This is a genomic window from Rhizobium sp. WSM1328, assembly GCF_057653715.1.
Genome location: NZ_JBYGKO010000003.1, coordinates 630160 through 686829 on the forward strand (window position 1 = coordinate 630160; position 56670 = coordinate 686829).

Annotated in this window: 52 protein-coding genes, 2 pseudogenes and 1 riboswitch (2 of these 55 cut by a window edge); of the genes and pseudogenes, 27 read left to right on the forward strand and 27 right to left on the reverse strand. The window is 60.6% G+C overall.

Annotation, left to right across the window (positions count from 1 at the left end):
* From cydD to AC2444_RS30695, 6 genes are all read left to right on the forward strand, one after another.
* Positions 1–92, forward strand: partial view of a thiol reductant ABC exporter subunit CydD gene (gene cydD, locus AC2444_RS30670; RefSeq protein ID WP_128449558.1) — the 3' end only. 1654 nt of this gene lie to the left of the window's left edge; the window shows 92 of its 1746 coding nt (coding positions 1655–1746); the start codon falls outside the window, past its left edge; the stop codon is at positions 90–92.
* Positions 89–1780: an amino acid ABC transporter ATP-binding/permease protein gene (locus AC2444_RS30675; RefSeq protein ID WP_128449557.1), complete on the forward strand. Its 1692-nt coding sequence runs from the start codon at positions 89–91 to the stop codon at positions 1778–1780. The genes cydD and AC2444_RS30675 overlap by 4 nt, the downstream gene beginning before the upstream one ends.
* Before the next feature lie 75 nt (positions 1781–1855).
* Entirely contained in the window at positions 1856–3436 is a 1581-nt protein-coding gene (locus AC2444_RS30680; RefSeq protein WP_128449556.1) for a cytochrome ubiquinol oxidase subunit I, read from the forward strand.
* Between the two features lie 6 nt (positions 3437–3442).
* Positions 3443–4597, forward strand: a complete 1155-nt coding sequence (gene cydB / locus AC2444_RS30685) for a cytochrome d ubiquinol oxidase subunit II (RefSeq protein WP_128449555.1) — start codon at positions 3443–3445, stop codon at positions 4595–4597.
* A gap of 13 nt (positions 4598–4610) precedes the next feature.
* Positions 4611–4733: a cytochrome bd-I oxidase subunit CydX gene (gene cydX / locus AC2444_RS30690; RefSeq protein WP_128449554.1), complete on the forward strand. Its 123-nt coding sequence runs from the start codon at positions 4611–4613 to the stop codon at positions 4731–4733.
* Between the two features lie 138 nt (positions 4734–4871).
* Complete coding sequence (locus tag AC2444_RS30695) at positions 4872–5216, forward strand: CopG family ribbon-helix-helix protein (RefSeq protein ID WP_245461257.1); 345 nt, start codon at positions 4872–4874, stop codon at positions 5214–5216.
* Between the two features lie 114 nt (positions 5217–5330).
* Here the strand turns inward: AC2444_RS30695 and AC2444_RS30700 are convergent, their stop codons facing one another.
* The 5 genes from AC2444_RS30700 to AC2444_RS30720 all read right to left on the reverse strand — a co-directional run bounded on the left by AC2444_RS30700 (position 5331) and on the right by AC2444_RS30720 (position 11536).
* On the reverse strand, positions 5331–7334 hold the full coding sequence (locus AC2444_RS30700; protein ID WP_128449553.1) for an aldo/keto reductase: 2004 nt from the start codon (positions 7332–7334) through the stop codon (positions 5331–5333).
* 39 nt (positions 7335–7373) lie between these two features.
* Positions 7374–8456 (reverse strand): ABC transporter ATP-binding protein, encoded by a 1083-nt coding sequence (locus AC2444_RS30705; protein ID WP_128449552.1) that lies wholly within the window; start codon positions 8454–8456, stop codon positions 7374–7376.
* A gap of 24 nt (positions 8457–8480) precedes the next feature.
* Positions 8481–9317, reverse strand: coding sequence for a carbohydrate ABC transporter permease (locus AC2444_RS30710; protein ID WP_128440150.1), 837 nt, complete (start codon positions 9315–9317; stop codon positions 8481–8483).
* Positions 9314–10174, reverse strand: coding sequence for a carbohydrate ABC transporter permease (locus AC2444_RS30715; protein WP_062941846.1), 861 nt, complete (start codon positions 10172–10174; stop codon positions 9314–9316). Before AC2444_RS30715 ends, AC2444_RS30710 begins: the two co-directional genes overlap by 4 nt.
* A gap of 87 nt (positions 10175–10261) precedes the next feature.
* Positions 10262–11536, reverse strand: a complete 1275-nt coding sequence (locus AC2444_RS30720) for an extracellular solute-binding protein (RefSeq protein WP_128440151.1) — start codon at positions 11534–11536, stop codon at positions 10262–10264.
* 86 nt (positions 11537–11622) lie between these two features.
* Between AC2444_RS30720 and AC2444_RS30725 the strand changes: the two genes are divergently transcribed.
* The 8 genes from AC2444_RS30725 to atzF all read left to right on the forward strand — a co-directional run bounded on the left by AC2444_RS30725 (position 11623) and on the right by atzF (position 22554).
* Positions 11623–12540, forward strand: a complete 918-nt coding sequence (locus tag AC2444_RS30725; RefSeq protein ID WP_105010139.1) for a helix-turn-helix domain-containing protein — start codon at positions 11623–11625, stop codon at positions 12538–12540.
* A 213-nt stretch (positions 12541–12753) separates the two neighbouring features.
* Positions 12754–12862, forward strand: a riboswitch (guanidine-I (ykkC/yxkD leader).
* Positions 12863–12936: 74 nt separating this feature from the next.
* Positions 12937–14010 (forward strand): putative urea ABC transporter substrate-binding protein, encoded by a 1074-nt coding sequence (locus AC2444_RS30730; RefSeq protein WP_128449551.1) that lies wholly within the window; start codon positions 12937–12939, stop codon positions 14008–14010.
* Positions 14011–14077: 67 nt separating this feature from the next.
* Positions 14078–14896, forward strand: a complete 819-nt coding sequence (locus AC2444_RS30735) for an ABC transporter permease (RefSeq protein ID WP_128449550.1) — start codon at positions 14078–14080, stop codon at positions 14894–14896.
* Positions 14893–15723, forward strand: a complete 831-nt coding sequence (locus AC2444_RS30740; protein WP_128449549.1) for an ABC transporter ATP-binding protein — start codon at positions 14893–14895, stop codon at positions 15721–15723. Before AC2444_RS30735 ends, AC2444_RS30740 begins: the two co-directional genes overlap by 4 nt.
* Entirely contained in the window at positions 15720–16541 is an 822-nt protein-coding gene (locus AC2444_RS30745) for an urea amidolyase associated protein UAAP1 (protein ID WP_128449548.1), read from the forward strand. The genes AC2444_RS30740 and AC2444_RS30745 overlap by 4 nt, the downstream gene beginning before the upstream one ends.
* A gap of 12 nt (positions 16542–16553) precedes the next feature.
* Entirely contained in the window at positions 16554–17204 is a 651-nt protein-coding gene (locus AC2444_RS30750; protein WP_128449547.1) for an urea amidolyase associated protein UAAP2, read from the forward strand.
* A 3-nt stretch (positions 17205–17207) separates the two neighbouring features.
* Positions 17208–20747 (forward strand): urea carboxylase, encoded by a 3540-nt coding sequence (gene uca / locus AC2444_RS30755; protein WP_128449546.1) that lies wholly within the window; start codon positions 17208–17210, stop codon positions 20745–20747.
* Between the two features lies 1 nt (position 20748).
* Entirely contained in the window at positions 20749–22554 is a 1806-nt protein-coding gene (gene atzF / locus AC2444_RS30760; RefSeq protein ID WP_128449545.1) for an allophanate hydrolase, read from the forward strand.
* A gap of 97 nt (positions 22555–22651) precedes the next feature.
* On the opposite strand, the gene AC2444_RS30765 is transcribed toward atzF, so the two are convergent.
* Genes AC2444_RS30765 through AC2444_RS30775 form a run of 3 tightly spaced genes read right to left on the reverse strand, consistent with a single transcriptional unit; the run spans position 22652 to position 25199 of the window.
* Positions 22652–23062, reverse strand: coding sequence for a VOC family protein (locus AC2444_RS30765; RefSeq protein WP_128449544.1), 411 nt, complete (start codon positions 23060–23062; stop codon positions 22652–22654).
* 18 nt (positions 23063–23080) lie between these two features.
* Positions 23081–24178 carry a Gfo/Idh/MocA family protein gene (locus AC2444_RS30770; protein ID WP_128449543.1) on the reverse strand — a complete coding sequence of 366 codons (1098 nt, stop codon included), beginning with the start codon at positions 24176–24178 and terminating at the stop codon, positions 23081–23083.
* Positions 24179–24188: 10 nt separating this feature from the next.
* Positions 24189–25199, reverse strand: coding sequence for a Gfo/Idh/MocA family protein (locus AC2444_RS30775; RefSeq protein ID WP_128449542.1), 1011 nt, complete (start codon positions 25197–25199; stop codon positions 24189–24191).
* A gap of 369 nt (positions 25200–25568) precedes the next feature.
* On the opposite strand from AC2444_RS30775, the gene AC2444_RS30780 reads away from it, so the two are divergent.
* Complete coding sequence (locus AC2444_RS30780; RefSeq protein ID WP_128449541.1) at positions 25569–26729, forward strand: fumarylacetoacetate hydrolase family protein; 1161 nt, start codon at positions 25569–25571, stop codon at positions 26727–26729.
* 61 nt (positions 26730–26790) lie between these two features.
* Here the strand turns inward: AC2444_RS30780 and scpA are convergent, their stop codons facing one another.
* Entirely contained in the window at positions 26791–28929 is a 2139-nt protein-coding gene (gene scpA / locus AC2444_RS30785) for a methylmalonyl-CoA mutase (RefSeq protein ID WP_128449540.1), read from the reverse strand.
* 233 nt (positions 28930–29162) lie between these two features.
* Between scpA and AC2444_RS30790 the strand changes: the two genes are divergently transcribed.
* A complete protein-coding gene (locus AC2444_RS30790) occupies positions 29163–30521 on the forward strand; it encodes an LLM class flavin-dependent oxidoreductase (protein WP_128407577.1) in 1359 nt (452 codons plus the stop codon).
* Position 30522: 1 nt separating this feature from the next.
* On the opposite strand, the gene AC2444_RS30795 is transcribed toward AC2444_RS30790, so the two are convergent.
* From AC2444_RS30795 to AC2444_RS30805, 3 genes are all read right to left on the reverse strand, one after another.
* Positions 30523–31176, reverse strand: a complete 654-nt coding sequence (locus AC2444_RS30795; protein ID WP_029874964.1) for a methionine ABC transporter permease — start codon at positions 31174–31176, stop codon at positions 30523–30525.
* On the reverse strand, positions 31157–32242 hold the full coding sequence (locus AC2444_RS30800; protein ID WP_026157700.1) for a methionine ABC transporter ATP-binding protein: 1086 nt from the start codon (positions 32240–32242) through the stop codon (positions 31157–31159). Before AC2444_RS30800 ends, AC2444_RS30795 begins: the two co-directional genes overlap by 20 nt.
* Positions 32243–32331: 89 nt before the next feature.
* Complete coding sequence (locus AC2444_RS30805; protein ID WP_128449539.1) at positions 32332–33171, reverse strand: MetQ/NlpA family lipoprotein; 840 nt, start codon at positions 33169–33171, stop codon at positions 32332–32334.
* A 50-nt stretch (positions 33172–33221) separates the two neighbouring features.
* Here AC2444_RS30805 and AC2444_RS30810 point away from each other — a divergent pair, with 50 nt between their 5' ends.
* The gene (locus AC2444_RS30810; RefSeq protein ID WP_128440163.1) at positions 33222–33440 is read left to right on the forward strand and encodes a hypothetical protein; all 219 of its coding nucleotides are present in this window, start codon (positions 33222–33224) and stop codon (positions 33438–33440) included.
* On the opposite strand, the gene msuE is transcribed toward AC2444_RS30810, so the two are convergent.
* Both msuE and AC2444_RS30820 read right to left on the reverse strand, forming a co-directional pair.
* Positions 33416–33976 carry an FMN reductase gene (gene msuE / locus AC2444_RS30815; protein ID WP_113545327.1) on the reverse strand — a complete coding sequence of 187 codons (561 nt, stop codon included), beginning with the start codon at positions 33974–33976 and terminating at the stop codon, positions 33416–33418. The genes AC2444_RS30810 and msuE overlap by 25 nt on opposite strands.
* Positions 33977–34183: 207 nt before the next feature.
* On the reverse strand, positions 34184–35386 hold the full coding sequence (locus AC2444_RS30820) for an MFS transporter (protein WP_026157701.1): 1203 nt from the start codon (positions 35384–35386) through the stop codon (positions 34184–34186).
* A 357-nt stretch (positions 35387–35743) separates the two neighbouring features.
* On the opposite strand from AC2444_RS30820, the gene AC2444_RS30825 reads away from it, so the two are divergent.
* Positions 35744–36202, forward strand: a complete 459-nt coding sequence (locus AC2444_RS30825) for a helix-turn-helix domain-containing protein (RefSeq protein WP_128449538.1) — start codon at positions 35744–35746, stop codon at positions 36200–36202.
* A gap of 505 nt (positions 36203–36707) precedes the next feature.
* Here AC2444_RS30825 and AC2444_RS30830 read toward each other — a convergent pair.
* Genes AC2444_RS30830 through AC2444_RS30845 form a run of 4 tightly spaced genes read right to left on the reverse strand, consistent with a single transcriptional unit; the run spans position 36708 to position 41927 of the window.
* Entirely contained in the window at positions 36708–38135 is a 1428-nt protein-coding gene (locus tag AC2444_RS30830) for an arabinose isomerase (RefSeq protein WP_113545326.1), read from the reverse strand.
* Positions 38136–38165: 30 nt separating this feature from the next.
* On the reverse strand, positions 38166–39170 hold the full coding sequence (locus AC2444_RS30835) for an ABC transporter permease (protein ID WP_113545325.1): 1005 nt from the start codon (positions 39168–39170) through the stop codon (positions 38166–38168).
* The gene (locus AC2444_RS30840) at positions 39167–40732 is read right to left on the reverse strand and encodes a sugar ABC transporter ATP-binding protein (protein ID WP_128449537.1); all 1566 of its coding nucleotides are present in this window, start codon (positions 40730–40732) and stop codon (positions 39167–39169) included. The genes AC2444_RS30835 and AC2444_RS30840 overlap by 4 nt, the downstream gene beginning before the upstream one ends.
* Before the next feature lie 25 nt (positions 40733–40757).
* Entirely contained in the window at positions 40758–41927 is a 1170-nt protein-coding gene (locus tag AC2444_RS30845) for a sugar ABC transporter substrate-binding protein (RefSeq protein ID WP_128449536.1), read from the reverse strand.
* 216 nt (positions 41928–42143) lie between these two features.
* Between AC2444_RS30845 and AC2444_RS30850 the strand changes: the two genes are divergently transcribed.
* Together AC2444_RS30850 and AC2444_RS30855 are read left to right on the forward strand one after the other, a co-directional pair.
* Positions 42144–42989, forward strand: coding sequence for a helix-turn-helix domain-containing protein (locus AC2444_RS30850; protein WP_245460634.1), 846 nt, complete (start codon positions 42144–42146; stop codon positions 42987–42989).
* Between the two features lie 65 nt (positions 42990–43054).
* Positions 43055–43447 carry an SMI1/KNR4 family protein gene (locus AC2444_RS30855; RefSeq protein WP_113545323.1) on the forward strand — a complete coding sequence of 131 codons (393 nt, stop codon included), beginning with the start codon at positions 43055–43057 and terminating at the stop codon, positions 43445–43447.
* Between the two features lie 573 nt (positions 43448–44020).
* Here AC2444_RS30855 and AC2444_RS30860 read toward each other — a convergent pair.
* Both AC2444_RS30860 and AC2444_RS30865 read right to left on the reverse strand, forming a co-directional pair.
* Entirely contained in the window at positions 44021–44167 is a 147-nt protein-coding gene (locus tag AC2444_RS30860) for a DUF1127 domain-containing protein (protein ID WP_003552150.1), read from the reverse strand.
* Positions 44168–44711: 544 nt separating this feature from the next.
* Positions 44712–44900, reverse strand: coding sequence for a hypothetical protein (locus AC2444_RS30865; RefSeq protein ID WP_017997253.1), 189 nt, complete (start codon positions 44898–44900; stop codon positions 44712–44714).
* Positions 44901–45465: 565 nt separating this feature from the next.
* On the opposite strand from AC2444_RS30865, the gene AC2444_RS30870 reads away from it, so the two are divergent.
* Together AC2444_RS30870 and AC2444_RS30875 are read left to right on the forward strand one after the other, a co-directional pair.
* On the forward strand, positions 45466–45903 hold the full coding sequence (locus AC2444_RS30870; RefSeq protein ID WP_012759983.1) for a VOC family protein: 438 nt from the start codon (positions 45466–45468) through the stop codon (positions 45901–45903).
* A gap of 87 nt (positions 45904–45990) precedes the next feature.
* Positions 45991–46623, forward strand: a complete 633-nt coding sequence (locus AC2444_RS30875) for a hypothetical protein (RefSeq protein ID WP_017997255.1) — start codon at positions 45991–45993, stop codon at positions 46621–46623.
* Positions 46624–46984: 361 nt separating this feature from the next.
* Here the strand turns inward: AC2444_RS30875 and AC2444_RS30880 are convergent.
* Positions 46985–47285: pseudogene (locus tag AC2444_RS30880) on the reverse strand (hypothetical protein); the annotation flags it as partial.
* A 159-nt stretch (positions 47286–47444) separates the two neighbouring features.
* On the opposite strand from AC2444_RS30880, the gene AC2444_RS30885 reads away from it, so the two are divergent.
* The 4 genes from AC2444_RS30885 to AC2444_RS30900 all read left to right on the forward strand — a co-directional run bounded on the left by AC2444_RS30885 (position 47445) and on the right by AC2444_RS30900 (position 50656).
* Positions 47445–47708, forward strand: a complete 264-nt coding sequence (locus tag AC2444_RS30885; RefSeq protein WP_128407598.1) for a hypothetical protein — start codon at positions 47445–47447, stop codon at positions 47706–47708.
* 3 nt (positions 47709–47711) lie between these two features.
* Positions 47712–48806, forward strand: coding sequence for a DNA polymerase IV (gene dinB, locus AC2444_RS30890; protein ID WP_128449535.1), 1095 nt, complete (start codon positions 47712–47714; stop codon positions 48804–48806).
* A gap of 423 nt (positions 48807–49229) precedes the next feature.
* Entirely contained in the window at positions 49230–50036 is an 807-nt protein-coding gene (locus tag AC2444_RS30895; RefSeq protein ID WP_128449534.1) for an MBL fold metallo-hydrolase, read from the forward strand.
* Positions 50037–50389: 353 nt separating this feature from the next.
* Entirely contained in the window at positions 50390–50656 is a 267-nt protein-coding gene (locus AC2444_RS30900; RefSeq protein WP_012759978.1) for a DUF982 domain-containing protein, read from the forward strand.
* Between the two features lie 110 nt (positions 50657–50766).
* Here the strand turns inward: AC2444_RS30900 and AC2444_RS30905 are convergent.
* Positions 50767–50892 (reverse strand): annotated as a pseudogene (locus tag AC2444_RS30905) (transposase domain-containing protein); the annotation flags it as partial.
* 95 nt (positions 50893–50987) lie between these two features.
* On the opposite strand from AC2444_RS30905, the gene AC2444_RS30910 reads away from it, so the two are divergent.
* Positions 50988–51596, forward strand: coding sequence for a J domain-containing protein (locus tag AC2444_RS30910; protein ID WP_128449641.1), 609 nt, complete (start codon positions 50988–50990; stop codon positions 51594–51596).
* Between the two features lie 75 nt (positions 51597–51671).
* Here AC2444_RS30910 and AC2444_RS30915 read toward each other — a convergent pair whose 3' ends face one another.
* The 5 genes from AC2444_RS30915 to AC2444_RS30935 form a co-directional block, all read right to left on the reverse strand.
* Positions 51672–51890, reverse strand: coding sequence for a helix-turn-helix domain-containing protein (locus AC2444_RS30915; RefSeq protein WP_128449644.1), 219 nt, complete (start codon positions 51888–51890; stop codon positions 51672–51674).
* Positions 51891–52974: 1084 nt separating this feature from the next.
* Entirely contained in the window at positions 52975–53595 is a 621-nt protein-coding gene (locus AC2444_RS30920; RefSeq protein ID WP_017997265.1) for a dual specificity protein phosphatase family protein, read from the reverse strand.
* Between the two features lie 102 nt (positions 53596–53697).
* Entirely contained in the window at positions 53698–54582 is an 885-nt protein-coding gene (locus tag AC2444_RS30925; protein ID WP_128407563.1) for an inositol monophosphatase family protein, read from the reverse strand.
* 56 nt (positions 54583–54638) lie between these two features.
* Positions 54639–55760 (reverse strand): ABC transporter substrate-binding protein, encoded by a 1122-nt coding sequence (locus tag AC2444_RS30930; protein WP_128450447.1) that lies wholly within the window; start codon positions 55758–55760, stop codon positions 54639–54641.
* 37 nt (positions 55761–55797) lie between these two features.
* Positions 55798–56670 carry the 3' portion of an ABC transporter substrate-binding protein gene (locus AC2444_RS30935; protein WP_128450446.1) on the reverse strand. The gene runs 267 nt beyond the window's last position, so 873 of the gene's 1140 nt are visible here — the last part of the coding sequence; the start codon falls outside the window, past its right edge; it ends in the stop codon at positions 55798–55800.

The following is a 56670-nucleotide window of genomic DNA, read 5'->3' on the forward strand; positions in this document are numbered from 1 at the left end:
TCGTTGCGACCCACGATCCGCTGCTTGCCGACCGCATGCATCGCGCCATGCGCATCGATGCCGACATCGTTATCAGGGAGGCCGCCGAATGAGCGGATTTGCTGCAGACCTCAAGCCGATCCTGCGTCTGTTCCTTGCCGAGCGCCGGCGTGCGCTGCTGCTTGGCGCAGCACTTTCGGCAGCGACGGTAACCGCCGGCATCGCCCTGCTCGGCCTGTCCGGCTGGTTCATCACCGCCACCTCACTCGCCGGCCTTTCGGCCGCTGCCGCCATCACCTTCGACGTCTTTGCGCCCTCAGCCGGCATTCGCCTGCTCGCCATTGTCCGTACGGCCGCGCGCTACGGCGAAAGGCTTGCGACCCATGACGCAACGCTCGGCGTGCTCGCCGCCCTGCGCGAAAGGCTGTTTCGTGGCTTTGCCGAACCGGGTGCGGCTCGCGCGCTGTCACATCGTCCCGCACGGCTGCTCTTCCGGCTGACGGCCGATATCGATGCGCTCGATTCCCTCTACCTGCGCATCCTCGTGCCGGCTGCGGTGGCGATCGGTGCAGCACTGGCGGCAAGCGTAATGCTGGGGCTGATGCATCCCCTGTTCGGCCTGTGCTTCGGCCTTTTTCTCGCCGGTGCCGGCCTCGGGCTGCCTGTCATCGCCGGGCGGGCGGCGAGCAAACATGCCCGCAGACGCGCCCACGGCATCGAGGCGTTGCGGTCGCGGACGATCGATCTCGTTGCCGGCCAGACCGATCTGCTGATGGCCGGCCGGCTTGCCGCGCAGACAGGTACCATCGCTGCGGCCGATGCTTACTCTGCCCGCGCCGACGACCAGTTGAACCGCGTCGAGACCGGCCTGACATTTGGCTTCGGCCTCGTCTCGACCCTGCTGCTCACGGCATCGCTGCTTGCCGTTGCGGCACTTGCGGAAACGAAGGTGATTACCGCTCCTATGGCCGCACTCGGCCTGCTCGTCGCCTTTGCGGCAGTCGAACCTTTCGCAGCGCTGCGCCGCGGTGCCCTGGAACTTGGACGCACGCTGCTTGCGGCAAGGCGCATCGCGCCGCGGCTTGCCGTCGCGGCGACACCCGAACCATTGGCGGTGCCGTCACCAGGATGCGTTTTTTCGCTGACTGGTGTGTCAGCCTTCCATGAAAACTCCGCCGTGCCGGCGCTCCAAGGCATCGATCTCGCGCTTCAATCGGGCGAACGCCTCGCCGTCATCGGCAGCAGCGGCGCCGGCAAGTCGAGCCTGCTTGCTCTGCTTTCCGGTGAATTACCGGCAAGGACGGGAGACGTTGCCGCGATGACGGCGACGCTGCTGACGCAACGGACGGAACTTTTTGAGGACAGCCTGCGCGGCAACCTGCTCCTTGCGAACCCGGATGCGAGCGAGGCCCGGCTTCGCGAAGCGCTTGCCGCCGCCGGCCTGCTTGCCGATATCGAGGCCATGCCGCGGGGGCTCGATACGCGGCTCGGCGAAGGCGGGCTCGGCCTTTCCGGCGGCCAATCGCGCCGGCTGGCACTGGCCCGGCTCTTCCTGCGCGACACGCCGCTCTGGCTACTCGACGAGCCGACCGAGGGCCTCGATGGCGTCACCGCCCGCGACGTGCTCTGCCGTCTGTCGGCAATGGCGCCGGGACGCTCGCTGGTGATCGCCACGCATATCCGCCGCGAGGCGGCGATCGCAGACCGCATCGCCATTATCGAAGGCGGTCGCATCACAGAGGTTTCTCGCCGCGGAGAGGCGGCGTTCGAAAAGGCGCTCGACCGGCTTCGGCCGGACTGAGCGAGACCGCATGCCCTCACGCGCCGGTCGGCGCTGAGGAACGCCCTGTACCCCGTGGGACCGTGGGAGAAGACAATGGAACTAGATATCGTAGCACTTTCGCGCTTCCAATTCGCGCTGACGGCGCTTTACCACTTCCTGTTCGTGCCCTTGACGCTCGGCCTGTCCGTGCTGCTGGCGATCATGGAAACCGTCTATGTTATGACTGGCCGCCAGATCTGGCGGCAGATGACAAAATTCTGGGGCACGTTGTTCGGCATCAATTTCGTAATCGGCGTCGCCACCGGCATCGTCATGGAGTTCCAGTTCGGCATGAACTGGAGCTATTACAGCTATTATGTCGGCGACATCTTTGGTGCGCCGTTGGCGATCGAAGGCCTGATGGCCTTTTTCCTCGAGGCGACCTTCGTCGGCCTGTTCTTCTTCGGCTGGGACAAGCTGTCGAAGGTCGGCCATCTGGTCGCCACCTGGGCTGTGGCGCTCGGCTCGAACTTCTCCGCGCTCTGGATCCTGATTGCCAATGGCTGGATGCAGAACCCCGTCGGATCGGCGCTCAATCCGCAGACGATGCGCATGGAGATCACAAGCTTCTTCGATGTGGTCTTCAACCCGGTTGCCCAGGCGAAATTCGTCCATACGGTATCGGCAGGTTACGTCTGCGCCTCGATCTTCGTGCTCGGGGTCTCGGCCTGGTATGTCCTTAAGGGGCGGCATATCGAGCTTGCCAAGCGCTCGATGACGGTCGCCGCCTCCTTCGGTCTCGCTTCGGCTCTATCAGTCGTCGTGCTTGGCGACGAGAGCGGTTATCTCGCCACTGAGAACCAGAAGATGAAGCTCGCGGCAATCGAGGGCATGTGGAAGACGGAACCGGCGCCGGCGGCCTTCACCGCCTTTGGCTTCCCCGACCAGGAGGCGCGCGAAACGCATTTTGCCGTGCACATTCCTTGGGTCATGGGCCTGATCGGCACGCGCTCGCTGACGACCGAAATCCCCGGCATCGACAAGCTCGAACAGCAGGCCGAAACCCGGATCCGCGACGGCATCAAGGCTTATGACGCGCTGATGCAGATCCGTGCAGTACCGGCACAGGGTCAGGTTGCGCAGGAAGTGCGCACTTCCTTCGAGGATCTCGGCCATGATCTCGGCTACGCTCTTCTCCTGAAGCGCTATGTCGACGATCCGCGCCAGGCGAGCGACGAGCAGATCGTTCAGGCCGCGCGTGATACGATCCCGCACGTACCGACGCTCTTCTGGTCTTTCCGCATCATGGTCGGCCTCGGCATCTTCTTCATCCTGCTGACCGCCACCTTCTTCTGGCTGTCGGCGCGCCGCCACCTCGACAAATATCCGCTGCTTCTCAGGATCGCCGTGCTGGCGATCCCGCTGCCCTGGGTTGCCATTGAACTCGGCTGGGTCGTCGCCGAGTTCGGCCGCCAGCCCTGGGTGATCGAAGGTGTGCTGCCGACGGCCGCCGCCGTCTCCAGCCTCGGCGCCGGCACCGTGCTTCTGACCATCATCGGTTTCGCGGCGCTCTACACGACGCTGATCGTCATCGAGATGGGCCTGATGATCAAGGCAATCAAGCAAGGGCCGGAGCCGGACGACGAGCCGGAAGCGGTTCTGATTTCCGAAACCCTCGTCCCGGCCGCGGAGTGACCTGCCATGATCCTTCACGAACTCATCGACTATGAAACCCTGCGTCTCATCTGGTGGCTGCTGCTCGGCGTATTGCTGATCGCCTTTGCGACGACCGGCGGTTTCGATCTCGGCGTCGGCACGCTTCTGCCTTTCGTTGCCCGGACCGATACGGAACGGCGCGTGGCGATCAACACCATCGGCGCCACCTGGGAGGGCAACCAGGTCTGGCTGATCCTCGGCGGCGGCGCCATCTTCGCCGCCTGGCCGCCGCTTTATGCGGTCTCCTTCTCGGGCTTCTATCTGGCGATGTTCGCGATCCTCTTCGCGCTCATCCTGCGCCCAGTCGGCTTCAAATATCGTTCGAAGCGGGAAAGCGCCAGCTGGCGGAGCGGCTGGGACTGGGCGCTCTTCGTCGGCGGCTTCGTGCCGTCGCTGATCTTCGGCGTTGCCGTCGGCAATGTGCTGCAGGGCGTACCTTTCCGCTTTGCCGACGATATGCGGATATTCTACGAAGGTTCGTTCTTCGCCCTGCTCAACCCCTATGCGCTGCTCTGCGGCCTGCTTTCGCTGGCCATGCTGACGATGCATGGTGCGGCCTGGCTGGTGTTGAAGTCGAGTGGCCCGGTCGCAGTGCGTGCCAGAAGCTATGGCAGCATCGCCGCCCTTGCCGTTATCGTGCTTTTCGCACTCGGCGGCCTCTTCCTTTGGATCGGCGTTGGTGGCTATCGCATCACCAGCGATATCAGCCCGATCGGTCCCTCCAATCCGCTGCTGAAGACCGTGGCGCTGGAGAAAGGCGCGTGGCTTGCCAATTACGGCGCTCATTCGTGGATGATCATCGCACCCGTCCTCGGCTTCGTCGGCGCGGCACTGGCCTTCATTGCGATGCGGGCAAGGCGCGAGGTCATGACGCTGCTCTTCAGCAAGGTGGCGATCTTTGGCATCATCTCGACGGTCGGCCTGTCGATGTTTCCGTTCATCCTGCCCTCCTCGCTCGATCCGCGATCGAGCCTGACGGTCTGGGATGCATCCTCCAGCCACATGACGCTGTTCATCATGCTGGTGGTGACGGCGATCTTCCTGCCGATCATCTTCGCCTACACAGCCTGGGTCTACAAAGTTCTGTGGGGCAAGGTCGATGAGAAGTCGATCACCGACAAGAACAGCCACGCCTACTGAAGGAGACGAAACGATGTGGTACTTCGCATGGATCCTCGGCCTGCCGCTGGCCGCCGCCTTCGCCGTCCTTAACGCCATGTGGTATGAGCTGATGGACGACGCAGCCAGGAAGAAGTCTTCCGAGCCGCGCAAGTAGAAATGGAGGGGGCGCGGTGCGAACCGCGCCCTTTGCCATCGGCGGAATGGACGGCATCGTCTTTTTTGGAGCATGGTACCGTTGACGTTGATCGCGCCATCATAAAACCAAGGCGCGTTATATTACGGAGTGATCATCATGCTGAACGGTGAAAAATCTCAAGTTTCTCTGAGACTGCCGTCGTCGCTGGTTTCGGAGTTTGATCGTATCACCGCGATCCTCGAACGTGATCGTACTTGGGTGATGCAGAAGGCCCTCAGTCAATACCTTGCAACGGAAGGGGCCGTAATCCTTGCAAATGCTCAAGGCCTCGAAGAACTGGATCGCGGGGAGAGCGCCGATCTGGAGGATGTGCTTGAGAAGGCTCGGACAATCGTCAATGCCGCTGAATATCGACGCGGTATGCCGGTGGGTTGCAATCAGAGATGCACGGCACAAGGATGCATACGCTCCAGTCGAGATGCTGCCCGTAGACAACCATGATGAAGAAGACAAAGAGAACACCATATGACGGTGGTGCAACGCCCGGCCCGTCACGTTACGCCCATTTTGTAGGTAAATGGCTGCGGTTCAAGCCGCAGCCATTTCTCCACTGCTTCAGCCTTCCAGCCACTTCACCTGATCAGGTGTCAGCTTGATGTCGAGCGCCGAGAGGCTGTCTTCCAACTCGGCGACGGTGCGCGGCCCGATCAGTGGAATGACCGGGAAAGGCTGGGCGATCACATAGGCAAGTGCGATGTGGATCGGATTGCGGCCGAGTTTGTTTGCCAGTTCGATAGCACGGTCGCGGCGTCCGAAGTTGCGCTCGGAATACCAGACCCGGACGATCTCCTCGTCATCTCGCTTGTCGCGGCCGGCGCGGTCGGTAAAGAAGCCGCGACCCTGGCTCGACCAGGCAAAGTTCGGGATCTGCTTCTCGTTCAGCCACTTTTTCCAGTCGTCATCGGAAGCGGCAACGCAGCCTGCCCAGATCGGATCGAGCATCTCGGCAAGCGAGAAGTTGTTGGAAAGTGCTGCCGGCGCCGTCTTGCCGGTCTTTTCGGCATAGGCGATTGCTTCGTCGAAGCGCGCCCGCGTCCAGTTCGAGCCACCGAATATGCCGCGGATGCGTCCGCGCTTGACCTCGGCATCCATGGCATCGACAAACTCGCCGACGGGCACGTCGGTATTGTCGCGATGCATGAAATAGATGTCGACATAGTCGGTCTTCAGCCTCGAAAGCGACTGGTCGAGCTGCTTTGCGATCATGTCGGGATAGCAGAGCGGCGAATGCGCACCCTTGCCGATCAGCACGATCTCCTCGCGCGGCACCTTTCGGCTCGTGTGCCAGTCGCCGAAGATCGCTTCCGTCTTGCCGCCGCCATAGACATAGGCCGTGTCGAAGGCATTGCCGCCGGCCTCGTAAAAGGCGTCGAGCGTCAGCGAGGCGGCGGCGAAGTTCGGGAAGAACTCGAAGCCGAGCGTCACCACCGAAGCCGGCTTGGAAATGCCGGGAATTTGACGCTGCGGAACGCTGTTGCCGCGCGCGATCGCGCCGCCGGCAATGTTTGTCGTACGTTTGCTGGCTTTTTCCACGCCGTATTCGAGGCCGACCGAGGCACGCCACTGGTCGAGTACACGCAGGTTTCCGATCGAGTCTGCCCAGCTCATGCCGGGAGAGCTGAATTCGGTCTTGCCGGCGCGGATGGCATCGCCGGCCGCATCCGTCTCGAAGGAATAGAGCCAGCGGTCTTCCCTGAGTTCGACGGTTTCTCGGCTGCTGCCCTTGAAGATCTCGATCTTGCCGACGCCGCCCTTATGGCCGGAGGCAAACCAGAAGTCCTGGACCTCGATCCGGCCTTCCGAGCCGATGATGCGCAGCACATTGTCCTGCTGCGCCATGATCGAGCAGGAGACTTCGGCGATGATCTCGTTCGGGAACTTGAGGACGGCCGATGCCCATTCATCGACACCGCTCTCTCCGAGATGGGCGACGCCCGAGACCTTCTCCGGTTCGAGGAAGGCCTTGCCCTCAGCGGCGCCTGATATCAGTCTGGCCATCGAGACCGGATAACCGCCGACATCGAGAATGCCGCCACCGGCGGTGTCGTTGGCGAAAAGCCGGTGTTCCGGCTTGTAGCTGCCCATGTTGAAGCCGAAGCTCGAGCGGATAATGCGAACGGTGCCGATGACGCCGCTTTTGACGAGTTCGACCAGCTTCTCCGTCTGCGGATGCACGCGGTACATGAAGGCCTCGCCGGCAAAGACGCCGGATTTTTTCGCCTCGTAATAAACCACCTCGGCGTCGTAGGCCGACAGCGCGATCGGCTTTTCCACCAGGATGTGCTTGCCGGCGCGTGCCGCTTTGATCGCCCATTCGGCGTGGCCGGTGTGAGGGACGGCGATATAGATCGCATCGATCTCCTTGTCGGAGAGCAACGCCTCGTAACCATCGACGATGCGGGCGCCGGGGAAACCTTCGGCAAGACCCGGCTTTGCAGGATTGCGGGTGGCGATCGCCACCAGTCTGCCGGTGCGCGAATGAGCGACGCCATCGGCAAAGGTGCGGGCGATGGTGCCGGGGCCGATGATGCCCCAGCGGATCGGTTGATCTGAAGTCATGGAAAATCCTCTTTCGTCTTTGTGTCCTGCGATTTTAGTTCAGCGAAGCCGCTTGCCGGCGCCGTCGAAAAGGAATGAGCGGTTGGCGGGAAGGCCGACTGTCAGGGTGTCGCGATTGCCGGCGACGCGCGATTCCGGCCGCTCGATGATCAGTTGCTCGGGGCCTATGGTGGCGTAGATGTAACTGGTATTGCCGAGGTGTTCGGCGACGTCGATGGTGACGGTGAGGTCCGCATCGCCCGTGCCCGCATCGACGAAATGTTCGGGACGGATGCCGAGCGTCACTTTTGCGCCGGCTTCGATGGGATCGGCGACCGGCAGCGTCAGGCGGGTATTGGCGTCACTTTCCAGCGCAATCACCGCCCTGCCCGACTGCGTCTCAACCACCACGGCCTTAAGGAAATTCATCTTCGGCGAGCCGACGAAGCCGGCGACGAACTGATTGGCGGGATCATCGTATAGGTCGAGCGGCGCGCCGATCTGCTCGATATTGCCGGCGCGCAGCACGACGATCCTGTCGGCGAGCGTCATCGCTTCCGTCTGGTCGTGGGTGACGTAGATCATCGTCGTGCCGAGCTTCTTGTGCAGTCTTGATATCTCGACGCGCATCTGCACGCGCAGTTCGGCGTCGAGGTTCGACAAAGGTTCGTCGAACAGGAAGACCTGTGGTTCGCGGACGATGGCGCGGCCGATCGCGACGCGCTGGCGCTGACCGCCGGAAAGCTGCTTCGGCCGACGCTTCATCAACTCGGTGATCTGCAGTATCTCTGCGACATGGCGCACGCGCCGCTCGGTGTCGGCCTTCGGATTGCCGTTCATGCGCAGGCCGAAGCTCAAATTTTCCTCGACGGTCAGGTGCGGATAGAGCGCGTAGGACTGGAAGACCATGGCGATGCCGCGATCGGCGGGCTCGACGTCGTTGACGACCCTGCCGCCGATCTGAAGCTCGCCTGACGTAATGTCCTCGAGGCCGGCGATCATCCTGAGCAGCGTGGACTTGCCGCAGCCGGACGGGCCGACGAAGACGACGAATTCGCCGTCCTTCACCTCCAGATTGGCGCCGTGGATGATCTCAAAGCCGCCGAAGCGCTTGACGATGTTGCTGAGTGAAAGCTCTGCCATGCAGCCTCCCGATTATTTGGCCGATTATTTGATTGCGCCGGCCGCGATGCCGGCGATGAAATGGCGCTGAAGCGCCACGAAGATGACGAGGATCGGCGCCGTCAGCAGTACCGCGCCGGCCATGATGCCGCCCCAGGACACCTTGGTGAGACCGATCAGCGTTCCCAATGCCACCGGCGCCGTCATCATCCCCGGCCTGGAATTGATCAGCAGCGGCCAGAGGTAATTGTTCCACGAGTGTAGGAAGAGAATGATCGCCAATGCGGCCATGGTCGGGCGCGCTAGCGGCAAAGCGATGCGCAGGAAGATCTGCCATTCCTTGACGCCCTCGACCCGGGCGGCATCGAAAAGCTCGCCCGGCATCATCGAGAAGGACTGCCGCATGAACAGCACGCCGAGCGAATTGAACAGCGGTGGCACGATCAGAGCCACCCAGGTGTTTGCCAGCTTGAACTCGCGCGCCACCATGATGAATTGCGGAATGACGACCACGGAGAAAGGAAGTGTGATCGTGCCGAGGATGATGGCGATGACCACGGAGCGGCCGACGAAACGGTAACGTGCCAGTGCCCAGCCGGCCATCGAAGTCAGCAGCACCGAGAGCACTGTATAGATCAGCGCGACGCCGATGGAGATCACCATCGCACCGATGAAATCGGTATCGGCCTGCAGGTTCTTGAAATTCTCGACAAAGTTGGTCGATGGCCAGAGCACGATGTCAGGGCTGAAGATGCCGTTGTCGGGCATCGTGGAGAAGACGAACATCATCCAGAGCGGAAACAGCCAGACGAGAGCAAGCGGCGCCAGTGCAGCATGCAGCGCGATCTGACGCAGCAGAAGGGATTGCGATTTGGATCTCATTTCGGATCCCTCCCGAACCAGAGATTGAAAAGCGAGATCGCCACGGCAAGGGCTGCTATCGTATAGGCGATCGCCGAGGCATAACCGAAGTTCAATGAGGTGAAGCCCTGGCGGTAGAGCAGCAGACCGAGGGTCTCCGTGCCGCCGCCCGGACCACCGCGATAGGTGATGAGGTAGGGCTCGGTGAAGAGCTGCATGGTGCCGATCACCGAAAGAACCACGCAAAAGAGGATGATCGGTTTCAGAAGCGGCAGGGTGATATGAAAGAATTGCTGGATCTTGCTCACCCGGTCGAGTGTCGCTGCCTCGTAAACGTCCTCGGGGATCGACTGCAGTCCGGCAAGGAGGATGATGGCGTTATAGCCCGCCCAGCGCCATGTGACGGCGATGATCAACACCGCCATTGCCGCATTCGCATTGTCGAACCAGGAAACCGGACTGAGGCCGATTGCTGAAATCAATTTGTTGATGATGCCGAAATCGAGGCTGAACATCAGCCGGAACACGGCGGCATAGGCGACCTCGCCGACGACGACGGGGGCAAAGAAGGCGAAGCGAAAGAGCGGACGCGCTTTCAGCAGCGGTGAATTGAGCAGCACCGCCATCACGGTTGCAAGCGCGATCATGATGGGCACCTGGATCACCAGGATGATTAGCGTGTTGTAAAGAGCGTTGTAGAAGGCCGGGTCATAGAAGAGCCGGCCCCAATTGGCCTGGAAGCTGTATTTCCACGGATTGATGCGGGTGTTCTGAAAGGAGATCAGGAACGAATTGATGATTGGCCAGAGCCAGAAGGTGGCAAAGACCAGCAGATAGGGGGCGAGGAACGCATAGGCGCTCCGGGTTCTGAACGGCATCGGGCCTCCTCCTCACAAAACCAACGAATGATCATCCGCCTTGCGGCGGACCGAGAGCCGGGCGCGTCAAGCGCCCGGCTTCGTCATTCACTGCGCGATCGGAAGGCCGGTCGCCGAAGCGATCTGGTTGGCGGCATCGTCGAGAGCCGCCTTCGCATCGGGATAGCCGCCGGAGAAGAACTTCGTCTGCGTCGCCTTGTAGATGGCGTCGGCATCGCTCTGGAAGGCGGTGCCGCGGCTCGGTACGATCTTCGGCAGCGTCGCCAGGATATCGGCCCAGACCTTCTGGCCGCCCCAATAGGGCTGCGCCTCACTGACGAAGGGATCCTTCTCGGCCGAAAGCAGTGACGGGACCAGACCGAACTCTTTCAGCATGGTGATCTGACCCTCATCCGTGCCGAGGGCGTAGTTGACGAATTTCCAGGCGGCTTCCTTATTCGCGGACGTCGCCGAAATGGCGAGCGACGAACCGCCGAGATTGGCCGCATGCGGACCATCTGCCGTCAGGCTCGGCATTCTGTAGACACCCCATTTGCCCTTGAGATCGGGAGAGGTCGAGCGCACCGTGCCCTCATACCAGCCGCCATACATCTGGCTCGCAGCCTTGCCGGCGGTATCGGCCTGGATTTTTTCTTCCCAGTTGGCCGCCGTCAGCGTGCCGGCATCCTTCATCTCCTTCACCTTTTGCAGCGTGGCGACGCAGGCCGGCTGGTTGATGGTGATATTCTGACCGTCGGTCGAGTAATAGCCGCAACCCTGTTCGTTGGCGATCATGCGAAACCATTCGCTGTCGCCGTTGAAGTCGGCCTGGGCCATGACGACGCCGGGATTGGCGGCGGAAATCTTCTTGCCGGCAGCGATGAAATCGTCCCAGGTGTTGATCGTGCTCGGATCGACGCCGGCCTTTTCGTAGAGGTCGCGGCGGTAAAAGACGGCGACAGGGCCGGAATCCCACGGCATGGCGTAGGCGACGTCGCCGACCTCGAGCTCGGTGCGCTTGAATTCGGGGAATTTCGCCTGAATGTCGGCCGTGTAACCGAGCTCCTTCAGATTGGCGAAGCAATCCGGGAAACGGCTCCAGAAGATTTCAGCCTCGAAGTTTTCGATGCTGACGATATCGGGCAAGCCATCGCCACCGGCGGCGCAGGCAGCCAGCGTCTTGTCGAAGACCTGGCCGTTTCCAAGATCCTCCACCGTGATCTTGATATCGGGAAACTGTTTGTTGAAGCCTGCAAGTGTGGACTTCAGCCCTGACGCGGCCGTATTCCAGCTCCAGATGGTGAGATTAGCCGACTGCGCGTATGCGGAGCCGGAAGCAAGCACTGCGACAGCTGCGGTCGCAGCGAGAAGTTTGAAGCGCATTGAAAATCCTCCCTTTTCAATTGCCGATCTTTCACGAACGCGGTTAGACTATCTGTAAGGGAGCGGGTGTCTCCTAAAAAGGGAACATGAATTTGGCGGAAAGTAAGGTCGGCACACGTGCAATCTATCAGCCCGGCGCGAGCAGTATCGAAGGTTTGCCGACAGCGCTGCAGATGTTTCATGCCCATCCGCCTGTTATGGCCATGCCGCACTGGCACGCGCAGGTCGAGGTCAACTACGTGATGCGCGGCACCGTGCACTACCGGATGAGCGACCACGAATTCCGGCTGAACGCCGGCGAAATGTGCCTCTTCTGGGGTGGTCAGCCGCATCAGATGGACGAATCCTCAGACGATTCGCTCTATGCCGGCGCCCATCTGCCTCTCGTCTATTTCTTCCGGCTGCGCCTGCCGATCAGCGTTTCCAGCCGGCTTATGAAGGGTGAGACGCTGCTGACCTCGGCGACCGATGCCGCCGACAACGAAAACTTCACCCGCTGGTTCCGCTATGCCAACTCAGGCGATGCCGCCAAGGCCCAGCACGCCGTCGACGAGTTGCTGCTGCGCATCGAGCGGATCGCGCTCGAACCTTATTCGATGACGTCGCAAGCCATCATCAGTCTCGAAGGCGATCACCCGCACCCGCATTCCTCGCGCAGCGTCGCGCGCATGTGTGATTTCATCGCCGCCAATTTCCTGCATGACATCGATTCGGTCGATATCGCCCGCGCCGCCGACCTGCATCCGAAATATGCGATGAACCTGTTCAAGCGATCGACCGGCATGACGCTCAGCAAATACGTGACGCTGCTGCGGCTGTCGCGCGCCCAGGCGATGCTGATGAGCGAGGGCGCCAACGTGCTGCAAGTGGCGATGGACAGCGGCTTCGGCTCGATCAGCGCCTTCAACAAATCCTTCCGCCATATCGCCGGCATGTCGCCGTCGGACTTCCGCCGCGATATCCGGCTGGTGACGACGGTCCCGGCCGGCGCGTTCCGGAACTAGCTCAGGGCCAACCGCAATTCGGCATTCTCTGCGTTTTGCCTACGACTTGTTTTTCACTGGGCAAAAAAGAGCCAACGCCTAAGGTGGCGGTATATTTCGCACAGTTTTTGTGCAAGTGCATGCACTATTGAATTTGTTGGGGATTTGATTTCATCGCACCTTCAATAAAATCAATGATTTACGATTTGGCACACACTTTGCTTCGACAGTTGCAGAGTTGGTGGCTAGGGTTCCGGCGTCGCAAGGCGTGGCTGGTCCGAGAGCTGCCACCGGCAGGGGAGACATCCCGCCGGGTGCACGGCGGGACAAAAGCCCGGGAGACCTCGTAAGCCAAGGGATTGGCGGCACGATGGTCATTGCCGATCCCTTTTGAAGAAAAGCAAAAGGGGAATTTCAATGCAGACTTTTTCGAAGATTCTATCGATTACCGCACTGACGGCGTCCCTGGCGCTGGGACTCGGCTCCATCGCCAAGGCCGAACAGAAGACCGACTTCAAGGTCGCCTGGTCGATCTATGTCGGCTGGATGCCCTGGGGTTATGCCACTGATCACGGCATCGTCAAGAAGTGGGCCGACAAATACGGCATCAAGATCGAGGTGACCCAGTTCAACGACTACGTCGAATCGATGAACCAGTATACCGCAGGTGCCTTCGACGCCGTGACGCTGACCAATATGGACGGCCTGTCGATCCCGGCTGCCGGCGGCGTCGATACCACAGCCGTGATTGTCGGTGACTTCTCGAACGGCAATGATGCCGTTATCCTCAAGGACAAAGCGAGCCTTGCCGACATCAAGGGACAGAACGTCAATCTCGTTGAATTTTCCGTCTCGCACTACCTTCTCGCCCGCGCACTCGAAAGCATCAAGCTGACCGAGCGCGACGTGAAAGTGGTCAACACCTCCGACGCCGATGTGGTCGCCGCCTACAAGACGGCTGACGTGACTGCTGTCGTCACCTGGAACCCGCTGGTCTCGACCATTCTCGAGGATCCCACGGCCAAGAAGGTCTTCGACAGCTCGCAAGTGCCGGGCGAGATCATCGACCTGATGGTCGCCAATTCAGGCGTGCTGAAGGACAATCCGAATTTCGGCAAGGCGCTCGCCGGCATCTGGTATGAAACCGCAGCACTGCTGACTGCCGACAGTGCCGACGGCAAGGCTGCCCGCGAGGCGATGGGCCAGGCATCGGGCACCGATCTCAAGGGCTTCGAATCCCAGCTTGCCGCCACCAAGCTGTTTGCCAAGCCGGCCGATGCCGTTGCCTTCACGGCCTCGGGCAGCCTGCCGAAAACAATGGATCTCGTCCGCAACTTCCTGTTCGAAAAAGGCCTGCTCGGCAATGGCGCGCCATCGGCCGACGTCATCGGCATCGAAATGCCTGATGGCAAGGTCCTCGGCGACAGCGGCAACGTCAAGCTGCGCTTCACCGAGACCTACATGAAGGCCGCCGCCGACGGTTCGCTCTGAGCCATGTCAAAGCAACGGTGCGGCGTTGACCGCACCGCCCTACCCTTCATCAGCGGAGCTTCCCCCTATGCGCTGGATCAACACGAGGCCGAGCCGGGGCGCGCAGCTTACCTTGACGCTGCTGCCCTTCGTGCTGCTGATTGTTGCCTATACTTTCGGCTCAGGAGCACGGCTGGCGGAAAACGCCAACGACAAGCTGCTGCCCGGTCTTGCCGGTTTTGCCGATGCGATCGACCGCCTCGCCTTCATCGCCGATCCGCGCACCGGCCAATACCTGCTCTGGTCCGATACGGGGGCGAGCCTGATCCGCCTGCTTGCCGGCCTCGGCATCTCCACAGTCACGGCGCTCGTCATCGGCATGCTGATTGGCATGCTGCCGTATCTCCGAGCCCTGCTCTCGCCCTTCGTCGCCGTTATCTCGATGGTGCCGCCGCTGGCGCTGCTGCCGATCCTCTTCATTGCCATGGGTCTCGGTGAAGCTTCGAAGATCGCGCTCATCGTCATCGGCGTCGCGCCGACGATGATCCGTGATCTTGCGCTGAAGGCGCTGGAGCTGCCGCGCGAACAGATCGTCAAGGCTGAAACGCTCGGCGGTTCCTCCTGGCAGCTCGGCCTTCGTGTGGTGCTGCCGCAGATCCTGCCGCGGCTGATCACCTGCCTCAGGCTTCAGCTTGGCCCCGCCTGGCTGTTCCTGATCGCTGCCGAGGCGATTTCGTCGGATTCCGGTCTCGGCTACCGCATCTTCCTCGTCCGCCGCTATCTCTCGATGGATATCATCTTTCCCTATGTCGTCTGGATCACGCTGCTCGCCGTGGTCATGAATTATATCCTCGATCGCATCCGCATTGCCGTCTTCCCCTGGTCTGAGCTGGAGAAGCAGGCATGAGCGAACTGGTGATCGAAAAGGTCTGGAAAGAGTATGGCGACCAGATCGTCCTTGAGGACGTGTCGCTGACTGTCGCTTCCCGCGCCTTCGTCGCTCTTGTCGGCCCGTCCGGCTGTGGCAAGTCGACGTTCCTGCGCATGCTGCTCGGCCAGGAGCGACCAACGCGAGGGACGATCCTGCTCGACGGCGAAACCCTGCCGCAGGAGCCGGGCCCGGATCGCGGCGTCGTCTTCCAGCGTTACTCCGTCTTCCCGCATCTGACCGTCCTCGGAAACGTGCTGCTCGGGCGGGAATTCTCGGCGTCCCGCTACAAGGCCAAGCTTTTCGGCGCCGCCCGTCGCGACGCCATCGACGAGGCACGGCGGCTGATTGCCGAAGTCGGCCTTTCCGGCGCCGAGGACAAATATCCGGCGCAACTATCAGGCGGCATGCAGCAGCGCCTGGCTTTGGCGCAGGCGCTGATCATGAAGCCGAAGGTGCTGCTGCTCGACGAGCCCTTCGGTGCGCTCGATCCCGGCATCCGAGCCGAGATCCACACATTGATGAAGCGGCTCTGGCACGAAACGCAGATGACCGTCGTCATGGTGACACATGACATGCGCGAAGCCTTCACGCTGGCGACGCGGGTCGTCGCCTTCGAGCGCAAGCGTGACCGCCCGGAGGAAAAGGAGCGCTACGGCGCGACGATCACCAAGGATATTTCGATCTGGCCGCCGAGGCTCGCCGGCGCGCCCTCCATCTTCAGCCCCGACCGGGACGGCCCGGTCATTTCTCTGGGCCTTCGCCGGGACGACCCTGCTTCCAGTCCGTCAGGAGAAAAACCATGATGCATGTCAGACGTTCGCCCGAGGAGATCGCTGCCAACCGGCAGCGTTACGAGGAACATCAGAAAAAGGGGCTGGAATTTGCGCCGAAGGTCTTGCCGGCCCCGAGCCCCCTTCCCGCCTCCGCAATCGATGCGGCTGCAATCATCCATCAGGAAACTATCCCCGGCGGCTGGCACTGGTCGACCGCGCTGAAGCGCGGCGAGGCTCTCCGCATTGATCAGGGCGAAGGCGGATCGACCGTGGCGCTCGTCGCCTGGAACGCCGCTGTCACGAGCGAACGGCTCAATCTCGTCGATACGGTCAAGGTGCAGTGGACGACCGCCCTCGGCAAGGGCCGCGTTATCTTCTCAGACATGGGCCGGGTGATGTTTTCGCTGATCGAGGATAGCTCCGGCGCCCACGACTGCCTGATGGGCGGCTCGACGGCAGCTTCGAACGCTGCCAAATATCCCGGCGTCAAGACCCGCAACACCCGCGACAATCTCGTGCTCGTCGCCGGCAAGCTTGGTCTCACCAGGCGCGATATTCCCGCAATTCTCAATCTCTTCGCTTCCGTCCGCGTCGACGATGACGGTGGCTTCCACTGGCGCGGCAAACTCTCCAACAGCGGCGACTATGCCGAACTGCGCGCCGAAATGGACATGATCGTCGGCTTCTCCAATTGCCCGCATCCGCTCGATCCCGATCCTGTTTATGCGCCGAAGCCGGTGATCGTCACGCGCTTTCGCGCCCCCGCCCCCGCGTTCGACGACCTCTCGCGCACGGCGACCGCCGAAGCCCTTCGCGGCTTCGAAAACAACGCCTCGATGCTGGCCTGAGGGAGGATGACGATGACCGATTTCATCAAGACTTCAGCTTCGCGCAGCCTGGAAAATGCCGTGCAGGACCATTTCATCCCCGCCGAAGCGCCGTGGTCCGGCATCGTACGCAAGGGTCAGACCATCCGCATCGAGGACAGCTACGGCCAACAGGCAATCGATACGCTGTTTTATCGTGCCGATGACTTTGCCGAGCGTTATTCCAACCAGGATACGATGCGGACGCAAGGTGGCGCCTATATCGGCACCGGCACGAAGATCATCTCGAACGAAGGCAATGTCATGCTGGTCATGACGGCCGACAGCTGCGGCCGGCACGATACATCCGCCGGCGCCTGCTCCTGCGAGAGCAACACGGTGCGCTTTGGCCACGGCACCAAATACCTGCATGCCTGCCGCGACAACTTCGTGATCGAAGTGACCAAACACGGCATGAGCAAGCGCGACATCGTGCCGAACATCAATTTCTTCATGAACGTGCCGATCAAGCCGAATGGCGAGATGACCATCGTCGACGGCATTTCCGCGCCCGGCGACTATGTCGAGCTGGTGGCGGAAATGGACGTGCTCTGCGTCATCTCCAATTGCCCGCAGATCAACAATCCCTGCAACGGCTTCGATCCGACGCCGATCCGGGTGCTGATTTGGGACGGCGAGGACTGATCGATGTTCACCAAGGTCCTTATCGCCAATCGCGGCGAAATCGCCGTCCGCGTCATCCGGACATTGAAGAGGATGGGCATCGCCTCGGTCGCCGTCTATTCCGATGCCGACCGGTTCTCGATGCCGGCGCTGACCGCCGACGAGGCCATCCGCCTCGGACCGGCGCCCGCTGCCGAAAGCTATCTCAACGTCGATGCCGTCATTGCTGCCTGCAAGGCGACGGGCGCTGAGGCTGTGCATCCAGGCTACGGCTTCCTCTCGGAGAATATCGGTTTTGCCGAGCGGCTCGCCGCTGAAGGCATCGCCTTCATCGGCCCGCGGCCGGAGCATCTGTCGGCCTTCGGCCTGAAGCATACGGCGCGCGAATTGGCAAAAGCCAGCGGCGTGCCGCTGCTGCCCGGCACCGATCTCTTGCAGAGCGTCGAGGATGCGCTTTCGGCTGCAGAGACCGTCGGTTATCCCGTCATGCTGAAAAGCACGGCCGGCGGCGGCGGCATCGGCATGCAGCTCTGCGCCGATGCGGCAAGCCTCAAGGCCTCCTTCGAGAGCGTGCAGCGGACCGCCCGCGCCAGCTTCGGCGATGCGCGCGTCTATATCGAGCGCTTCGTTGCCGAAGCCCGCCATGTCGAGGTGCAGATCTTCGGCGACGGCAAGGGCGGCGTGATCGCGCTCGGCGAACGAGATTGCTCGCTGCAACGGCGAAACCAGAAGGTCGTCGAGGAGACCCCTGCCCCCGGCCTTTCCTCGGAAACACGGGCGCGGCTGCACAAGGCGGCGGTCGATTTGGGAAGTTCGGTCTCCTATGAATCGGCCGGCACCGTCGAATTCATTTATGATCCCCAGCGCGAGGAATTCTATTTCCTTGAGGTCAACACCCGCCTTCAGGTCGAGCATCCCGTCACGGAAGCCGTCTTCGGCATCGATCTCGTCGAATGGATGATCCGGCAGGCGGCGGGCGAGGATGTGCTCTCGGGTGCGAATGCCCTGACGCCGAAGGGTGCGGCGATCGAGATGCGCATCTACGCCGAGATGCCGCATGCCGATTTCCGCCCGAGCGCTGGCCTGCTGACCGAGGTTGTCTTCCCTGATAATGCTCGCGTCGACGGCTGGATCGAGACGGGAACCGAGGTCACGCCCTTCTATGATCCGATGCTCGCCAAGCTGATCGTGGCGGCGGGAGACCGGCCGGCGGCGATCGAGAAGCTGAAGGCAGCACTCGCCGAAACGTCGATATCAGGCATCGAGACCAATCTCGATTATTTGAGAACGATCGCCGCTTCCGAGCTGCTCGCCGGCGCCAAGGTGGCGACGACGGCGCTGCGCGACTTCACCTTCGTTCCCGATGTCGTCGAGGTTCTCGCACCCGGCGCGCAGTCGAGCATCCAGGAACTGCCGGGCCGGCTCGGCCTTTGGCATGTCGGCGTGCCGCCAAGCGGTCCGATGGACGAACGCTCCTTCCGCCATGCCAATCGGCTGGCCGGCAATGCCGACGTGACGGCTGCGCTTGAATTGACGGTTTCCGGCCCGACATTGCGGTTTTATGCCGATCAGACGATCGCGCTTGCCGGCGCGCGGATGGCGATGACATGCGACGGGACACAGTTGCCGCATGGCGAGCCGGTGCTGATCCGGGCAGGCCAGGTGCTGTCGATCGGGACGATCGAAGGGCCGGGGCAGCGCGCCTATCTCGCTGTCGCCGGTGGTTTTGCGGCACCCGTCGTGCTCGGCTCGCGGGCGACGTTCGGCCTCGGCCAATTCGGCGGCAACGCCACAGGCACGTTGAAGACGGGGCATGTGCTTCATTTTGCCCGGCAGGTGGCAACCGAACCGGCGACGCCCGCAAAGGAGCCGGCCACCTTGACGCGCGAATGGGATGTCGGCGTCGTCTACGGCCCGCACGGCGCGCCAGATTTCTTCGAGGATAACGATATCGAGACGCTGTTCTCGACGGCCTACGAGGTGCATTTCAACAGCGCCCGCACCGGCGTTCGCCTCATCGGCCCTGCCCCGGTTTGGGCACGCCACGATGGCGGCGAGGCGGGGCTGCACCCCTCCAACCTGCACGACAATGCCTATGCGATCGGGGCGATCGATTTCACCGGCGACATGCCGATCATTCTCGGCCCTGACGGCCCAAGCCTTGGCGGCTTCGTCTGCCCGGCGGTGATTGCCCGCGACGAGCAGTGGAAGATGGGCCAGTTCAAGCCCGGCGACCGTATCCGTTTTCATGCAGTGGCGCGGCCGGAAGACCCGATCGCCGGCCCGGCGGTGCGGCGGCCCACGGAAGAAACAGGTTCGCCGATCCTCGGCATCAGCGAGGATGGCCCGGTTTCGGTCGTCTATCGCCGCCAAGGCGACGACAATCTGCTCGTCGAATATGGGCCGATGACGCTCGATATCGCGCTTCGCCTGCGGGTGCATCTGCTGATGCAGGCGGTCATCGAGGCTCGCCTTCCTGGCATCGTCGACCTTACCCCCGGCATCCGCTCGCTGCAGATCCATTATAACGGCACGCAGCTGACGCGTCGGCGTCTGCTGGGGCTGCTCTCCGAGATTGAGGCGACGCTTCCGGCAGCGCAGGAGGTCACGGTGCCGAGCCGCATCGTGCATCTGCCGCTTTCCTGGAACGATCCGGATGCGGAGCTTGCGATGCGCAAATATCAGGAACTCGTGCGCCCGAACGCACCCTGGTGCCCGTCGAATATCGAGTTCATCCGCCGTATCAACGGCCTTCCCGACGAACAGGCCGTCCGCGATATCGTCTTTGATGCCAGCTACCTGGTGCTCGGTCTCGGCGACGTCTATCTCGGTGCGCCGGTCGCGACCCCGACCGATCCGCGCCACCGCCTCGTGACGACGAAGTATAATCCCGCCCGCACCTGGACGCCGGAAAATGCCGTCGGCATCGGCGGCGCCTATATGTGCATTTACGGCATGGAAGGACCGGGCGGCTACCAGCTCTTCGGCCGCACCATCCAGGTCTGGAACACATGGCGGGAGACACCGGCCTTCGCCAGGGGCAAGCCCTGGCTGCTGAACTTCTTCGATCAGATCCGGTTCTTCCCTGTTAGCAATCAGGAATTGACGGAGGCGCGCGCCGCCTTCCCGCATGGCGGCTATCCGATTCGGATCGAGGAGACGGAATTCTCCTATGCTGCCTATGAGAAGGAATTGCAGGCGAATTCGGCGTCGATCGGCCGTTTCAAGGCAACCCAGCAGGCCGCCTTCGATACTGAGCGCCAACGCTGGAAGGAAGCCGGGCTCGACAGCTTCGTCACCGATGAAGGCACAGGCGAAAGTCCGGATGGGGATATTCCCGACGGCTGCTTCGGTGTTGCCAGCGCCGTACCCGGCAATATCTGGAAATTGCTGGTCGAGCCGGGTGCCTCGGTTGCGGCCGGCGATACACTCGCCATCATCGAATCGATGAAGATGGAAATCAACGTCACCGCCCATGCGGCAGGCCGCGTCCGCGACCTGCGCGCCGGGCCGGGAAGAAACGTCAAAGCCGGCGATATTATCGTCGTTCTGGAGGAATGCTGACATGCTGCCGACCATCCTCGATCTCTCAAGCCTTCGCGCCGCCTATCAATCCGGCCTGACGCCGCTCGACGCCATCGAAGAGGTGATTGCGCGGCGTGCCGCCTCGAAAGATCCGGCGATCTTCATCACGGCGGTGCCCGACGAGGAGCTGCGGGCCGCCGCCAAAGCCTTGATGGCGCGGGCGCCTGAGGCAAACAGCCTGCCGCTCTGGGGCGTGCCCTTCGCGGTCAAGGACAATATCGATGCCGCCGGCCTGCCGACGACGGCCGCCTGCCCGGCATACGAATATCGGCCGGAAGCGGACGCTACCGTCGTTGCGCGGCTGAAGGCAGCCGGCGCCATCATCATCGGCAAGACCAATCTCGACCAGTTCGCGACCGGCCTCAACGGCACGCGCTCGCCCTATGGCGCGCCGCGTTCGGTCTTCGATGCGGGCTATATCTCCGGTGGCTCGAGCTCCGGATCATCTGTCACGGTTGCTTCCGGCCTCGCGGCCTTCGCACTCGGCACCGATACGGCGGGCTCGGGCCGGGTGCCGGCTGCCTTCAACAATCTGGTCGGCATCAAGCCAACGCCGGGCCTTCTGCCGAATACCGGCGCCGTGCCCGCCTGCAAGAGCGTCGACTGCATCACAATCTTTGCCGCGACCGTCGGCGACGGTGTTACGATCCGCAAGGTCGCCGAGGGTTTCGACGATGCCGATCCTTTCTCCCGTCGCGCCAAGCCGGCGAACCTGCCGGTATCGGGCTTGCGCATCGGCGTCCTGACCGACGCCGAGCGGGAGTTCTTCGGCGACAAGGAGGTTGAGGCGCTCTACGACCAGGCGATCGAGCGGGCCAGAGCGCTCGGCGCGACGATCGTGCCTTTCGATTACGCGCCATTCCGCGAGGCCGCCGCCCTTCTCTATGATGGGCCTTGGGTCGCCGAACGTCTGGCGGCGGTCGAAGATTTCCTCGCCACGAACGCGGCTGATTTCGACCCGACGGTCAGAGGGATTATCGAAGGCGCCAAGGGCAAAACCGCGGTCGAGGCTTTCAACGGCCGATACCGGCTGGAAGAATTGCGTCGCAAGACCGAGGCCGAATGGGAAAAGGCCGACGTGCTTCTGCTGCCGACCGCACCGACCACTTACACCGTTGCGGATATGCTGGCCAATCCCGTCGTGCTCAACGGTCGCCTCGGCCGCTACACCAATTTCGTCAACCTGCTCGATTGCGCAGCGATTGCCGTTCCGGCCGGCTTCGGAAAAGGGGGGTTGCCGAGCGGCGTTACCGTCATCGCACCTGCCTTCACCGACGATGCGCTGGCACCACTTGCCGATGCGCTGCACCGCGCAGCAAGCTCCGGCATGGGCATCGACCGGCAGGCTGCGATCCCCGAAGCAAGCCGTGTTGTGCCCGGCGATGACGGTTTTATCGAAATTGTGGTCGTCGGTGCGCATCTGACCGGCATGCCGCTCAATCACGAACTGGCAGGCGCAGGCGGGCGTCTGGTCAAGACCTGCCGCACGGCCGGCGATTATCGCCTCTTCGTCTTACCCAATACCACGCCGCCGAAACCGGGGCTGCTGCGCGAGCCCGGCCACAAGGGCAACGGGCTGGAGGTCGAGGTCTGGGCACTGCCGGCCGATGCTTTCGGCAGGTTCGTCCAGAAGATTCCGGCACCCCTCGGCATCGGTAAGCTGACGCTCGAAGACGGTTCCAGCGTCTCCGGCTTCGTCTGCGAGGCGCATGCGGTGAAGGGTGCCGAGGAAATCACCGCACTTGGCGGCTGGCGCAACTATATCAGTGCCAAGCTGGCGAGCTGAGGAGAGCCTTCCATGGCGGCAAGACTCGTCTGGCGCCTGATCGATCTGCTGCGGGACGGTCTGACCGCCCGAAGCGAAGCGATCGGCAGCACCTGTGTCAGCCCTGGCGGTTCTGAGAGCGTTCGGCAAGTTCGACGATAATGCCGTCGGGATCGCGAACGAAGGCGATCTTGTTCAGCATCTCGGAGTGGACAGCGAAGCGCGGCCGCTCCTTGATCTCGACGCCCGCCTTTTCGAGGCGGGCGAAGGTCTCGTCGACATTGTCGAAATGAAAGGTGAGGTGGCGGACGCCGGCCGTATCTTCAGGCACGTCGACCGCTCTCGACGCGCCGCCGGGCGGCGCAAAGACCTCCAGCATGCCGCCGCCTGCATCGAGGAACGCGACCTGCATGCCATTCGCCATCGTCTTGCGCAGCACGAGGCTGAGGCCGAGCAGGCCACAGTAGAAATCGACAGTGTGGTCCATGTCGCCGACCGTCATGCCGACATGCTCGAAGGATTTCATCATCGGAGAGCCCTTCCCGGTTCAGACGGTGGCCGCAGCCCGCCATTCCCCTGCTGGAAGCCAGGAGCGATAGAGCGGATGATCGGCGGCGATCGGCATCGGCGTCGGTTGTCCGGTTCGCTGCGAGAAATAAGCGGCCGTTACCAGTTCCAGCGAATTGCGGGCATCCTGCAGCGTCACCGGTGGGTCGGTGTCTTCGACGATCGCCTTATGGAAGAGCTCGAACTGACGGGTGTAGCCATCCTCGCCAGGCACATAGGCGGCGAGCACTTCGTCGATCCGCGCCTGATGTTCCTCTGTCCCGGCGACGAATGTCCACGGATCACGGCCCATCGTATAGGGTTCGATGATGCTTTCGGCGACGAGGTCGTTGAAGCAGAAGCGCAGCCGCGAGATCTCCTTGCGCGAGCCCAGCGTCATCGACAGCGTCGCCAGCGAGCCATTCTGCATCTTCACCGAAAGGGCTGCCGTATCCTCGACCTCGATCGGATTGACCAGCGTCGCCCCATAGGAAAACACCTCGGCGCAGGGGCCATGCACATAGTTCAGCATGTCATGGGCGTGGATGGCGTGGCCGAGAAGGCCACCGCCGAGTTCGCTCGCCCACTTGCCGCGCCACGGCACGGCATAATAATCCGGTCCGCGCCACCAATGGGTTTCGATCGTCGTCAGGAACGGCTTGCCGGCCAGGCCGCGTTCGATCAGCAGCTTCAGCTTCTGCAGGCCGGAACCATAGCGGTACTGGAAGATCGGCATCAGCTTCCTGCCGGGGTGACGATCGAGGATGCGCGCCATCTCGTCGACCTCGGCGATCGAGCCGAAGAGCGGCTTCTCGCAGATCACGTGCTTGCCGGATTCGATACCCTTGCGGCAGAGTTCGAAATGCGAGCTCGGCGGCGTCGAAATGTCGATGACGTCGAGATCGTCTCGGGCAAACAGCGAATCCGCATCCTGCGTGTATTCGGCAATGCCGAACTCCTCGCACAACGCTCTGCCGCGCTCCTCATCGAGCGAGCAGAGCACGGGGACTTCGAAAAGCTCCTTGTTCCAGCCGAAGCCGGCCAGATGCCGCGCAGCGATGCCTGCGCCGATGACGCCGACGCGCAATTTTCTGGTCATGATTTCCTCCTCAGCGAGCGCCGATGCGCGCGGCTTTCGCCTGGGCTTCGAGCGAAAGACGGCAGACTTCAAAAACGTGATCCTGGGTCATCGCCGTCTGCGTGCGGTTGCCAACGTCGGCGGTGAAAGCGTCGAAATAATCGAGTTTTTCACCGCTGCAATCGATATGGGTCATTTCCTTGCCGTTGACCAGGAAGAGGTGATCCTTGCCCGGCCGGCCGGCGATATCGATATATTTGCGCAGTTCGATGTAACCTTCGGTGCCGAGGATGGTGAGGCGCCCGTCACCCCAGGTCGGCAGCGCCTCCGGCGTGAACCAGTCGACACGGACATAGCCCGCCGCCTTGTCGGAGCGCAGAAGCACCTCGCCGAAATCCTCGAAGGCGGGCTTGTCGGGCATGCCGAAATTGCCGATCGAGCTTGCGATGACCTCGCCTGTGGTCGAGCCGGTATAGAACAGGAACTGGTCGACCTGGTGCGAGGCGATATCGACGATGATGCCGCCGAAGGCTTCGGGATCGAAGAACCAGTCCGGCCGGGTCGGCAGTTGCAGCCGGTGTGGACCGACGCCGAGCGTCTGGATCACCTTGCCGATCGCGCCTTCGGCGACGAGCTTGCCGGCCCTGACGGCGGAGCGGACGCAGTGGCGCTCGGAAAAGCAGATCGAGAAGATCTTGCCGGTCTCGGCAACGGTACGCCTGACGACCTCGAGTTGGGCGAAGGTGGTCACGCCCGGCTTGTCGGTCATCACGTCCTTGCCCGACCTCATTGCGCGGATGGCAAGCCCGGCACGATCACGCGGAATCGCGGAAATGCAGATGACATCGATCGACGGATCGTCGAACAGCTTTTGCCTGTCGATCTGCGGCGCGTCAGGATAGGTCTTCTCGAAGGCCTCGCGCAACGCCGGCACCGAGGTCTGCGGGCAATAGCCGACGAACTCGCCGCCCGCGGCCAGCAATCCCTTTACGTGATCGAACGTGTGCCCATGGTCGATTCCGACGACGGCAAATCTCAACATCGCTGCAATATCCTCCTGGGATTTTCGTGTGGCCGCCTGACGCCAGCCTCCTCCATGTCGCGCAAAACAGATAACGAAAGCCGCCGCCTGTCAAGGCGAGATGAAAGGGGAAATCGACCGAGTTGCAAATTAAACATATGAAATATAACGATTAATTTGTATCTAAATAGTTATTTTGCAGGTTTTTACGCTTGGTCTTTCGACAAAGGGCCACGGCTTGAACCGATCGGGCGAAAGTCTTTTTCCCCGACGCATCTTGCCCCATCTCCGTGAATGTGATCGATTTCGGCTGCCGCCGGGCTGGAGGGCGGCAACACCCCGCAATGTTTTGAAGAGCGCTCCCCGCTCGCCCGTGACGGAAGATCCACCATGTCTCAACCTCTGCTCGATATCGCCGCTTCGGATGGTCTTTTTGTCGGCCGAGCCTGGAATCCCGAAGTTGCCGGGCCAAGCATCGTGACGCTTCGAGAGGGGGAGCTGGTCGACATCACCTCGCGCGAGGCGCCGACACTGAGCGCGCTGCTCGAGCGACAGGACGCTGCTGGTTTCGTGCGCGCTGCGAGCGGCAAGGCGATCGGCTCGTTGCAGGATATCGCCGCCAACAGCACCGGCACGCCGGATGAAGCGCGTCCCTATCTCCTGGCGCCCGTCGACCTTCAGGCAGTGAAGGCCTGCGGCGTCACCTTTGCGCAGTCGATGATCGAGCGCGTCATCGAGGAGAAGGCGGCCGGCAGTCCGGAGCGTGCCGCCTCGATCCGCGAGCGCGTCAGCACGCTGATCGGTGGCAGCCTCACCAATCTGAAGGCCGGTTCGCCGGAGGCTGCCAAAGTCAAGCAGGCACTGATCGACGAAGGCATGTGGTCGCAATATCTTGAGGTCGGTATCGGGCCGGACGCCGAAGTCTTCACCAAGTCACCGGTGCTCTCCTCCGTCGGCTGGGGTGCGGATGTCGGCCTGCATCCGATCTCGACCTGGAACAATCCCGAGCCGGAAATCGTGCTCGCGGTCAACAGCCGCGGCGAAATCACGGGCGCGACGCTCGGCAACGACGTCAACCTGCGCGACGTCGAGGGCCGCTCGGCGCTGCTGCTCGGCAAGGCCAAGGATAACAACGCCTCCTGCTCCATCGGTCCTTTCATCCGCCTGTTCGATGCCGGCTACAGCCTCGATGATGTACGCAAGGCTGAACTCGACCTGAAGGTGTCAGGCCAGGACGGCTTCGTGATGCACGGCAAGAGTTCGATGTCGCAGATCAGTCGCGATCCGACGGATCTCGTCAAGCAGACGGTCGGCGCCCATCATCAATATCCCGACGGTTTCATGCTTTTCCTCGGCACGCTGTTTGCGCCGACGCAGGACCGCGACGCGCCGAAGCAAGGCTTTACGCACAAGATCGGCGATGTCGTCGAGATTTCCTCGGCAGGCCTCGGCGCGCTCATCAACACCGTGCGCCTCTCCACCGAATGCCCGCCCTGGACCTTCGGCATTTCGGCGCTGATGAGCAATCTGGCAAAGCGCGGCCTGCTTTGACGTGCTGATTTTTGTGCATTTCCGGGCAGAAAACCGCTTCGCGTTTTCTTGAGATGCTGAATTACTGGTTTCTCCGCCTACCCTGCAGCAGGTCGAGAACGGAGTTTGCCGCCTCAAGAACGTTCGTTCCTGGGCCGAACACGGCTGCAACGCCGTGTTCATGCAGGAATTCATAGTCCTGCCGCGGGATAACACCGCCGCAGACGACGATGATATCACCACCGCCCTGTTCCCTCAGCCTGTCGATCAGCTGTGGCAGCAGCGTCCTGTGACCGGCCGCCAGGGACGAGACGCCGACGACGTTGACCTTTTCGCTGAGTGCGACACCGGCGGCTTCCTCCGGTGTCTGGAACAGGGGACCAGCGAGCACGTCGAAGCCGATATCGCCGAAGGCCGAGGCGATCACCTTTGCGCCTCGGTCGTGTCCGTCCTGACCGAGCTTGGCGACCATAATCTTCGGCCGGCGCCCCATGGCTTCCGTAACCTCCGTCATGCGAGTCTTGAGCACGGCGAGTTCCGGCTCGTTTTCATACGCTTGGCCATAGACGCCCTTAATCACCACTGGCGTGGCGGCATGATCGCCGAAGGTATCGCGCATCGCATCCGATATCTCGCCGACCGTGGCGCGGGCCCGCGCCGCCTCGATGGCGGCTTCAAGCAGGTTGCCCTTGCCGCTCTGTGCGATCTCGGCCAGGGCCGCCAAGGCCTCGCGCACGGCTTTGCCATCGCGCTGCCGCTTGGTTTCCTCGATACGTCTGATCTGCGCTTTGCGTACTGCGCTGTTGTCGATCTCCAGAATGTCGATCGGCTGCTCGTTGTCGAGCCGATAGCGGTTGACGCCGACGATGACCTCCTCGCCCTTGTCGACGGCCGCCTGGCGGCGTGCGGCCGCTTCCTCGATCAGCCGTTTCGGCAGGCCGTCTGCCACCGCCTTGGTCATGCCGCCGAGTGCCTCGACTTCCTCCATCAACGCCCAGGCCTTGTCTGCCAGTTCGGCCGTCAGGCTTTCGACATAGTAGGAGCCGGCGAGCGGATCGACGACCTTGGTGACGCCGGTCTCGTGCTGCAGGATGAGCTGGGTGTTGCGGGCGATCCGAGAGGAGAACTCAGTCGGCAGCGCAATCGCTTCGTCGAAGGAATTCGTATGCAACGACTGCGTGCCGCCGAGCACGGCCGACATCGCCTCGAAAGCGGTGCGGATGATGTTGTTATAAGGGTCCTGCTCCTGCAAGGAGACGCCGGAGGTCTGGCAATGGGTGCGCAGCATCAGCGAGGACTGTTTCTTCGGATGAAACCCTTCCATGATCCGCGTCCAGAGCAGGCGGGCGGCGCGCAGCTTGGCCGCTTCCATGAAGAAGTTCATGCCGATGGCGAAGAAGAAGGAGAGCCTGCCGGCGAACTCGTCGACGCTCAGGCCTTTGGCGATGGCGGCGCGGACATATTCGCGGCCGTCGGCCAGCGTGAAGGCCAGTTCCTGCACCAGTGTCGCGCCGGCTTCCTGCATGTGGTAGCCGGAGATCGAGATGGAGTTGAACTTCGGCATCTCGCGGGCGGTATAGTCGATGATGTCGGCAACGATCCGCATCGATGATTCGGGCGGATAGATATAGGTGTTGCGGACCATGAACTCCTTCAGGATGTCGTTCTGAATGGTGCCAGAAAGGTCGGCTCGCGAAACACCCTGCTCCTCGCCGGCCACGATGAAGGAGGCAAGGATCGGGATGACGGCGCCGTTCATCGTCATCGACACCGACATTTCAGCCAGCGGAATGCCGTCGAACAGGATTTTCATGTCCTCGACGCTGTCGATTGCCACACCCGCCTTGCCGACATCACCCTCGACGCGCGGATGATCGCTGTCATACCCGCGGTGGGTGGCAAGATCGAAGGCGACCGACAGGCCCTTCTGGCCGGCCGCCAGATTGCGGCGATAAAAGGCATTCGATTCCTCTGCCGTCGAGAAGCCGGCATATTGGCGGATCGTCCAGGGCCGGCCGGCATACATCGTCGCCCGCGGGCCGCGGGTGAAAGGCGAGAAGCCGGGAAGCGAACCAAGATGCCCGGCGCCGTCAAGATCCTCGTCCGTATAGAGCGGCTTGACGGCAATGCCTTCCGGCGTCTGCCAGGTGAGCTTCTCGGGCGAGGTGCGCAGTTCCTTTTGCGCAAGCTCCGCCCAATCCGACAGCGTCTTCTTCGTCATGCGGTTCCTCCGGCTTTTTTCATTCCCACCCTACCATTTCACCGGCTCCTCGTGCGATAGAGCCCGAACAGGATGATTTTAGGCCGAGCCGGCCCAAAATCTGAATCCTGTTCTATATTATATAGTTAGAGCATGATGTCGTCCGAAAACCGCTCACACTTTTCGGCATCATGCTCTAGGATTATTAATGCGGCAAATCCTTGATTTCTATTGCCGGCTTTGGGACCCGCCTCATGAAGACCATGCAGATCTATGCCTTTGACATGAACTGCGTCGGGCATATCAACCACGGCCTGTGGACGCATCCGCGCGACCGCTCAGCGCATTATACCGATCTGGACTACTGGACAGAGTTTGCCAAGACCGCCGAACGCGGCAAGCTGGACGGCATCTTCCTGGCCGATATCGTCGGTGTCTATGACGTCTACAAGGGTAGCCCGGCGCCGGTGATCGAGACGGGCGCGCAGATCCCGGTCAATGATCCGATGATCCCGATTTCGGCGATGGCCTATGTCACGAAACATCTGGGTTTCGGCGTCACCGTCAACACCACCTATGAGCCACCCTTCCTGCTGGCGCGGCGCATGTCGACGCTCGATCATCTGACCAAGGGACGGATCGGCTGGAACATCGTCACCGGTTATCTCGACAGTGCCGCCCGCAGCATGGGTTTCGACAAGCTGCCGGAACATGATGCGCGCTACGATGCGGCCGAGGAATATCTCGAAATACTCTACAAGCTCTGGGAAGGGAGCTGGGACGACGATGCGGTGGTGCGCGACAAGGTAGGCGGTGTCTATGCCGACCCCTCCAAAGTGCGCTCTGTCCGTCACGACGGCAAATATTACCGGATGGAAGGCATCCATCTTTCCGAGCCCTCGCCGCAGCGCACGCCCCTGCTCTTCCAGGCCGGCGCCTCGGCACGCGGGCAGGATTTCGCCGCACGTCACGCCGAATGCGTCTTCATTGCCGGGCCAAATCCCAAGGCGGCCAAGCCGACCATCGATGCGCTGCGGGCGAAGGCGAAGGAATTCGGCCGCGGCGCCGACGCATTGAAGATCCTGAGCCTGATCACCGTCGTCGTCGGGCGGACGGAGAAGGAAGCACGGGACAGACTGGAGGACTATCGCCGCCATGCGAGCGTTGAGGCTTCGCTTGCGCATTACTCCGCTTCGACAGGCATCGACTTTTCGAAGTATGGATTGGACGACGTCATCGACCAGAGCTCGACCAACGCCAATCAGTCGGCGCTTGCGGCCATCACGAAACAGGCGCCAAAGCCCGTGACGCTGCGTAACATCATCGACCAGATGGTGCTCGGCAGCCGGATGAAGCCGATAGTGGGTTCGCCGGAACAGATCGCCGATCATCTCACGGCATGGATCGACGAGGGTGGCATCGACGGCTTCAATCTGGCGCGGACAGTAGCGCCGGAAAGCCTGCGCGATTTTGTCGACTTGGTCGTCCCGGTGCTGCAGGAGCGCGGCGTCTTCAAGGCGGACTATGCTGCAGGACCCTTGCGGCAGAAGCTTTTCGGCGGCGGGAACGGCAGGTTGCCCGCCGCTCATCCCGCTGCCCAGTTCCGGCGCTGACTTATCGGTGGTCCAACCTGGCGACCAGCCGGTCGCCAAGCCACTGGATTCCGCAGACGAGCACGATGAGGACGGCCACCACCGCGATCATCACGCTGGTTTCAAAACGTTGATAGCCATAGCGGATGGCGAGATCGCCGAGGCCGCCGGCGCCGATCGCGCCCGCCATGGCCGAGGCGCCGATCAGCGTTACCAGCGTGACGGTGAAACCGGCGACGATGCCCGGCAGCGCTTCAGGCACCAGCACCTCGCGGATGATCGTCCAGCGGTTGCCGCCCATGGCGCGCACGGCGTCGATCAGCCCGCGGTCGACCTCGCGCAGCGATACTTCGGCGATACGGGCGTAGTAGGGCGTTGCAGCGATGGCGAGCGGCACGATGGCCGCCCAGGTGCCGAGCGCGGTGCCGACGATCAGCCGCGTCAGCGGGATCAGCGCCACCAGCAGGATGATGAAAGGCACCGAGCGGAAACCGTTGATGACTGACCCGAGCATGCGATTGATCCAGAGGTTTTCGGCGATGCCGCCGCGCGCTGTCGCGACCAGAGCAAGGCCGAGCGGCAGGCCGGCGACGAGCGAGATCAATCCCGAGGCGAGGGTCATCAGGACCGTCTCCCAAAGGGAGCGAATAAGCAGTTCAAGCATGATCGGTGTCATAACCAAGCACCTCCACCCGGGCGGACCGGGCCGTCAGGAATTGTTCGACTTTTCCGGCAAGCGCGGGGTCGCGCGCGGGAACGGCGATGAAGAACCGCGCCACCGGCTGGTTCTGGATATGGTCGATGCCGCCATGGACGAGGCGGAAGGAATGCGGCAATGCTGCCGAGAGTTCGGCAAAAAGCGCGCCCTGCGCCTGTGGCCCGGCGAGATCGACGCTGAGGATCGCTTCGCTGCCCGCCGTCGCCGACAGCCGGCCGGCGATATGCTCAGGAAGCTGCGGGCGGATACCGCCAAGCAGGCTCCCGGTGATTTCAGCCTGCGGATTGGCAAAGACCGACCAGACCTGCCCTTCCTCGACGATCCGCCCGGCATCGATGACCGCGACGCGATCGGCAATGCCGCGTACCACTTCCATCTCGTGGGTGATGAGCAGAATGGTCAGTCCGAGCTTACGGTTGATGTCCTTCAGCAATGCCAGGATCGACCGGGTCGTTTCCGGATCGAGCGCCGATGTCGCCTCGTCGGACAACAGCAGTGCCGGGCGTGCCGCCAGCGCCCGGGCAATGCCGACGCGTTGTTTCTGGCCGCCGGATAGCGATACGGGATAAGCCTTCGCCTTGTCGGCAAGGCCGACGAGTTCGAGCAGCTCGTGCGCCCGTTTCAGGCGCTCGCTCTTTGCAAGACCCTCGATCTTCAGAGGCAGCGCGACGTTTTCTTCGACGGTTTTGGCAGAAAGCAGATTGAAATGCTGGAAGATCATGCCGATGCGGCGCCGCAGCGGCTGTAATTCCTGTTCTGAAAGTCCGGTGATATCTCGGCCTTCGATGAGGATCTCGCCGCTATCGGCGCGTTCCAGGCCGTTCAGGCAGCGGATCAGCGTCGATTTGCCGGCGCCGCTGCGGCCGATGATGCCAAGGATCTCGCCTCTCTTCACCGTCAGCGAAATGCCGTCGAGTGCTGCAGTGGTTCCGAACCGCCGCTTCACACCGGTAAGCCTCACCACCTCTTCGGTCGCCGTTTGCGGCTCTGCCTCGATCGCCGTGGTGGAAACAAAGGAATTCATGTGTTTTTCCTTGCAAATGCTGAAGGCGGCCCGGGCAAAGAACGCCCGGACCGCCTCTCGGCAGGCCTTAACCCCAGCCCAGCCTCTGATCAATAGGCGCTGAGACCGGTGCCCTTATAGACCTTCTCGAATTCGGCCTTGACGGTGTCGTTTTGATAAGAAGACACAAGCGTCTTGACCCATTCGGCATCCTTGCTGTCGTCCTTGACGGCGATGAAGTTGCGGTATGGATTATCAGCGATCGGCTCCTGGGCAATGCGTTCGGCCGGCGAAAGACCGCTTTTCAGCGCCCAGTCGGTGTTGACGATACCGGCATCCAGATCGTCGATCGAACGGCCGACGATGCCGGCGTCGAGTTCCTTGATCTCGATCTTCTTCGGATTGTCGGTGACGTCGGCGACGGTCGCGAGAATACCGGTGCCCTCCTTCAGTTTGATCAGGCCTTCGCTCTGGAGAACGCGCAGCGCACGGCCTTCGTTCGAGGGGTCGTTCGGCACGCCGATGACGGCACCTTCCGGGATCTCTGCGACGGACTTGTATTTCTTGGTGTAAAGGCCGATCGGCCAGACCCCGGTATAACCGACGCGAACGATGTGATAGCCGTGCTGCTGGATCTGGTTGTCGAGATAGGGCTGGTGCTGGAAGGCGTTGGCATCGATTTCGCCGCGCTCCAGCGCTTCATTCGGCTGGGTGTAGTCGTTGAAGATGACGGTTTCGATCTTGAGACCCTTCTTGCCCGCCTCGCTCGCGACCACGCGCCAAATATCCTCCTCCTCGCCGGCCATGATGCCGACCTTGATCGACTTGTCCTCGGCAAAGGAAGGCGCGGGTGCGGCAAAGGAAAAGACTGCGGCAGCAGAAATGGCGACGGCGGCAAGAGCCGCCCGGCGCGAAAGGTGGAAGCCGTGAAGATTTTTGTTCTTGGTCATTGTATATCCCGTCTGACTGAATGAGGCCGAACGCCCCGAGCAGGCCGATCATGGCAAATGCGCAGATCGCGAGCGAAGCACGAATGTCTGATGTGGAGCAAAGCCCAGAAAAACTCTTGCCCTGCCATCGATATCGGCAGGATAAATTTCCACCAAATTTATGGATTAATTGCGGCTTGAGAGCATGCTCCAAAAATGAAAACGGCGCCCTCGTGGCGCCGTTTCAAGCTTATCCCGACGCTCTTTACTCGGCAGCGATCAGCGCCTGATTCCGGCTGGGAAAGAACGCCTCGAGCTCGCCGATGACCTCGCTGATCCGCTTGGACAGCGGATCGGATGAGACACGGTAATCGGTGAAGTCACGGTCGGACGCGTAAACGGCGGTCGGCAGCGTGTGTGACATGAAAAAACCGAAGAGTGGGCGGAGCTGGTGCTCGACCATCAGCGCATGGCGGTCACCGCCGCCGGTCGCAGTGATGATGATTGGCTTGGCGCGCAGCTCATGCGGGTCGATCAGGTCGATCAGATGCTTGAAGAGACCGGGATAGCTGCCCTTGTAGGTCGGCGCTCCGATGACCAGCACATCGGCATTGACGATGTCGTCGATGACTTCCCTGGCGCGACCGTCGAGATCGTCACGGCGCAGCGCCTGGCCAAGCGAGGGGCCGACATCGGTCAGATCGTAGATGGTGTTGTCGAAGCCGTATTTCTCACCGGCGAGACCGGCAACGTTTTCGACAAGCGCAAAGGTCTTCGAGGGGCGGTTGAAGCTACCCGCAAGGCCGACCAATTTGTGAGCAGACATGCCATTTCCTTCCAATATCGTGCCGAGACCGACGTCATTATTGGACGAATATTATCTATAAAAATAGTGGATTAAAGGAATGGTGATCCCTCTTCCCCATAGCAGGAGAAAAATACGTTCGGGCCTATGGGCGAAGGCGACGTGCGAAATCGAGCCGGAGTGTCGGTGACATTCCGGCTCGATCGATTGTCCGTAAGCGATGTCGCCTCAGACTGGTTTCTGCTTGGGAATACGCGGCAGGAAGACCGTGAGGAGACCGAGCAGCGGCAGGTAGGAGCAGATGCGGTAGACGAAATCGATTCCATGGGTGTCGGCGAAACTGCCGAGCAGGGCTGCACCAAGCCCCCCTGCCCCGAATGCGAAGCCGAAGAAGACCCCGGCAATCAGCCCGACGCGCCCGGGCACCAGTTCCTGCGCGAAGACGACGATTGCAGAGAAGGCCGAAGCGAAGATCAGGCCGATGACGACGCTGAGCACACCCGTCCAGAAAAGGTTGGCATAGGGAAGCAGGAGCGCGAAGGGAATGACGCCGAGGATCGAGAACCAGATGACAAAACGGGCACCGAAGCGGTCACCGATCGGCCCGCCGAGGAAAGTGCCAACGGCGACGGAGCCGAGGAACAGGAAGAGCATCAGCTGTGCCTGCTGCACGCTGAGCTCGAACTTGTCGATGACATAGAAGGTGAAGTAGCTCGATACGCTGGCCATGTAGACATTCTTCGTTGCCGTCAGCAGCACGAGGATGAGCAGCGCCCAGACGACCCTGTTCTGCGGCAGCGGAAGGGTCCGGCTTACCGCCGGCTTGCTGGCATTCTGGCGCCTGTGGCTGATGTACCAGTTGCCGACCCAGCTCAGCACGACCATGCCGACCATGGCGATGGCGGCGAACCAGGAGACGCTGTGCTGACCGAGCGGCAGCACGATGAAGGCGGCAAGCAGCGGACCGATCGCCTGGCCGGCATTGCCACCGACCTGGAAGAAGGATTGCGCGAAACCGTGGCGGCCGCCAGAGGCAAGACGGGCAACGCGCGACGATTCCGGGTGGAAGACCGCCGAGCCGAAGCCGATCAGGCTTGCCGCAACCAGCAGTAGTTCGAAGCTGCCGGCATTGCCGAGCAGAATGAGGCCGCAAAAGGTACTCGCCATGCCCACAGGCAGCGAATAGGGCATCGGCCAGCGGTCGGTGACGATGCCGACCAGCGGCTGCAGCAGCGAAGCCGTGACCTGGAACGTCATGGTAAGGAGGCCGATCTGCACAAAATCGAGATCGTAGTTCGCCTTGAACAGCGGATAGAGCGAGGCGAGCAGTGACTGCATGATGTCGTTCAGCATGTGGCAGAAGCTGACCGCCATGAGGATGGACATCGTTGTTTTTTCGAAACGGGGCGCGCTCTCGGCAACGGTTGCCATCAATGCTTCTCCTGCACAGGCACGGCCGGTGCCGTGCCACGTCGATTTTATTCGATGGATTTTCGGGCGATCGGGGCTGGGAAGACTCTCGTGCGGCGGTCGCTGAACTGCATTTAGCGTAAGCGGGGACGCAATTACAGCCCAGTTTTATCCGTATTGGTACGGCTTTTGTTCGATTTGCTCTCCGAACAAGTGATTTCTGCCTAGCTTAGCGTCTTTCCAGACGGGCATTCATATCACAGTCAGTCGCGATCATCGCATATCCAGTATGCTATGTGAAAACAACCATGGAAAAGCCATGCAGGGGATACTACAGCTGCACCGATTGAAAAAAGCGATCGAGGCTGAAAACACACGATGAATGTCAAGACAGCGAATGCAATAGACAGCTATGTCGGAGCGCGCATCAGAATGCGCCGGCAGTTGCTCGGGATGAGCCAGGAACGGCTTGGCGAGCAGATCGGTGTGACCTTTCAGCAGGTTCAGAAGTACGAGAAGGGCATCAACCGCATCGGCGCCAGCCGGCTGCAGCGGATCGCCGAGGTGCTTCAGACGTCGCCAAGCTTCTTCTTCGAGCAGGAGAATTCCGAGCCGTTGACGCTGCAAGGGCTGGATCTATCCGCGAATATGGACCCGGTCGCTGAATTCCTGCGAACGAAAGAGGGATTGGTGCTCAATCGCGCTTTTCTAAAGATCGCCGACAGCGATATCCGCGAAACGGTCATCGCATTGGTGAAGGCGATGGCGCAGGCGGAAAGTCGCGGCGTAACATTGGGAGCCTCCGTAGCGGATATCACTCTTCCGCTCGGAGAGTAGTCAGGCACACCGAGGTGATACTCGCATAGAGCTCAGGCTCGCGTCATTTGGCGAGTTGCGGCTGATCGACCCAGACGGGCAATCGGTGGCGCTTCCAGAAAAGGGGCCCACTTGGCATAAGGAACAATATCGCGAGGCTTCGCACGGGCCGGTTTCTGAGATCTGAAAGGCGGTGCAGTCCTGTCACACGCGTCTTCGTTCAAGAGAACCAAGTTGTCTCCGCTTTGGAGCACGCGTGGGCAAAGGAAGCCGCAAGGACACCCAGATGCCCGAAACAGCCGAAGCAACAGTTACGCAGGTGAGTGGGGAAGAGGTCAAGGAGCTGGCCGCTGGCCAGGCTTGTGGCGTTTGCCTCCCCGGAAAGCGCCCACGACGGTTCTTTACCCGGCACGCGGGACTTGAAACGGATGCTGACTGGCAGGTGCTTTGCCGCAATGGCCCGAACGCATCTTGCGAGGGCTTTCGCACGATGAAGGTTGCTCACTGTGGCGCGCTTCCCATCTTGTCAGCAGACTTTTACGACGTCCAGATCCAGGAGTTTTCCAAGCTTCTCGATGCGCCCGGCAATGTGTCCGACGCCAACTGCGCAATGGTGGGCAGGTCCCTGCGCGTTCCACGTCTCAACAAAGCGCCGGGCTCCAAGTGGAAATCGATAACGGCTGTTGGTGTTGCCGATTTCGAGGATCGGGCCCGCCACAGAGGCGCCTTCGGCGCAAAGCAGCCTGATGTTACCGGCGTCTTCGACGATAGAGAGCAGCGTCACCGGCCCGTGCTGAACCGACATTTCAACGCTGACGCCAGAGCCGACCTTGCCGTGAAAAACGTTGAGGGGCCGGATCTTCGTACGCCCCTGGGCAATTTTCGTATGCCCCGGCCCGTCATGCCCCATCAGCACGACATCTGCGGCGAAATCCATGGCATAATACTCGGTGAATGAGCCGCCCGCACCGAAGCTGTCCATGATTTTCATCGCCTGGGCGTTCTTGATCTCATATTCGCCGGCAACCGGCACGCCGCTGGCCGTTAACATCGAACAGCCGACGATGACCGAGGTGATGATATCCTCATATTCGTGGCCGGGCTGGGATTCGTAGTAATAGGCAAGTGAGCCGAGCGATTTCTTATCGACCAGCTTGCGAAGCGCCACGGCGGTCTTTGCCGCACGTGCCAGTTCTTTGGGGTCGCAATCCGGCTGGACATCGAATTCGGCGATGATCGTCGCCAAGCAGGTGGAGACGTCTTCCTCGCTCAAATCACGCCGCAACTGCGCCAGTTCGTCGATTTCCAGCACCTCGATATGGGTGCCGAAGGCCGCTGCCTGCGCGGTGAGATCTGAATAGATATCCAGCATGCCGTTGTAGTAGCGGCCCATGACGCCGAGCCGGTTATGCGCCATCACATGTGCGACGCGGGCGGCCTCGATCCAGCCGTCGATCTCGTTTTCGACGACGGGATCGCCGGTGAGAACGCCGGTCACCTGGTGAAAGCTGATGCCCGCTCGACGGAAGACATTGGCGATTTCGGGGACCGGGCAGGCAGAGCAATGCGCCAGCCAGTCGCCGGTCATCGCTGTCCGATCGCCGAGGGCGTTGAAAGTGGCATAGTCGATGGCCGCGGTCGGCTGCAGATTGAGGATGATCACCGGAACCTTGGCGCGACGGACCACTGGAAGAACCGTCGACGACAACGCATAGGTGGTGATGTAGAGAAAGATGATATCGACATCGGCCTGGCGAAACTGGTGACCGGCCTCGATCGCCTTTTCGGGCGTGTCGATCAGCCCGAGGTTGACGACCTCGACGCCTGGGCGCGCAAGCTTTGCCTCGACGGTATCGACATAGCCGCGCAACCGCGCTTCCAGACCGTTGAATTGCGACCAATAGGCCTCCAGACCGATACCGAAAAGGCCGGCCTTCAGGGGGCGTTCAGACATTTCTGTTTCTCCGATGGGGTGAGAATGACGTCAGCTCTGCAGGCGCACTCGAAGCTGATCGAGGCCGACGGCCATTAGAAGGACGACGCCTCGGGTCACGTCCTGCCAGAAGGAGGACACGTTCATCAGCGTCAGGCCGTTGTTCAGCGTGCCGAGGATCAAAACGGCAATCAGCGTGCCCCAGACGCTGCCGCGTCCACCAAAGAGGCTGGTGCCACCAAGGATGATGGCGGCGATGATGGTGAGCAGGTGCTGGCCCGCGGCGTTGGGTGCTGCGGCGCCGAGCATCGCTGCAAGGATGATGCCAGCTGCCGCCCCCGAAAGGCCGGAGACGACATAGAGCACCATCTGGGTCCGCTCGACGGGCACGCCGAGCAGGCTGCTTGCTTCCGGATTGCCGCCGCTCGCATAGACGAAGCGTCCGAACGGTGTCTTCGACAGGATCAGCCAAAGTGCGATGAAGACCAACAGCATCAGGATGATCGGAAACGGGATTCCAAAAAGGCGCCCTGACCCGAGCCAGTTGAAAGCCGGAATGAAGAGCGGCTTCGAAAGGCCGCCGGTCAGCACCATTGAGAGGCCGGAAAAGATGCTCATTGTGCCGAGCGTGGCGATGAGCGGGTTGAGCTTCAGTCGGGTGACGATAAAGCCGTTCAGGACGCCGACCGCGCAGCCGATGAGGAGAGCGGTGCCGCAGCCCGCCCAGATGTTGATTCCCTTGGCATGCATCAGCGCCACAATGACGCCGGCAAGACCGGCGACGGCGGCGACGGACAGATCGAGCCCTCCGCCGATGATCAGCGGGGTGCCCGCGGCTGCCATCAGCCCGATGAAGGCCATGTTGGTGCCGATGTTGGACAGGTTGCTCAGCGTCAGGAAATAGGGGGAGAAAACCGAAAAGGCGATCAGCAGCAGGACGTAGAACACCAGCAAGAGAGCGATGCCGGCGGCCGGGCGGCCAAGAAGGTCGCTGCGTGATTTTGCCGACCTCTTCGACGATTCCGACGCTGCGGGAATGGAAGACGAGTTGGTCATGTTTTCTCCAGTTCATTCCTATCGCGGAGGGCTGCCCGCGGCTCGGCTGCCTGCATCAGATCCGTCGCGGTTGCGTCCTGCCCAAGCTCGGCGACGACCTTGCCATCCTCGAGAACGAGGCTGCGATCTGCGAGCCCCGCCACCTCTTCCGCATCCGAGGAGACGATCAGGATCGCCAGCCCCGCCTCTGCCAGCCGACGTATTTCCATGTAGATCTCGCGCCGGGCACTAAGATCGACCCCGCGTGTCGGCTCTTCGAGGATCAGAACATTCGGGTTTCCGAGCAGCCAACGCGCAAGGCAGATCTTCTGCTGATTGCCGCCGGACAGAAGGCGGATCTCTTGGTCCGGACCTGAGGTCTTGACCCGCAGGGTTTTGATCCATTCACGGGTGCTGTCGTCTTCCCGCTTTTGGTCGACAACGCCGGATTGCGTGAACAGGCTGAGATAGGGCAGTGTCGTGTTGGTTCGCACTGACAAATTGCCAATCAGGCCCTGGCGCTTTCGCTCTGCGGCCACGAACCCGATGCCGCTATGCACTCTCTTTCGCGGCCCAGAGAGACCAATGTCCACATCGTTCAGCAGAATGGCCTCGGCATGGGCGGCAGGCTCGGCGCCATAGATTGCCCGGCCTATTTTCTCGGCGCCGGAGCCGATAAGGCCGAAGACGCCGAAAACCTCGCCGCGTCGCACGGTCAATGCCACGCCGTCGAGCCATCCGGGAAGTGACAATCCATCGACGGACAGGACGGTCTTTGCGTCCTGAAGCACTTTCGATTTTACGGGGTAGAGGTCGCCGAGTTCGCTGCCGAGCATCGCCGTCAGAACTTCGTCGCGATTGGTGTCGCGGGTTTCGAACTGACCTCGGACCTCGCCGTCACGCAAGACAACGATACGGTCGCTTAGCCGGAAGACCTCGTCAAGATAATGCGAAATATAGATGATGGTGACGCCTTGGGCTTTCAGGGCCTCGATGACCTCGAACAGATTGTCGGCATCTGCCTCACTCAGCGACGCCGTCGGCTCGTCCATGATCAGGATCCGCGCCTTGCCGGCCAGCGCGCGGGCGATTTCGACAATGCGCTGTTCGGACAATGGCAGCGAGCCCATGCGCCGGCCGGGCTCGATATGGTCGAGCCGCAATCGCTTCAGGAGCGCCCGCGCCTGTGCGTCGACGGCCACCTGATCGATCATCGGAATACCCAAAAAGCGGCGCTTCGGCATGGAGCCAAGCGCGATGTTTTCGGCGACCGAAAGGTCCGGATGTACGGAAAGCTCCTGCGGCATCAGCCGGATGCCGGCCGCAACGGCATCCCGAGGCGTGGAGATATTCCTGGCCGTGTCGTCAATTCTAATCTGTCCGGTGTCCAGCGTGTAGACACCGGAGAGGATTTTCATGAGCGTAGACTTACCCGCGCCATTGGCGCCAAGAAGCGCCACGATCTCGCCCGCATCGGCAGAAAGCGACACGTTCTTCAGTACCGTCACGCCGGCAAATGCTTTGCTGACATTGGCGATCTGGAGCCGCCGATTGCGGCTCCCTTCGGTGCTCTGGACGGTCATGTCACGCTCCCTGACGCTGTCTCGCTCATTGCTGAGGGAGAATGGCCTCATAGCCCTTCAGCCAATCCTGCTTCTTCAGGTCTGCAAGGTAGGTTGAAAATTCCGCTTCCGGAAACACGTATCCATCCGCCTCGCCGGCACAGGGAAACTCCTTGTAGAACTTGCAGATATTGGCCTTGGTGACCATTTGGTGCGTCACGAAGGTCGCCTCCGGAACCGGCTTTCCGGCAAGAGCGGAGAGCGCGATCGGAATCAGATAGTTGCCGTAGCTGCCGGGGAATGAACCAGTGGCAGCAACCAGGTTCGGATCGGTGGCGAGCGCCTCGGCCTCATCTGCCCCGTTGCCGACCGCAATTGCCTGATCGACGCGACCGGCAGCCCGCACGGCCTGCAGCATCCCCATCGTCGCCTGATCGTTGATGGCAATGATGAGGATCGGCGCACCGGGCGGAATGCGACCGATGACATTGTTCATCTGCGCAAAAGATTCCTGCAGCGTGTTCTTGGTATCGATCTCGATGATATGATCGGCGGGGGAATCCTTGGTCAGCGCCATAAAGCCGGCCCGCTGGCCATCCGTGCGCATGCGCGGGATGACGCCCGACTGCGGTAAAGCGCCGACGACCAGATAACCGGTCTTTACGACATCGGCGCCGAATTTCTTTGCGGCCGCCGTTGCGAGATAGGACCCACCCATGAAGCCAGATTTCGGGTTATTGACCCCGAAGAAGCTCGCGCCCGGCATCGGGATGTCGATCGCTGTCACCTTCGTGCCATCCGGTTTGAACACATCCATCACCGTCTGCCCGAAATTGGCGTCCGTCTGAAATTCGATGACGTAGTCAACCTTGCGCTCTGCAAAGGATTTGGCATTGGCGAGCGCAGTCGGCCCGTCGAGGCGGTTATCCGCAATCACAAGTTCGACGCCGGCAGCATCGGCATTTTCCTGGATCCCCTTTTCGACGAGCACGCCGAAGGCGATATCGCGCTGCAGATTGGCGAAACCAATACTGTAGCTCTTTCCGTTTCTCGGCGGCTTTGCCTTGGTCGCATCGACCACCATCGCCTTCAGATTTTCGGTCGATAGCATTTTGCCGTCGAACTTCGCCGGATCGAACCCGTGAAAGTCCTCGGCATAAGAAGCGGAAGCCGCAAGGCACGCGGCAACCACCACCAGTGTGGCTTGATTTTTCATGTCTTTCTCCTCCCGGCCACTGCCCTCCCCGGCAGCGGCGGCCCGCCGATGATCTCAGCAAATATTTTGCAGCGTCATTCTAAAACTGACCTTGCATAGTGACGTTAACACTAGGAATTTTCGTTGACACGTCGGCAATTTCCGCAAAAGTGATCTTTTGCATGCAAAATATGATCCTCAGACTTGGCCGCTATCATGCAGAGCTACTTCGTCTACATGCCCGACAACCGCCTCTGCGCCGCCTGGGGCTGTACGGCCATCTCCACTGGGTACACAGAGATCGGACCGAATTCCGACTACCCACCGAGCCGTCATCCCAACGACCACCATTTCAGCTGGTCGCGTGGCCGTATCCTGAGCGCCTATCAGATCGTCCACATCAGCGCGGGCAGCGGCAGGCTGGAGTTCGGACCAGAACGTCGGCAGGTTACCATCGCCGAAGGCTCTATTTTCCTGCTCTTTCCCGGCGTCTGGCACCGTTTTGCTCCGGACCGCCGGACTGGATGGGTCGAACATTGGATCGAATGCCGGGGAAGCGCCTTCGATTTTGCGCGCGATGCAGGCCTGTTGCGCCCCGAGCTGCCGGCCCATGCCAGCAGCTCCGAGATTTCTGGTGTTTTCGCGTCGATTCACGCGCTGGCGCAGGACGATTGCCTGCGCAATCAGCCGCTGCTGTCGACCCTCGGCCTTCAACTGCTGGCCCTTTTATGCCGCCCCGCCGATCTCAATAGCAATGCTGCCGATAGGCTCGTCGATCGTGCACGGATGATTCTGATGGAGCGCTGCGGCCAGCCTCTGTCTGTCGAACAGCTCGCCGACGAACTTGGCGTCAGCTATCCCTATTTCCGGCGTCTTTTTCGCGAGCAGACTGGCATGTCGGCCAAGCAATATCAGATGAGGGTGCGCATCCAGCGGGCCATCGACCTTCTGGTGAACACCGACAAATCGATCAAGGAGATCGCCGGTCTCCTGGGTTTTCACTCGGCGTTCCATTTTTCGACACAGTTCCGGCAACTGATCGGCTCGAGCCCAACGGATTTCAGGGCGGCTAAACGCTCGTAACGTAAGCCTCGTCGAGACTAACCTTATATTCCTTGCCTTCGAATCGGCCGGCGGGTTCGTATCGCATGCTCGGAAAGTTGCGGCATGGATATCAATTGCCTGGCGCCAGTCTGTCGGAGATCGAGGCATGTGAGGCTTCGCTCTCGATCATCTTGCCGGAAGACTACAAGGCGTTCTTGCGCATCTCGAATGGATTCAACGATGAAGTCGGTCAAGGATATCTCGTTCTGTGGAGTGTCGCGGAGCTTGCCAAGGCCGACGGTTATGAACTCTTCGAGTTTCAGGTCGACCGGTTCTTGATTGGTTCGAATGGCGGCCCGACCGCTTATGGGATAATCGGCGGAAGTTACATCTCCGTTCCGTTTGTCTTTGCCGGCGCGTGGTCGGAAGAGGTCCGCGTGCTTGGACGGACATTCGATGAGTTCATTAAAGCCGTTGAGGCGGGCGAAGGCTCATAGCGATCGGCACCTCCTTATGATGCGATGACTGACAGCCTCTTCATCGGCGCCGGTATTGGATCAGCGTCTCCTGCGAGGCCGACAATCGATAGAGCAGTTGCTGTGCGGGGTATCGCTCTCGAGCGAACTGCCGGCCCGGTGCCAGGGGCAGCCGAGTCCGGTGGGCTGAGTGATGAGGTTGGGAACGGCTGCACTTGATCTTAATCTGCATCGGGAAGAGGCTTGATACAAAAAAGCCTGCCGCGGGAGGAGGTGCGGCAGGCTTTTTGAAGATCGAACAGCGACTGGGAGGAGGAGTGCCGCTGTTTTTACAGACGCCCCATGGGAGGAGAAGTGGGCCGGCTGAAAGCGAAGCTTTGCGGGAGGAGGTGCATTGCTTCGACAGATACGATCATACACAGACCCCGGACGATGCAAATGTCTTATGTTGCACTGCAGCCATGCGTAAGGCGCAACCCGCAAGAATCCAATACGACTGGAGCTCCATACGCCGCCGGGGCACGGCCCTCGACGCAAAAATGCCCGCCTTAGGAGCGGGCATCAACTAATGTGGATTCAAGTCGTGCTGGGCGGTTAGCGCGCGATCGAGGCGCGGGCAACGCTGCGAATGTCTGCTCGATCGATGCCGAGGTCCTGCAGTTCGCGGCTGGACATGCGTCCGAGTTCGGTGACCGTCTGACGGAACTTGCGCCAGTTGTTGAAAGAGCGTGCTACGTTCATGATGATCCCCTTTCATGAGGGCTGTCTGACGTCAGCAACCTTGGTTGGTTCCGGCGCCGTTTCGATGATGGAGATATAGGCGCTTCAATCGGTTTAAAACAGCCACAATCTCTCATCTCAGCTATGCGGTGAGCGCATGATGTGCTTCTTTTTTGCGCAAAGACTCCCTTTTTCACACCGCGGACGAATAGCAAGTGGGTCGATGCTACAAACGGCTTGGATAATAATGGAAGCGGCCGATCGGTTTCGGTTACCTCAATCAGACGCCGAATGCGTCCAGTCGATTTTACGGGCGCCATTCCTGCTTATTGCGATCGTCGAGGCGAATTCCCCGATCGACCGCCACCCAGCACATGAGCCTCGAATGGAGAAGCTCCTGTGGCTCGCGGCGCATTTCCCAGATCCTCGCGTCAGATGACATGGCCGCGATTGGACCGTATCTATCAAAGCGATCGTAGGCGCCCTCTGCCTTGGGAAGGCAAGCCCACGGTCCCTGATCGTCGGTGAGGAAGATGAAAGTGCCGCGTCTCCGCTCGCGGAACCTTCAGATTGCGGCCTGCATGAGGTAGGGAGATTGCTCGACGGGAACCTGCGCTACGATTTTCATTACGAGTGTGGGAGCGACATCAGGAACAGACCGAACTCGTCCGTCTTTGTAGACGACCCGCAAGAGGCAAGCCTTGTCGTCGTATTCAAGTTCCGCGATCGTCTTTGAATGGATCAGAAATTGCATATTAAGCTACCTCCCTGCACTACAGCATGACCAAGATGAACCGACCGCCGCCGAGGAGAAGGGTTGATCGGCACGAGAACTCATTGCCTCTTCGATGATCGGCGCTGTCAGAAATGCGATCCAACGACAAGCGCTCTGCGTCCCGGCGAGATTACGAAAAAATCTAATAGAGCCCACTTTGGAAATCGCGTGAAATCAACGTGACACACGTCTGACGACTATTTGGCACGGGCATGCCAGAAAAAGATGTGAGCAAGACGCCCACTGTCGAGCTAATGGCCGCAATTCCTCGCAGGTGCGGGTGGGCCGCCAGGTGAATTGTGCCGGACGAGCGTGGCGGACCACTTCCGGCCAAAACTTCAGACGTGCGGGATTAGGCAGCAACTGCCGCCAACGATCACCTCGACATCGTCGGGCTCGGAAATTCGGATGCTAACGATCCTGAACTGGGCGCCGTTGTCACACCATCCGATGTTTTGCCTAAAGATTTCGATAGCGATGTCGGGACCGATGGCCCATCCACGTCCTAGAAGGAAATCGAAACGAAAACCGGAGGATGGAGAGCATGGCGCTTAAGCGAATGGACAACATCGGGATTGTCGTCGAAGACCTTGCAGTGGCAATAGACTTTTTTCAGGAGTTAGGCCTCGAACTCGAAGGCCGCGCGACGATCGAAGGCGAATGGGCCGGTCGTGTCACGGGTCTTGGCGATCAGCACGTCGAGATCGCCATGATGCGCACGCCGGACGGGCACAGCCGGCTGGAGCTGTCGCGCTTCCTCAGACCGGATGTCGTCGCGGATCATCGGAACGCCCCGGTCAACGCCCTTGGTTATCTGCGAGCCATGTTCACGGTCGACGACGTCGAAGAGACCGTTGAGAGGCTGCGCACGCGCGGCGCCCAGCTTGTCGGCGATGTCGTCCGGTATGAGGACGCCTACAAGCTCTGCTACATTCGCGGACCCGAAGGTCTTCTTATCGGGCTTGCCCAGGAACTTGGGTGAGCAGCGACGAGCGATCGGTCGCGCCTGGCTCATCCTGCGAATATCGCGCTCGTTGACGAGGAACGCTGGTGATCCCATCTAGGCGCCATGCCGAAACACGAAAAGAACGATGTCGAGCTGGTCAAGACGTGGGTGCTGCCGCCAGCAGCGACCCTCGGATCGTCGATCCGCGCGAAGGGAATTCTGCTCGAACTCCGTGCACGGCTCCCGGTCGCTTCGAAGAAGTCGCTCGATATCGAGCAAGGAGAACTCACGCTGTCGATGCCTGCAAGTGTCAAGACAGAATTCCATGCAGCGGCGTCTGTTGTCGCCAGTGCGCTGAAAGACATCGAAAGCCTGCCGGTAATCCCGCGCGAGATCCAGGATATCCTTTCGATCAAGACGAATGAGCGTCATCGCTGGCTCAAGGACGGCCGCCTGCCGAGTGCTGGAACGCGCACGGTGAAACTGCGCGGTCGCGCGCGGAAGATCACGTTCCACGTCTTCGACCCGCGCGTCGTGGAAGACCTGCTCGATCGAGGCGTCGTCGAAGAATGGCGCGAGGAGGATGCGGCGGCGGCGGTGGAGAACCGACGGCGGGCAGCATATAAGGCGAAGTTGACGCGGTCGCTGAAGAAGGGCAAGACCGTCAAGGGGGATACGGTCGCCGGATCCGACGAGGCACCTCGCACGGAACTGGCAGGCTGGGAGGAGTTCGGACGCGACGGATTGCTTCGCTAAGGAGGCCTATTGCGGGTCCCAGCGGTTCTAAAGCAAGGCAATCTCCGGGCCGCTTCGTATGGCAGGCCTTGAAACGGACGCTGTGCTCGACTATCTTCAGGTCATCGGCGTTGCTGGTGAGCGCTCCACGAGAGTGTTCGCGACTGCCGAAGTCGCTTATCTGCTTTTGACCACGGATGTACTGGCACTGGTGTGAAGAGCGATGTTTGAAAGGTCGGTGCGGTTTCGCCCCGGCCTTTTTTATTGCCTGCCGGTCAGGGCAAAGCTCCCGACCAATCGTTGGACGGCTCTTCAGCCTCTGCTCCTGGAAATTCTTCCGTAGGATCGGGGATCGCGTTCGTAGGCAGTTCGGAGATTTCCGAGCCGGAAAGAACAGGTCGCGACGCGTCAGGCACCAGACGACCTTGCCTTTGGTACGCGCGGCAATCCCGGCCACGAACAGGGTGGCTGCCGCCACGTCGACGGTGCCGACCCCCGCCGCCAGCGCATTCGTGCAGCGCCCCGTAGGCCAAACCACCGCCCGGGAGCCGCTCGTCGATCGACGCCACGCCGAAGGGCAAAACGTCTCGCTTACGCTGACTTGCGCTTTCCAGGTGCGCGATCTGTTCGCGCAAACTGTCAAGGACGGCCTTTGGGCGGCGGAGTTCATGATCTACCTTCAACGGCAACCCGTTTTCAGCTTGAGTAGGAGCTATATGTTCTATATTTGTTCTTAACGCGTAAATGAGTCAATGCGCATATGACCGCTGAATTTGACCACGAGTGCAAGGCAGAAAAATCGCCATCGGATTCAAGCGGATGGCAAGGAAGGTTATTTTCGGATGCGCCGAACGCGGCTTGTGGACGATGCGATCCCTAGACTGAAAGATCACAAGGTCCCGGTGGTTGAACTCCTCTGCCGTCTGTGCAGCCGCCATTGCGCGCATGAGCGCAGGCTGTTGGTGAAAGCGTTTGGCGCAAGCGTCAGCTTCGCGGAAATCCGCCGACGCATGGCCATGGGCTGCGAGCGCATGCAGACGCCCGGGGGTGACAAGTGTGGGGCACATTTCCCATGTTTGGGTAGTGGTCTAGCTGATGGAAGCTAGAGGATGACGGGTGAAGAAAGCCGAGTGCGGCCGCGCAAGATCGTGCATGTCGACATGGATGCCTTCTACGCATCGGTCGAGCAGCGTGACAATCCGGAGCTGCGTGGCTTGCCGGTTGCCGTCGGCAGTCCTGCTGCCCGCGGCGTGGTGGCGGCCGCCAGCTATGAGGCCAGAAAGTTCGGTGTGCATTCCGCCATGCCTTCGGTGACTGCGCAGCGGAAATGCCCGGACCTCATCTTCGTCAAGCCGCGCTTCGATGTCTATAAGGCCGTCTCGCTGCAGATAAGGACGGTCTTTGCCGAGTACACGCCGATGATCGAGCCGTTGTCGCTCGACGAGGCCTATCTCGACGTCACTGAAAATCTCAAAGGCATGGAGATCGCCACCGAGATAGCTGCGGAAATCCGCGCCAAAATCAAAGCAACCACCGGGCTCACCGCCTCGGCCGGCATTTCCTACAACAAGTTCCTCGCCAAGATGGCATCCGACCAGAACAAGCCGGACGGCCAGTTCGTCATCACGCCGAAGAACGGTCCGGCCTTCGTCGAGCGCCTGCCCGTCAAGAAGTTTCATGGCGTCGGGCCGGCAACAGCCGAGAAGATGCATCGGCTCGGGATCGAAACAGGCGCGGACCTCAAGGAGAGAACGCTCGACTTCCTCGTCGAACATTTCGGGAGGTCAGGACCGTATTTTTATGGCATCGCCCGCGGTATCGACAATCGCCAGGTCAAGCCGGATCGGGTGCGGAAATCCATCGGAGCGGAAGACACGTTTTCGCAGGACATCCATTCCTTTGAGCCCGCGCGCGAAGGGCTTCAGCCGCTGATTTCGAAAGTCTGGAGCTACTGCGAGGCCAATGAGATCGGCGCCAAGACGGTGACGCTCAAGGTCAAATATGCCGACTTCAGCCAGATCACCCGCAGCAAAACCGTTCCGGCTCCCCTGCCGGCGATCACCGATCTGGACGAGGTGGTCGACCTGCTTCTTGCGCCAATCTTCCCGCCGCGAAAAGGCATACGCCTACTCGGCGTCACGCTGTCGTCACTGGAAAAACGGCGGGCTTCTCGTACGGCACCACAGTTGCGGCTTGCGCTTTAGACCGCCAGCATCGGCTGGGCCGGAGGGTCTGAATTGCCCCCGATCCGGAATGTCCCCGACGCCAGCAACCATGGCAAACCGGCCCTGCAGCGCGGTCGATCCGATGGATGCCGCCGAAACATGTTCGAGACGGCAAAGAAACTGGGGAACGGGCATCGAGCAAACGGCGCTGCCGACCAAATCTTGTTTCGATCAAAATCGACAGCGACATGCTCGCCTACTTGCAGGAAGACGGTTCCGGCTGGCAGGATTGCACGTGGCATATTGCGCGCTGCGATAAGGGGCAGGCTCTGACCCTATTTATACGGAGCCGTGCAGGCCACGCCATCGGGTCGTTGCCCGTTATTTTTCACGGCCGGCAACGCAAGTGTCGGATTGTCCATATTGTTTTGAAAGCCGGAAAAGCAGGGGAAGGACATAACCATGGGGTTTCATATCTGCACCGCTTGCGGCACTCAGTTCGACGAGCGCTTAAAGCCGCCGCCCGCGTGCCCCATCTGCGAAGACGATCGTCAGTTTGTCCCTGCATCGGGGCAGGCGTGGACGGACATCGCAGCACTTGGTCGCACCCATGATGTGACCTGGCGTCAGGAAGCCGGAGGCATCCACAGCCTTCAGGTTTCGCCTGATTTCGCGATCGGCCAGCGCGCCTTCCTGATCGAGAGCCCCGACGGCAACATTCTTTGGGACTGCCTCAGTCTCATTGACGAGGCGAGCATAAACCGAATTGGTGCATTGGGAGGTCTGAGCGCCATCGCCATTTCGCACCCGCATTTCTACACCTCGATGATGGAATGGAGTTCCGCTCTGGGCGATGTGCCGATCTACATTCATTCCGACGATGGCGAATGGGTACAAAGGTCTGGCGGAGCGCTCGATCAATGGAAGGGTGAAAGCGTGCAACTCGGTCGGTCGACCCTGATCCGATGCGGCGGCCATTTCCCCGGTAGTTCAGTCATGTACTGTCCCTGGCTGGCGGACGGCCAGGGCGCCTTATTCGCCGGCGACACGATGCAGGTTACACTCGACCGCAAATATGTGAGTTTCATGCGCAGCTATCCCAACCTCATTCCGCTCGGCCCAGAGGCGGTGAGACGTATCGGGGAAGCGGTACGCCCATATCGGTTCGAGGCGGTCTATGGTGGATTTTCGGGCCGAACGATCGAACGAGAAGGGTCTCGTATCGTGGACCAGTCGATGACAAGATATTTGAGTGCCATCGAGGGGTGAGCATTGATGACGCGATAGGACTCGTTATTGTGGAAGAGGAAAGACGCGACGAACGCCAGGCCCGACGATTGCTGTCGGCCTGTTCCGCGAACGTGCGGGCATGACCATCGACGATACTCGACAGTTGCGGCACTCATCGAAGGCTCAATTTGGGGATGGTGGAAATCGAAAACCGCCTTCGCGAAGGGCATCCGATCGTTCAGCCGGTGATCAAGAACTGCCGAGATCTTGGAACTCCCTGCTTGCGTCAACGCAGTCATCGATCATTCAGTCTTGAATTCCTAATTTTAGAATAGGCGCGTATGCTGCAGTGGGGGGACTGCAGTATCCATAACCTTGAGGGGTCGAGGACAATGTGCTGGAACACATCGTCGGCATTCAAGCCGGTCGGACTAGCTCTACGCGGCCCGGCCACGCATAAGATCGTCCGGACGCTCGGCGATGCCGCGGATATCCTGATTAGGGACTGGCCATCCGATGACGGCGAGGAATATGTCGCCGCCGTGAAAGCTTGTGTCGATGCAATCAGTGGGCAGATTCCTCCGGAACAATTTCGCGAAGCGCTTTTGCGCGCGGCCGAAGAGGCAGGCATAACAGCTCTCACTGTCGTGGCGCATTGATCCACATCGCTCACCCTCGGAACTGTATCGGAATGTTGTCTCGTCACAGTTCAGCCTCTGTAGTTCCATCTCATGTTCGTCGAGAGCGAGTGAACCGCGGACTTATGGCATCAAGCAATGGCGTCGTTTTGATTTGTCCATGACAACAACTCGGTAATCCGAGAATGTTTGGGGCCGCTGACGATAGCGGTGAGCGAGCCGGTCAGGTAGGCGAATGGATCGATAGCGTTGAGCTTCGGGATGCTCTTTTGCGTGCGGCCGATGAGCGGCATCGGGCCGACAGGCTTCGTGGCAGCTTGCCGCTTCGATGAAGACCACCATATAACGCGCGATGACGTTTGATTCGAAAATTTTCGTCGGCCTGAGGCCAACGGGCAAAAAATCAGCTCTTCCCACCGAGCCTTCCCAGTCGAAATGCCAGTGGGACGGTTGCGAAAGCGGCGGCACCAATCGTGCGCCCGTTGGGCGAGATGCGGAGGGTTTGTACCTGCTGTTCTGCCCGCAACATGCGAGAGAATACAATAAGGGATATAATTTCGCGAGCAATCTGTCCGATCCGGTGACCGCCCGCTATCAGAGTGAGGCAGCAAGCGGCGCCCGTAAGACGTGGGGTACCCGCGTTGATCATGCGACAGAGATGCCGCTTCCTTCGACCGTCCGCTCGGGCACGGCAAAAGCCCTTAATGCACGCAAGAGTGCTGCCCAACATCAAGCAACGAAAGCTGATCTCCAGCGACGTAAGCTCAAGGTATTGGAAGCGAAAGCCTTCGAAACGCTCGGCCTTTCGCAGGGCGCGGCGCCCGAGGAGATCAGGCGCCGCTATAAGCAGATGCTCAAGCTACATCATCCAGACGCCAACCGAGGAGATCGAAACTCGGAAGCTGAGCTCCAAGCGGCAATCGACGCCCATAAAATCCTCAAGTTGAACGGGTTCTGCTAAATCGGAGACACAGTCTCTGCGGGTCAACAGATAAGACGCTGCCGTGAAAAAGCTGTGTAGTGCGCGACGCACGTCTCAAATCTTGTCTAAAACCCCTAGAGCGGCCGCGGTCCTTCGTATCCTTGACGCGTCGAAATCCGTGTCGTTCTCCAGAGCTGTCACTTCGGCCACAGTCAGACCAGTGGTTTCTGCAACGTCATCCAGCGAATAGCCGCGAGCCGCGCGAGCTTCCGCAAGCAAGCCGCCGACGGACAGAGCAACAAGGGATTTCACAATCTTCGAGGCCATGTTCATGTCGTTAAAACTCCTTTTGGCGGCCGAAAAACGTACAAAACAGTTTCATAGTTCCAACGCACTGCCCGGGTCCGGGCGATTTCCGCGGGCGCTCGTTCTATCAGCTTGCCAGGCGGAGTAAAGTCTGACGTGGCGAAGGGGCGAACAACCTTTACATGATGGTCGACGAGAGGCGCCATCGACCCACCTGCCTGCCACGGAGCGTCTTTTATCCTGCGGGAATTCGCGGCGAGAGACGCTCACATGACGCCGCAGGCGAGCAGATTAGGTCATCGATGTTCTCGCTCAACCAGCTATTAAGACGCAGAGCAACGAAATCGAGCGCATCCCTCTCAAACCCGGCCAGGATGCGGCCATCGGTTCCAAAGGATATGAAGGCAACGGGTAAATCTCGGGTTCGAAAGATCGCGAGGCGGCCGCGAAATTCTTGAACTTTTTCTTGAACCGGCGGTGAGTGAGCAGCATCCGGAGAATTCGCAGCGTCGCCGCCGCTCAGCTTGAAACTCCCATGGGGAAGACGGCCTTTGCTTGACGGATGCAAAATTAACCGCCTTGATCGGACCGAACCCTTGATCCGCGAATTGCCATCGAAGGTCTAGAAGAGATCTGCTCCGATGACCGCACCACATCAGTAGCGAAGTTAAGACTAATCCACCGGCTTGCTGTTGAACATTACGCGAAAAGCATGTCGACTGAGCGCGGCAAGCCGTCCGGATTAGAATAGCGCGGTAGGACCGGGGCGCGGGCTCTCTGCCCCGGGCCCAATCCCCCTGAGGTGTAGCCGATACATTGCCTTGAAATCCGCGAAGTTTGCAAACCCGGCGAGGCGGGCAACTCTGACTATAGTCGTCGGGGCAACCGAACATTCGGTGGCGATTGACTGTAATGTCCCGAAGGCAATCAACTCCGGTTTTTCGAGCGCGATACGAATGACGCGTTCCGACTGCCCGTTGAACACGACCACCCGTGCCGCGATCATGTTTTTCAGATCGCGCAAGTTCTTGGGTTGGCTGTTGGAAGTTTGACGTTTCGTTATCATATCGCTCGATACCGCATTGGAACCATTAGCCTTGCCAGACGAAGCCTATTTTGCGGCATCAATCGTCCGTATCCACCCAGCCGCCCGCCGTGCGGCTTCTGCGAGAACTGGCTTCGGCGCTTTATAATATTCATCGACAGGCAACTCTCGCTTTCGACGAACGAAATCGATCGCGTCGTCCAGTGTTGGAAACTCATTTGGCAACGTGAGATGCAGGAAGAGCGCTACGACTGCGACTGAACGAGAACGGCCACCACGACAATTGACGAGAACGCTGCCACGTTCGCGAAGCGGATAGGACGGTTTGTCAGGCAGGATCTGTTCAAGCGCTGCACGAAGGATATAGTGGGCGGCAACCATCTGGGTATCCGGATTTCCGGCGCCGTCTATGAGGCCCACCTTGTAATAGCGAATCTCCCCCGGCCCATAGACGCTGCCCTCATGATCCGAGACGATCTTGTCCTGCTGCACGAAATTGAAGTCGAGGTTGACGGCGCAGTTGACTACCGTCGTGATGCCGTTTCGGCGCAGAAGGCCGAGGTCGCTTGCCCCCTCCTTTCCCGATATGAAAATATCGACGCCGTAAAACGGGTGCGATTGATAGATGCGGCTCAGTTTGGGCAGGTGTCTCTCGGCCTGTCCAATCGCGGCTTCAGATTTCTGCATGTGTCGTCTCCACGGCAGCTACCCCTGAGGCAGGCGGCGTTCAAAAAGTGATGGTTGATGGCAGGCTGCGCATCGACTGATGCGTCGCCGCCGGTGATCCTGCTAGGCAGCCGCCCTGGCTGCCCTGTTTTCGCAGATGGACCGTGCCACCCGCTCCAATGTCGGGTAGTGCGCGCCCTCGCCTGTAGCGACGTAACCAGGACAAAGGAAATCGGCCGCCCCTACGGGAACCTTGCCGAGGGTCAACGGTTCGTATCGTCCGCCTGCATTCTTCAGGATCAGCGTGGCTGCGGCAACGTCCCACGCGTTGACGCCAAATCCGGCGGCAGCATCCACCCATCCGGCGGCGACATGCGCTATGCTGAGAGCGGCGCTTCCGGGACGACGCAACGTCGAAAAGGTCTCGACCAGTTCACCCATATTGGCGAGTGCGATCTCGCGACCGTCGAGCCGGAAATCCCGCGCCACCGGATAGCCGGTGATCAGCGTCGCATGCGCTTCCTCTGCAACCGCACGCGACCGCAGCGGACGATCGTTCAGATCGGCGCCCGCAAGATCTGCCGTGAACATCATTCCGGAAACTGGATCGAAGATCGCGCCGGCAACAACCTCCCCACCGATGACGGCGGCGATCGATACACACCAGAATGCCAGGCCACGGGCAAAGTTCGCCGTTCCGTCGATTGGATCGACATACCACTGAATACCCCCACTGCCCGTCTGTCCGCCCTCCTCTCCCATGATCGCCGAATTGGGCTCATGCTTGAGAATATAAGCCCGGATCGTCGCCTCGGCACGCTTATCGTGGATGGTGACGACATCGTGGAGATCGACCTTGTAGTCAACGTCTATATTGGATCGGAAGGCTTGCAGCAGAGGCTCGCGTACGGCTACCGCCGCGCCTTTGGCGATTTCCATCAACCTGCGGGATCGCTTAAGCGCGTCTTCATTGTCGGGGCTCGGGTTGACGCGAGTGGGGTTTTGCATCGGCATGTCCAGTCTGTCATATGGGAACAGGTTCCCGCGCTTCACGTCGGAATTGCTTACTTCGTGTAGTTTACACGCCAGAAATCCTGCCATTCCTCGCGCCGGTCGAAATCATCCAGACCGGTGGACGTGTCATAGGCCTGCAGCTTGTCGGCGACCTTCATCAGGCCGGAAGGCTCGTCGTCCGGCATCCTGACGTCGCTATTGGTCGGCAGTTTGCCGTCCTTCATCTGCGGCGCGATGCCCTCCTCGGTCAGGATATAATGGATGAAGAGCTTTGCCGTATTCGGGCTTTGCGACTTGGCGGCGATCAGGCCGAGTTTGATATAGTTCCAGCCGACCCAGGGATCGAGCGTGGTGCAGATGCCGAGCTTGTAACCCTTGTCTTCGTTGTCTCGGAATTTCGCAGAGCTCAACAGGCCGAAGAACGGTTCCTTCTGACCTGGTGCGCCCACGGCTTCCGATATCCGGTCGTCGCTATCTGTTGCCAGCGGGGCATTCTGAGCCAGGGCCCTGATCCAGGCGGCAGCAGCGCTCTTTTCATCAGTCTGCAGCTCCTTGCCGAAATGCGCCTTATAGGCGGCAGCAACCGCATCGCTGCCGTGGGCATCGAGTTGATTGAACCAGTCCGTGTAATTGCCCTTCGTCAGGGGGTCGATGATTGCAACCTTGCCTTTCCACTTCGGCTCCGTCAGCTCCCAGATGTTGGCCACGGGGCATTTGTCATAGGCCTCGGTGTTGTAGGCCCATACGTTTGCATTGCTCGAGATCGCCAGAGGATTCTGGAACTGCTTGGGGATCTTGGAGGCCATGTCCGCAGGGAGGTAGTTTTCGACGAACTTTTGCGGCAGCAACTGTGCCAACGCCGCCGGAGCATCGGTGATCAACACCACGTCGCCCTGAACGTTGTTGGATTGACTTTCTCGTATGATCATCTCGAGCTGGCTGTTGGCCGAAACCTTCATGCCCGTCGCCTTCAAACCGTATTTGGCGCTGAAGTTTTCGGCCATCTCAACGATCTTGCCGGTGCTGTCATAGACATTGATCGGCTTTTCGCCTTTGGCCGCATTGACCAAAGCTTTGATATCGGCCGTATCGCCAGCGACTGCCGGAACAGCAAAAACCGCTGTCGCCATGGCGGCGATCGCCGCGACTGAAATCTTGGCATTTCTATTCATCGTTCCCTCCCAGGAGATCGCCAAAGGCTGCTACGGCTTATTTCTTGTAGTTCATGCGCCAGAAGTCCTGCCACCCCTCGCGCTTGTCGAGATCCGCGGCTGCGGTGGACGCATCGAATGCCATGAGCTCATCGAGATGGGCGGCAATGCCCGACGGCTCATCGGACGGCAAGCTAATCGCCGAATTCCCGGAGATCTTTCCATCCACCGTCTGCGGGGCAATTCCCTCTTCGGTCATCAGATAACGGACAAAGAGCTTTGCCGCGTTGGGGCTCTTGGTCTGCGTGGCGATCAAACCGAAGCCAGGATAGAGGAAACCCGAAAAAGGCTGGACCCCGGTGCATAGGCCGAGTTTCAGGCCCTTGGCCTCATTGTCGCGATACTTCGCCGTCGATGTGATCACGAAGAAAGGGTCGGACTGGCCAGGCGCCCCGGCGGCATCGGCAACAGTGGTGGAGTCCGACAGAAGCGGTCCGTTCTGGGCAAACGCCTTGACCCAGGCCGCTGTCGCGCTCTGGCTGCTCGTGTCGAGCTTCTTGCCGTAGAGCGCTTCATAGGCCTTGGCGACATCCACGTCGTGATGCATCTCGATCTGGTTGAACCAATCCGCATAGAGCGGCTTGTCGAACAGATCGAGCATGGCGAGCTTGCCCTTCCATTGCGGCTCGGTCAGTTGCCAGATGTTGGTCACCGGGCATTTGTCGTATTTCTCGGTATTGTAGGTCCAGACATGCGCATCAGAGGCGACGACCAAGGGGTTGCGCAGCCTTTCTGGAATATCCTGTTGAAGATCCGGCGGCGCCCAGCTTGTCACCACGCCTTCCGGCAGAAGCTCGCCCACTGCCGCGGCGACGTCGGTTGCCACACTGACGTCGCCGACGACATTTCCTGACTGCCGCTCGCGGATCAA

Coding starts and splice junctions, on each gene's coding strand:
- AC2444_RS30925 (WP_128407563.1), bottom strand. CDS start 54,582: ATGCAAAACCCCACTCGCGTCAACCCGAGCCCCGACAATGAAGACGCG.
- AC2444_RS30720 (WP_128440151.1), bottom strand. CDS start 11,536: ATGCGCTTCAAACTTCTCGCTGCGACCGCAGCTGTCGCAGTGCTTGCT.
- AC2444_RS30820 (WP_026157701.1), bottom strand. CDS start 35,386: ATGGCAACCGTTGCCGAGAGCGCGCCCCGTTTCGAAAAAACAACGATG.
- scpA (WP_128449540.1), bottom strand. CDS start 28,929: ATGACGAAGAAGACGCTGTCGGATTGGGCGGAGCTTGCGCAAAAGGAA.
- AC2444_RS30930 (WP_128450447.1), bottom strand. CDS start 55,760: ATGAATAGAAATGCCAAGATTTCAGTCGCGGCGATCGCCGCCATGGCG.
- AC2444_RS30705 (WP_128449552.1), bottom strand. CDS start 8,456: ATGGCAGAGCTTTCACTCAGCAACATCGTCAAGCGCTTCGGCGGCTTT.
- AC2444_RS30830 (WP_113545326.1), bottom strand. CDS start 38,135: ATGTCTGAACGCCCCCTGAAGGCCGGCCTTTTCGGTATCGGTCTGGAG.
- AC2444_RS30765 (WP_128449544.1), bottom strand. CDS start 23,062: ATGATGAAATCCTTCGAGCATGTCGGCATGACGGTCGGCGACATGGAC.
- AC2444_RS30810 (WP_128440163.1), top strand. CDS start 33,222: ATGGCAAATGCGCAGATCGCGAGCGAAGCACGAATGTCTGATGTGGAG.
- AC2444_RS30780 (WP_128449541.1), top strand. CDS start 25,569: ATGTCTCAACCTCTGCTCGATATCGCCGCTTCGGATGGTCTTTTTGTC.
- AC2444_RS30850 (WP_245460634.1), top strand. CDS start 42,144: ATGCCCGACAACCGCCTCTGCGCCGCCTGGGGCTGTACGGCCATCTCC.
- AC2444_RS30695 (WP_245461257.1), top strand. CDS start 4,872: ATGCTGAACGGTGAAAAATCTCAAGTTTCTCTGAGACTGCCGTCGTCG.
- dinB (WP_128449535.1), top strand. CDS start 47,712: ATGACGGGTGAAGAAAGCCGAGTGCGGCCGCGCAAGATCGTGCATGTC.
- cydB (WP_128449555.1), top strand. CDS start 3,443: ATGATCCTTCACGAACTCATCGACTATGAAACCCTGCGTCTCATCTGG.
- cydX (WP_128449554.1), top strand. CDS start 4,611: ATGTGGTACTTCGCATGGATCCTCGGCCTGCCGCTGGCCGCCGCCTTC.
- AC2444_RS30790 (WP_128407577.1), top strand. CDS start 29,163: ATGAAGACCATGCAGATCTATGCCTTTGACATGAACTGCGTCGGGCAT.
- AC2444_RS30715 (WP_062941846.1), bottom strand. CDS start 10,174: ATGCCGTTCAGAACCCGGAGCGCCTATGCGTTCCTCGCCCCCTATCTG.
- AC2444_RS30870 (WP_012759983.1), top strand. CDS start 45,466: ATGGCGCTTAAGCGAATGGACAACATCGGGATTGTCGTCGAAGACCTT.
- AC2444_RS30835 (WP_113545325.1), bottom strand. CDS start 39,170: ATGACCAACTCGTCTTCCATTCCCGCAGCGTCGGAATCGTCGAAGAGG.
- msuE (WP_113545327.1), bottom strand. CDS start 33,976: ATGTCTGCTCACAAATTGGTCGGCCTTGCGGGTAGCTTCAACCGCCCC.
- AC2444_RS30875 (WP_017997255.1), top strand. CDS start 45,991: ATGCCGAAACACGAAAAGAACGATGTCGAGCTGGTCAAGACGTGGGTG.
- AC2444_RS30840 (WP_128449537.1), bottom strand. CDS start 40,732: ATGACCGTCCAGAGCACCGAAGGGAGCCGCAATCGGCGGCTCCAGATC.
- AC2444_RS30745 (WP_128449548.1), top strand. CDS start 15,720: ATGATGCATGTCAGACGTTCGCCCGAGGAGATCGCTGCCAACCGGCAG.
- AC2444_RS30795 (WP_029874964.1), bottom strand. CDS start 31,176: ATGACACCGATCATGCTTGAACTGCTTATTCGCTCCCTTTGGGAGACG.
- AC2444_RS30700 (WP_128449553.1), bottom strand. CDS start 7,334: ATGACTTCAGATCAACCGATCCGCTGGGGCATCATCGGCCCCGGCACC.
- uca (WP_128449546.1), top strand. CDS start 17,208: ATGTTCACCAAGGTCCTTATCGCCAATCGCGGCGAAATCGCCGTCCGC.
- AC2444_RS30775 (WP_128449542.1), bottom strand. CDS start 25,199: ATGTTGAGATTTGCCGTCGTCGGAATCGACCATGGGCACACGTTCGAT.
- AC2444_RS30675 (WP_128449557.1), top strand. CDS start 89: ATGAGCGGATTTGCTGCAGACCTCAAGCCGATCCTGCGTCTGTTCCTT.
- AC2444_RS30855 (WP_113545323.1), top strand. CDS start 43,055: ATGCTCGGAAAGTTGCGGCATGGATATCAATTGCCTGGCGCCAGTCTG.
- AC2444_RS30750 (WP_128449547.1), top strand. CDS start 16,554: ATGACCGATTTCATCAAGACTTCAGCTTCGCGCAGCCTGGAAAATGCC.
- AC2444_RS30730 (WP_128449551.1), top strand. CDS start 12,937: ATGCAGACTTTTTCGAAGATTCTATCGATTACCGCACTGACGGCGTCC.
- AC2444_RS30680 (WP_128449556.1), top strand. CDS start 1,856: ATGGAACTAGATATCGTAGCACTTTCGCGCTTCCAATTCGCGCTGACG.
- AC2444_RS30825 (WP_128449538.1), top strand. CDS start 35,744: ATGAATGTCAAGACAGCGAATGCAATAGACAGCTATGTCGGAGCGCGC.
- AC2444_RS30770 (WP_128449543.1), bottom strand. CDS start 24,178: ATGACCAGAAAATTGCGCGTCGGCGTCATCGGCGCAGGCATCGCTGCG.
- AC2444_RS30915 (WP_128449644.1), bottom strand. CDS start 51,890: ATGAACATGGCCTCGAAGATTGTGAAATCCCTTGTTGCTCTGTCCGTC.
- AC2444_RS30865 (WP_017997253.1), bottom strand. CDS start 44,900: ATGCAATTTCTGATCCATTCAAAGACGATCGCGGAACTTGAATACGAC.
- AC2444_RS30910 (WP_128449641.1), top strand. CDS start 50,988: ATGACGTTTGATTCGAAAATTTTCGTCGGCCTGAGGCCAACGGGCAAA.
- AC2444_RS30845 (WP_128449536.1), bottom strand. CDS start 41,927: ATGAAAAATCAAGCCACACTGGTGGTGGTTGCCGCGTGCCTTGCGGCT.
- atzF (WP_128449545.1), top strand. CDS start 20,749: ATGCTGCCGACCATCCTCGATCTCTCAAGCCTTCGCGCCGCCTATCAA.
- AC2444_RS30735 (WP_128449550.1), top strand. CDS start 14,078: ATGCGCTGGATCAACACGAGGCCGAGCCGGGGCGCGCAGCTTACCTTG.
- AC2444_RS30860 (WP_003552150.1), bottom strand. CDS start 44,167: ATGAACGTAGCACGCTCTTTCAACAACTGGCGCAAGTTCCGTCAGACG.
- AC2444_RS30885 (WP_128407598.1), top strand. CDS start 47,445: ATGCGCCGAACGCGGCTTGTGGACGATGCGATCCCTAGACTGAAAGAT.
- AC2444_RS30710 (WP_128440150.1), bottom strand. CDS start 9,317: ATGAGATCCAAATCGCAATCCCTTCTGCTGCGTCAGATCGCGCTGCAT.
- AC2444_RS30725 (WP_105010139.1), top strand. CDS start 11,623: ATGAATTTGGCGGAAAGTAAGGTCGGCACACGTGCAATCTATCAGCCC.
- AC2444_RS30895 (WP_128449534.1), top strand. CDS start 49,230: ATGGGGTTTCATATCTGCACCGCTTGCGGCACTCAGTTCGACGAGCGC.
- AC2444_RS30805 (WP_128449539.1), bottom strand. CDS start 33,171: ATGACCAAGAACAAAAATCTTCACGGCTTCCACCTTTCGCGCCGGGCG.
- AC2444_RS30800 (WP_026157700.1), bottom strand. CDS start 32,242: ATGAATTCCTTTGTTTCCACCACGGCGATCGAGGCAGAGCCGCAAACG.
- AC2444_RS30920 (WP_017997265.1), bottom strand. CDS start 53,595: ATGCAGAAATCTGAAGCCGCGATTGGACAGGCCGAGAGACACCTGCCC.
- AC2444_RS30740 (WP_128449549.1), top strand. CDS start 14,893: ATGAGCGAACTGGTGATCGAAAAGGTCTGGAAAGAGTATGGCGACCAG.
- AC2444_RS30900 (WP_012759978.1), top strand. CDS start 50,390: ATGTGCTGGAACACATCGTCGGCATTCAAGCCGGTCGGACTAGCTCTA.